The 57671-nt window shown below is 70.1% G+C and carries 55 protein-coding genes and 3 tRNA genes (2 of these 58 only partly in view); 17 read left to right on the plus strand and 41 right to left on the minus strand.

From position 1 onward, the window contains the following. Together hxlA and LL239_RS08160 are read left to right on the plus strand one after the other, a co-directional pair. Positions 1-51, plus strand: partial view of a 3-hexulose-6-phosphate synthase gene (hxlA, locus tag LL239_RS08155; protein ID WP_228162932.1) — the 3' end only. 588 nt of this gene lie to the left of the window's left edge; the window shows 51 of its 639 coding nt (coding positions 589-639); its start codon lies beyond the left edge, outside the window; its stop codon occupies positions 49-51. A 90-nt stretch (positions 52-141) separates the two neighbouring features. Further along, on the plus strand, positions 142-1131 hold the full coding sequence (locus tag LL239_RS08160; RefSeq protein WP_228162933.1) for a zinc-binding metallopeptidase family protein: 990 nt from the start codon (positions 142-144) through the stop codon (positions 1129-1131). Positions 1132-1175: 44 nt separating this feature from the next. On the opposite strand, the gene LL239_RS08165 is transcribed toward LL239_RS08160, so the two are convergent. Continuing rightward, positions 1176-1249, minus strand: a tRNA-Ile gene (locus LL239_RS08165). A gap of 74 nt (positions 1250-1323) precedes the next feature. Further along, positions 1324-2286: a DMT family transporter gene (locus tag LL239_RS08170; RefSeq protein WP_228162934.1), complete on the minus strand. Its 963-nt coding sequence runs from the start codon at positions 2284-2286 to the stop codon at positions 1324-1326. Between the two features lie 41 nt (positions 2287-2327). Between LL239_RS08170 and def the strand changes: the two genes are divergently transcribed. Together def and LL239_RS08180 are read left to right on the plus strand one after the other, a co-directional pair. Then, positions 2328-2894, plus strand: a complete 567-nt coding sequence (def, locus tag LL239_RS08175) for a peptide deformylase (protein ID WP_228162935.1) — start codon at positions 2328-2330, stop codon at positions 2892-2894. A gap of 201 nt (positions 2895-3095) precedes the next feature. Continuing rightward, a complete protein-coding gene (locus LL239_RS08180; RefSeq protein WP_228162936.1) occupies positions 3096-3233 on the plus strand; it encodes a hypothetical protein in 138 nt (45 codons plus the stop codon). A 78-nt stretch (positions 3234-3311) separates the two neighbouring features. Here the strand turns inward: LL239_RS08180 and LL239_RS08185 are convergent. The 8 genes from LL239_RS08185 to recO form a co-directional block, all read right to left on the minus strand. Continuing rightward, positions 3312-3384: transfer RNA gene (locus LL239_RS08185), tRNA-Asn, on the minus strand. A 62-nt stretch (positions 3385-3446) separates the two neighbouring features. Further along, complete coding sequence (locus LL239_RS08190; protein WP_228162937.1) at positions 3447-4220, minus strand: ATP-binding cassette domain-containing protein; 774 nt, start codon at positions 4218-4220, stop codon at positions 3447-3449. 45 nt (positions 4221-4265) lie between these two features. Continuing rightward, positions 4266-6116, minus strand: coding sequence for a DNA primase (dnaG, locus tag LL239_RS08195; RefSeq protein ID WP_228162938.1), 1851 nt, complete (start codon positions 6114-6116; stop codon positions 4266-4268). Then, the gene (locus LL239_RS08200; protein WP_374197621.1) at positions 6116-7432 is read right to left on the minus strand and encodes a deoxyguanosinetriphosphate triphosphohydrolase; all 1317 of its coding nucleotides are present in this window, start codon (positions 7430-7432) and stop codon (positions 6116-6118) included. The genes dnaG and LL239_RS08200 overlap by 1 nt, the downstream gene beginning before the upstream one ends. Before the next feature lie 7 nt (positions 7433-7439). Next, positions 7440-8606 (minus strand): tRNA dihydrouridine synthase DusB, encoded by a 1167-nt coding sequence (dusB, locus tag LL239_RS08205; protein ID WP_228162940.1) that lies wholly within the window; start codon positions 8604-8606, stop codon positions 7440-7442. 70 nt (positions 8607-8676) lie between these two features. Next, positions 8677-9369, minus strand: coding sequence for a DsbA family oxidoreductase (locus LL239_RS08210; protein ID WP_228162941.1), 693 nt, complete (start codon positions 9367-9369; stop codon positions 8677-8679). Between the two features lie 46 nt (positions 9370-9415). Beyond that, complete coding sequence (locus LL239_RS08215; RefSeq protein WP_228162942.1) at positions 9416-10222, minus strand: isoprenyl transferase; 807 nt, start codon at positions 10220-10222, stop codon at positions 9416-9418. Next, positions 10219-10947, minus strand: coding sequence for a DNA repair protein RecO (gene recO / locus LL239_RS08220; protein ID WP_228162943.1), 729 nt, complete (start codon positions 10945-10947; stop codon positions 10219-10221). Before recO ends, LL239_RS08215 begins: the two co-directional genes overlap by 4 nt. Before the next feature lie 82 nt (positions 10948-11029). Here recO and LL239_RS08225 point away from each other — a divergent pair, with 82 nt between their 5' ends. Continuing rightward, positions 11030-11728, plus strand: coding sequence for a trimeric intracellular cation channel family protein (locus LL239_RS08225; RefSeq protein ID WP_228162944.1), 699 nt, complete (start codon positions 11030-11032; stop codon positions 11726-11728). 189 nt (positions 11729-11917) lie between these two features. Here LL239_RS08225 and LL239_RS08230 read toward each other — a convergent pair whose 3' ends face one another. From LL239_RS08230 to lepA, 15 genes are all read right to left on the minus strand, one after another. Beyond that, positions 11918-12670, minus strand: coding sequence for an MOSC domain-containing protein (locus tag LL239_RS08230; protein WP_308218570.1), 753 nt, complete (start codon positions 12668-12670; stop codon positions 11918-11920). 117 nt (positions 12671-12787) lie between these two features. Further along, the gene (gene leuA, locus LL239_RS08235; protein WP_228162945.1) at positions 12788-14548 is read right to left on the minus strand and encodes a 2-isopropylmalate synthase; all 1761 of its coding nucleotides are present in this window, start codon (positions 14546-14548) and stop codon (positions 12788-12790) included. 149 nt (positions 14549-14697) lie between these two features. Continuing rightward, positions 14698-15285 (minus strand): GNAT family N-acetyltransferase, encoded by a 588-nt coding sequence (locus LL239_RS08240; protein WP_228162946.1) that lies wholly within the window; start codon positions 15283-15285, stop codon positions 14698-14700. Next, positions 15282-16229 carry a quinone oxidoreductase family protein gene (locus LL239_RS08245; RefSeq protein ID WP_228162947.1) on the minus strand — a complete coding sequence of 316 codons (948 nt, stop codon included), beginning with the start codon at positions 16227-16229 and terminating at the stop codon, positions 15282-15284. Before LL239_RS08245 ends, LL239_RS08240 begins: the two co-directional genes overlap by 4 nt. A gap of 31 nt (positions 16230-16260) precedes the next feature. Continuing rightward, complete coding sequence (gene era, locus LL239_RS08250) at positions 16261-17154, minus strand: GTPase Era (RefSeq protein WP_228162948.1); 894 nt, start codon at positions 17152-17154, stop codon at positions 16261-16263. Further along, positions 17151-18473 carry a hemolysin family protein gene (locus LL239_RS08255; RefSeq protein ID WP_228162949.1) on the minus strand — a complete coding sequence of 441 codons (1323 nt, stop codon included), beginning with the start codon at positions 18471-18473 and terminating at the stop codon, positions 17151-17153. Before LL239_RS08255 ends, era begins: the two co-directional genes overlap by 4 nt. Further along, positions 18470-18937, minus strand: a complete 468-nt coding sequence (gene ybeY, locus LL239_RS08260; protein WP_228162950.1) for an rRNA maturation RNase YbeY — start codon at positions 18935-18937, stop codon at positions 18470-18472. The genes LL239_RS08255 and ybeY overlap by 4 nt, the downstream gene beginning before the upstream one ends. After that, positions 18934-19962 carry a PhoH family protein gene (locus LL239_RS08265; RefSeq protein ID WP_228163003.1) on the minus strand — a complete coding sequence of 343 codons (1029 nt, stop codon included), beginning with the start codon at positions 19960-19962 and terminating at the stop codon, positions 18934-18936. The genes ybeY and LL239_RS08265 overlap by 4 nt, the downstream gene beginning before the upstream one ends. 49 nt (positions 19963-20011) lie before the next feature. After that, positions 20012-20359 (minus strand): HIT domain-containing protein, encoded by a 348-nt coding sequence (locus tag LL239_RS08270; RefSeq protein ID WP_228162951.1) that lies wholly within the window; start codon positions 20357-20359, stop codon positions 20012-20014. A gap of 76 nt (positions 20360-20435) precedes the next feature. Beyond that, positions 20436-21170, minus strand: coding sequence for a 16S rRNA (uracil(1498)-N(3))-methyltransferase (locus tag LL239_RS08275; RefSeq protein ID WP_228162952.1), 735 nt, complete (start codon positions 21168-21170; stop codon positions 20436-20438). Between the two features lie 2 nt (positions 21171-21172). Then, positions 21173-22294 carry a molecular chaperone DnaJ gene (dnaJ, locus tag LL239_RS08280; protein ID WP_228162953.1) on the minus strand — a complete coding sequence of 374 codons (1122 nt, stop codon included), beginning with the start codon at positions 22292-22294 and terminating at the stop codon, positions 21173-21175. A 51-nt stretch (positions 22295-22345) separates the two neighbouring features. After that, a complete protein-coding gene (hrcA, locus tag LL239_RS08285; protein ID WP_228162954.1) occupies positions 22346-23380 on the minus strand; it encodes a heat-inducible transcriptional repressor HrcA in 1035 nt (344 codons plus the stop codon). 81 nt (positions 23381-23461) lie between these two features. After that, complete coding sequence (gene hemW / locus LL239_RS08290) at positions 23462-24679, minus strand: radical SAM family heme chaperone HemW (RefSeq protein WP_228162955.1); 1218 nt, start codon at positions 24677-24679, stop codon at positions 23462-23464. After that, positions 24679-25323 (minus strand): DUF1990 family protein, encoded by a 645-nt coding sequence (locus tag LL239_RS08295; RefSeq protein WP_228162956.1) that lies wholly within the window; start codon positions 25321-25323, stop codon positions 24679-24681. The genes hemW and LL239_RS08295 overlap by 1 nt, the downstream gene beginning before the upstream one ends. Before the next feature lie 44 nt (positions 25324-25367). Next, positions 25368-27212, minus strand: coding sequence for a translation elongation factor 4 (lepA, locus tag LL239_RS08300; protein ID WP_228162957.1), 1845 nt, complete (start codon positions 27210-27212; stop codon positions 25368-25370). A 138-nt stretch (positions 27213-27350) separates the two neighbouring features. Here lepA and LL239_RS08305 point away from each other — a divergent pair, with 138 nt between their 5' ends. From LL239_RS08305 to rpsT, 3 genes are all read left to right on the plus strand, one after another. Then, positions 27351-30095, plus strand: a complete 2745-nt coding sequence (locus LL239_RS08305) for a putative Ig domain-containing protein (protein WP_228162958.1) — start codon at positions 27351-27353, stop codon at positions 30093-30095. A gap of 90 nt (positions 30096-30185) precedes the next feature. Next, the gene (locus LL239_RS08310) at positions 30186-30911 is read left to right on the plus strand and encodes an alpha/beta fold hydrolase (protein WP_228162959.1); all 726 of its coding nucleotides are present in this window, start codon (positions 30186-30188) and stop codon (positions 30909-30911) included. A 115-nt stretch (positions 30912-31026) separates the two neighbouring features. Beyond that, the gene (gene rpsT, locus LL239_RS08315; protein WP_228162960.1) at positions 31027-31287 is read left to right on the plus strand and encodes a 30S ribosomal protein S20; all 261 of its coding nucleotides are present in this window, start codon (positions 31027-31029) and stop codon (positions 31285-31287) included. A gap of 571 nt (positions 31288-31858) precedes the next feature. Here the strand turns inward: rpsT and holA are convergent. From holA to LL239_RS08340, 5 genes are all read right to left on the minus strand, one after another. Beyond that, complete coding sequence (gene holA, locus LL239_RS08320; RefSeq protein WP_228162961.1) at positions 31859-32896, minus strand: DNA polymerase III subunit delta; 1038 nt, start codon at positions 32894-32896, stop codon at positions 31859-31861. A gap of 107 nt (positions 32897-33003) precedes the next feature. Then, entirely contained in the window at positions 33004-35310 is a 2307-nt protein-coding gene (locus LL239_RS08325; protein ID WP_228162962.1) for a ComEC/Rec2 family competence protein, read from the minus strand. Further along, the gene (locus LL239_RS08330) at positions 35307-35933 is read right to left on the minus strand and encodes a ComEA family DNA-binding protein (protein WP_228162963.1); all 627 of its coding nucleotides are present in this window, start codon (positions 35931-35933) and stop codon (positions 35307-35309) included. The genes LL239_RS08325 and LL239_RS08330 overlap by 4 nt, the downstream gene beginning before the upstream one ends. A 160-nt stretch (positions 35934-36093) precedes the next feature. Then, complete coding sequence (leuS, locus tag LL239_RS08335) at positions 36094-38670, minus strand: leucine--tRNA ligase (RefSeq protein ID WP_228162964.1); 2577 nt, start codon at positions 38668-38670, stop codon at positions 36094-36096. 91 nt (positions 38671-38761) lie between these two features. Continuing rightward, entirely contained in the window at positions 38762-40012 is a 1251-nt protein-coding gene (locus LL239_RS08340; RefSeq protein ID WP_228162965.1) for an anthranilate synthase component I family protein, read from the minus strand. 42 nt (positions 40013-40054) lie between these two features. Here LL239_RS08340 and LL239_RS08345 point away from each other — a divergent pair, with 42 nt between their 5' ends. From LL239_RS08345 to LL239_RS08365, 5 genes are all read left to right on the plus strand, one after another. Further along, positions 40055-40735, plus strand: coding sequence for a DedA family protein (locus LL239_RS08345; protein ID WP_228162966.1), 681 nt, complete (start codon positions 40055-40057; stop codon positions 40733-40735). Positions 40736-40740: 5 nt separating this feature from the next. After that, complete coding sequence (locus LL239_RS08350) at positions 40741-41772, plus strand: App1 family protein (RefSeq protein WP_228162967.1); 1032 nt, start codon at positions 40741-40743, stop codon at positions 41770-41772. A 39-nt stretch (positions 41773-41811) separates the two neighbouring features. Next, complete coding sequence (locus LL239_RS08355) at positions 41812-42522, plus strand: SOS response-associated peptidase (RefSeq protein ID WP_228162968.1); 711 nt, start codon at positions 41812-41814, stop codon at positions 42520-42522. After that, positions 42519-43424 (plus strand): 3-methyladenine DNA glycosylase, encoded by a 906-nt coding sequence (locus tag LL239_RS08360; RefSeq protein ID WP_228162969.1) that lies wholly within the window; start codon positions 42519-42521, stop codon positions 43422-43424. The genes LL239_RS08355 and LL239_RS08360 overlap by 4 nt, the downstream gene beginning before the upstream one ends. Positions 43425-43467: 43 nt before the next feature. Next, positions 43468-43540, plus strand: a tRNA-Ala gene (locus tag LL239_RS08365). 71 nt (positions 43541-43611) lie between these two features. Here the strand turns inward: LL239_RS08365 and LL239_RS08370 are convergent. Further along, complete coding sequence (locus LL239_RS08370; protein WP_228162970.1) at positions 43612-44553, minus strand: LysR family transcriptional regulator; 942 nt, start codon at positions 44551-44553, stop codon at positions 43612-43614. A 120-nt stretch (positions 44554-44673) separates the two neighbouring features. Between LL239_RS08370 and LL239_RS08375 the strand changes: the two genes are divergently transcribed. Both LL239_RS08375 and LL239_RS08380 read left to right on the plus strand, forming a co-directional pair. Further along, positions 44674-45666, plus strand: coding sequence for a putative oxygenase MesX (locus LL239_RS08375; protein WP_228163004.1), 993 nt, complete (start codon positions 44674-44676; stop codon positions 45664-45666). Positions 45667-45684: 18 nt separating this feature from the next. Then, positions 45685-46722: a methionine synthase gene (locus LL239_RS08380; protein ID WP_228162971.1), complete on the plus strand. Its 1038-nt coding sequence runs from the start codon at positions 45685-45687 to the stop codon at positions 46720-46722. 57 nt (positions 46723-46779) lie between these two features. On the opposite strand, the gene rsfS is transcribed toward LL239_RS08380, so the two are convergent. The 9 genes from rsfS to rplU all read right to left on the minus strand — a co-directional run bounded on the left by rsfS (position 46780) and on the right by rplU (position 53643). Next, entirely contained in the window at positions 46780-47157 is a 378-nt protein-coding gene (gene rsfS / locus LL239_RS08385; RefSeq protein WP_228162972.1) for a ribosome silencing factor, read from the minus strand. Next, positions 47154-48476 carry a hypothetical protein gene (locus LL239_RS08390; RefSeq protein WP_228162973.1) on the minus strand — a complete coding sequence of 441 codons (1323 nt, stop codon included), beginning with the start codon at positions 48474-48476 and terminating at the stop codon, positions 47154-47156. The genes rsfS and LL239_RS08390 overlap by 4 nt, the downstream gene beginning before the upstream one ends. Then, positions 48473-49069 carry a nicotinate-nucleotide adenylyltransferase gene (gene nadD, locus LL239_RS08395; protein ID WP_228162974.1) on the minus strand — a complete coding sequence of 199 codons (597 nt, stop codon included), beginning with the start codon at positions 49067-49069 and terminating at the stop codon, positions 48473-48475. Before nadD ends, LL239_RS08390 begins: the two co-directional genes overlap by 4 nt. A gap of 10 nt (positions 49070-49079) precedes the next feature. Further along, the gene (locus LL239_RS08400) at positions 49080-49304 is read right to left on the minus strand and encodes a hypothetical protein (protein ID WP_228162975.1); all 225 of its coding nucleotides are present in this window, start codon (positions 49302-49304) and stop codon (positions 49080-49082) included. A 50-nt stretch (positions 49305-49354) separates the two neighbouring features. Beyond that, the gene (locus tag LL239_RS08405) at positions 49355-50614 is read right to left on the minus strand and encodes a glutamate-5-semialdehyde dehydrogenase (protein ID WP_228162976.1); all 1260 of its coding nucleotides are present in this window, start codon (positions 50612-50614) and stop codon (positions 49355-49357) included. Positions 50615-50618: 4 nt separating this feature from the next. Next, complete coding sequence (gene proB, locus LL239_RS08410) at positions 50619-51455, minus strand: glutamate 5-kinase (protein WP_228162977.1); 837 nt, start codon at positions 51453-51455, stop codon at positions 50619-50621. After that, complete coding sequence (gene obgE, locus LL239_RS08415) at positions 51452-52960, minus strand: GTPase ObgE (RefSeq protein WP_228162978.1); 1509 nt, start codon at positions 52958-52960, stop codon at positions 51452-51454. The genes proB and obgE overlap by 4 nt, the downstream gene beginning before the upstream one ends. 95 nt (positions 52961-53055) lie before the next feature. Beyond that, positions 53056-53316: a 50S ribosomal protein L27 gene (rpmA, locus tag LL239_RS08420; protein WP_022878252.1), complete on the minus strand. Its 261-nt coding sequence runs from the start codon at positions 53314-53316 to the stop codon at positions 53056-53058. An 18-nt stretch (positions 53317-53334) separates the two neighbouring features. Next, a complete protein-coding gene (gene rplU, locus LL239_RS08425; protein ID WP_022878253.1) occupies positions 53335-53643 on the minus strand; it encodes a 50S ribosomal protein L21 in 309 nt (102 codons plus the stop codon). A 211-nt stretch (positions 53644-53854) separates the two neighbouring features. On the opposite strand from rplU, the gene LL239_RS08430 reads away from it, so the two are divergent. Continuing rightward, positions 53855-54133, plus strand: coding sequence for a DUF4031 domain-containing protein (locus LL239_RS08430; protein WP_228162979.1), 279 nt, complete (start codon positions 53855-53857; stop codon positions 54131-54133). A gap of 111 nt (positions 54134-54244) precedes the next feature. Here the strand turns inward: LL239_RS08430 and LL239_RS08435 are convergent, their stop codons facing one another. Beyond that, positions 54245-56824: an Rne/Rng family ribonuclease gene (locus LL239_RS08435; protein ID WP_228162980.1), complete on the minus strand. Its 2580-nt coding sequence runs from the start codon at positions 56822-56824 to the stop codon at positions 54245-54247. A gap of 399 nt (positions 56825-57223) precedes the next feature. Here LL239_RS08435 and LL239_RS08440 point away from each other — a divergent pair, with 399 nt between their 5' ends. Beyond that, a protein-coding gene (locus tag LL239_RS08440) for a vitamin K epoxide reductase family protein (RefSeq protein WP_228162981.1) crosses the window boundary here: on the plus strand, positions 57224-57671 show its 5' portion. The gene runs 152 nt beyond the window's last position; 448 of the gene's 600 nt are visible here — the first part of the coding sequence; it begins with the start codon at positions 57224-57226; the stop codon falls past the right edge of the window.

A 57671-nucleotide genomic window follows, 5' to 3' on the forward strand; every position in this document is an offset into this window, starting at 1 on the left:
TCCGCAGCCGCCGAGATCCGCGCCGCGATCGCCGAGCCCGCCGCCGCCTGATCCTCCGCGACGGGGCTCGGCGCGAAGGCGCGGAGTCCCGTCGCGCGCAAGGCCCGCCGACGTGACGAGCGCCTCTGGCATGCTCGTCGCGTGAAGGCTTTCCGATGCCGCGTGTGCGGCAACGCCCTGTACTTCGAGAACTCCGTCTGCACCTCGTGCGGAACGGCGCTCGGTTTCTCGCGCGGCGAGGCCGAGATCGTGCCGGTCGACGAGAACGGGCGGTACACCGATGCCGCCGGGCGGGTGTGGCACGTGTGCCGCAACCTCGGGCTCTCCGGCTGCACCTGGCTCGCCGCGCTCGAGGGCGGGCAGTGCTCGGCGTGCGATCTCACTCGGGTGCGGCCGAACGACGCCGACCTCGAGGGTCTGTCGCAGTACCCGGTGGCCGAGCGGGCGAAGCGATGGTTGCTCGTGCAGCTGGATCGGCTGGGGTTCGAGGTCGTCGGCAAGGCGGAGGACCCGGAGCGGGGTCTGTGCTTCGACCTCCTCTCGAGCGTGGCCGAGGACGTGGTGATCGGCCACGCCGACGGCGTCATCACGATCGACCTCGCAGAGAGCGACGACGCCTACCGTGTCCGCATGCAGAAGCAGCTCGGCGAGCCGTATCGGACGATGCTCGGCCACTTCCGGCACGAGGTCGGGCACTACTTCGAGTGGATCCTCGTCGAGGGCACCGACCGGCTGGACGAGGCGCGGAAGCTGTTCGGCGACGAGACGGCCGACTACCAGGCCGAGATCGACCGCCATTACTCGGAGGGTCCCCCGGCGGACTGGCCCGAGCGGTACATCTCCACCTACGCCACCATGCACCCCTACGAGGACTTCGCGGAGACCTGGGCGCACTTCCTCCACATCACCGACGCGCTGGAGACCGCTACGGGGTACGGCCTCACGACGGTCGCGGGAATCGAGGCGTTCTCGCGCTTCCGCGACCTGGTGACGGGGGTCTGGATGCCGCTCGCCATCGCCCTGAACATGGTCAACCGCTCGATGGGCAAAGACGATCTGTACCCCTTCGTCCTCTCCGACCCGGTGCTGGACAAGCTCGAGTTCGTCGCGTCGCTGCGCCCCGGTCGCTGACAGTGGAAGGCCCCCACATCGCGCGGATGTCGGGGCCTTCGACGTAGGGCGGGTGGGACTTGAACCCACGATCGTCGGGTTATGAGCCCGCTGCCTTGACCAGCTTGGCCACCGCCCCTCGGTGCGTCCGAGCTTACCGGCATCTGCGCTCCGGCCCCATGCCGGCGCCACGCCGGCAGTGGCCCGCCGGCATCAGTGGACGCGGGGCGCCTTCGGCTTGCCGTCGGCGGTGATCTGCGGGTGGTGGCGGGTCAGTTGGATCACACCCCATGTGGCGATGGCCCCCGCGATCGCGAAACCGATGAGCGCCCACACGGGCGCGGTCGAGGCCTCGCCGAGCACGGAGAGGCCGATGAGCACCGCGACGATGGGGTCGATGACGGTGAGACCGGCGATGACCAGATCGGGCGGACCCACCGAGTATGCCGTCTGCACGAAGTAGGCGCCGACGGCGACGGCGGCCAGGAGCGCCACCACGCACAGGAGCGTGAGCCACTCGAAGTTGCCGGCCTGGATGCGGCTGATGATGACCTTGGCGAGCGTCGCGACGAAGCCGTAGATGACGCCGGCGGCCATGATGTAGAACAGCGCCTGCGCGCGGCGGCGCACGAGCATCCAGAACACGGCGAAGACCACCACGACCACGGCCAGGATGCCGAGGATGATCAGCAGCTCGCGCGAGGTCACGATGTGCTCGGTGGCGAAGAACGCGGCGATCGTGACGAAGATGAAGATGCCGCCGACGCAGGCGGCGATCGCGATGAGCGACTGGCGCGTGGGCTTGTGGCGCGAGACGCGGGCGTTCAGGACGGTCGTGATCACGAGGGCGATCGCGCCCAGGGGCTGCACGAGGATCAGCGGTGCCACCGAGAGCGCCGCGAGCTGGCAGACGATCGCGAGACCGAGCATGATCGTCCCCGCGACCCAGGAGGGACGCGTGAGCAACGAGGTCACCTGCGACCGCGAGAGTCCACCGGTCGTCTTGCCGGAGAGGCGCTCGACCTTCTGCACGCCTCGATGCTGGTACTGCGCCCCGAACGACATGAACACCGCACCGAGGAGCGCCAGCGGTATACCGAGCAGGATGCGGGGATCGCGGAAGACACCGACGAGCTGGTCGATACCGTCGGTGAGGGAGACATCGAGCGGAATCACCCTCCGACGATAGCCGCCGCGTCCGCGCTTAGGCTGGTGACGTGGCCGTTCTCCCTATCCGCATCATGGGCGATCCCGTGCTGCATGCCCCCGCTTCCCCCGTCGGCGAGATCACCGACGAGATCCGCACCCTCGTCGCCGACATGTTCGAGACGATGGATGCCGCCCCCGGCGTCGGCCTCGCCGCGCCCCAGGTCGGCGTGGGCCTCCGGATCTTCACCTACTCGTACGAGGATGACGAGGGTCAGCCGTGGCGCGGGGTCGTCATCAACCCGGATCTGTGGATCCGCCCGCTCGAACCGGGGTACCCCGACCCCGACGACGAGTCGGAGGGATGCCTCTCCTTCCCCGGTGAGCGATTCCCGCTCCGCCGGTCGGATGCCGCGCTGCTCACCGGCGTCGACCTGGACGGAACCCCCGTCCGGATCGAGGTCACGGGCTGGCGGGCTCGGATCCTGCAGCACGAATTCGACCACCTGGACGGGGTGCTCTACGTCGACCGCCTCGATGAGGAGGACAGCCGTGTCGTGGCGAAGATCGCCAAGAAGCGCAAGTGGGGAAAGCCCGGGGCGTCCTGGATGCCGGGGATCGACGGCATCGACGCGTGACGCGGTACTGAAGTCCGCGCGTCGGCGCCCCCTGCTGCGGGATCGAAGCGAGCCGCACGACGATCCCGGGCCGATGACGGCCAGACGGCCCGTCGACGATCTGGTCGGAGACGACCTGTCGCAGAGAAGGCTCGCCTGTCAACGGGGACGACGCGGAAACGGGGAACCTGATGCGGTGAGGCCATGAGCGAACAAGACCGCATGCCCATTCCCGACCCGGCCGCGCAGGACACCGACCGCGAGGACACCTCGATCGTGCCCGATATGGAGGCGGATCCGGCCGAAGCCGAAGAGCATCGCGGGGATGCGCCCGGCGAACCCACGCACGATCCGCGCTGATGCGACGCAAAAAGTAAGGCCCGGGGTGGAAGCCCGGGCCTAGGGTGAGAGCCACGTTAGATGGACGCGGATCTCTCGCTCCCCGGCTTGGACTCGAACCAAGAACCTATCGGTTAACAGCCGATTGCTCTGCCAATTGAGCTACCGAGGATCATGCCCACCTGCCGGCGGGCAACCAGACGATACTAACAGCACGCGGGCGCGGCGGAAAAATCAGCCGGCCGAAAGACGTCTGTCGGGCGCGCCGCCCGGCGTCCACTGCAGATCGTCCGTGCCGTGCCCGTGCGCGACGACGTGGCCCGCGCGCAGCACGAGCACGTCGGCATCCAGGTCGCGGGGGACGTCCGCGTCGTTGGTGACCACGAATGCCGCCATGCCGCGTTCGTCGCGGCGGCGGGTGATCGCCGTGCGGACCGCCTGGCGGACCTCCACGTCGAGGTTCGCGTACAGGTCGTCGGCGACGAACAGGCGAGGCTCGAGCACGAGCGCCCGGGCGAGCGCGACCCGCTGCCGCATCCCGGCGCTCAACTCGTACGGGTACTTCGGCGCCGTACCCAGCGGAAGCTCCATCTCGTCCAGCAGCGTCGCCACTCGCACAGCGAGAGCACGCGCGTCGACGCGGCGATCGCGGGCCGTGATGGGCTCGGAGATGACCTCGGAGACGGTGAGACGTGCCGGGAGACTCGCTCCGGCCCCCTGGGGCAGGTAACCGGTGTGAAAGGTCCACTCGCGGATCGAGCGTCCCGGGTGCCGGGCCGAGATGCCGTGCACCCGTGCGTCGCCCCCGACGACGGACAGCCCCTCGTCGGGGCGCCCGGCCAGCATCGAGGCGAGCGAGCTCTTTCCCGATCCCGTGGGTCCCATCACGACGAGGCTGCGCGCGGCGTCGAGGGTAAGGGTGATTCCGTCGATGACCCGAACGCCGTTGCGGGCGAGGGAGAGGTCATCGGCGCGAATCGCGACAGCGGTGTCGAGGGACCGGGGCATGCTGACATCCTTCCCGACCTCCCACGCGGATGCCACCGCGACGCGTCAGGATGCCGTGAGTCGTTGCCGGTCGGCGTCCAATTCGCGCAGTCGCAGCCGCAAACGGCGCCCCTCCTCCGAATCGGCCGGGACGCGTTGGATGCCGCGGAGCAGCTCGTCCTTCTCGCGCTGGAGCTCGCGCACGAGAAGCCCACGGGCCAGATCATTGGCCGAGGCGACGGCGCCGTCTTCGCTGCGCGCCGGGAAGTCCGCGGTCAGCAGTTCGACGGCGAGCGTACGGAACGGCTCGCGCACGGCCTCCACGGCCGTGACGGCCCACCCCGGCTGGGAAAGATCGGTGGATGCCAAAGAGCTGCGCACCGCTTCGAGCGCGGGGTGGCCGAAGGGCGTCTGCAGCGCACGGAGGAACAGGTCGGGCTCGATCCGGTGCCCGTACTGCAGGAACGCCATCATCGCGCCCCGCTCGAGCGCGACATCGCGGGTGTTCGGCAGTGAGGCGAGCGTCACGGCGACGGCGACGGGCGCGGGTGACGGGGCGGCTCCCCCACGCTGCGAGTCCCGCTTCTCTGCGCGGTCGGCCCCGCGCGCGGCCCGTTCGACAGCGCTCTGCACCTCGGGGATGTCCAGACCCAGGCGGCGGGCGAGCACGCGGACGTACCCGGGCCGAAGTGCCGGATCGCGGATGTCGGCGACGATAGGAGCGGCGGCGCGCAACGCCCCCGCCCGCCCCTCGACGCTGGAGAGGTCGAAGTCCTTCAGCCGCTGGTCGATGACGAACTCGAACATCGGCGCCTTGGTGTCCATGAGGGCGCGCACCGCCCCGTCGCCGCGCTCCAGACGGAGATCGCACGGGTCGAGCCCCTCGGGGGCGACGGCGACGTACGTCTGAGCCGCGAACCGCTTCTCATCGGCGAAGGCGCGCAGGGCGGCCTTCTGCCCCGCGGCATCCGGGTCGAACGTGAACACCACCTCGCCCGACGCGCTGTCGTCGCCCATCACGCGGCGCAGGACCGTGATGTGGTCGCTGCCGAACGCGGTGCCGCACGACGCGATCGCGGTGGTGATCCCCGCGAGGTGGCACGCCATGACGTCGGTGTAGCCCTCCACGACGACGACGCGGTGTTCGCGCGAGATGTCCCGCTTCGCCAGGTCGAGGCCGTACAGCACCTGCGCCTTCTTGTAGATCGGCGTCTCGGGGGTATTCAGGTACTTGGGCCCCTGGTCGTCGTCGTAGAGCTTGCGCGCGCCGAATCCGATGACCTGCCCGGTCACATCGCGGATCGGCCACAGCACCCGACCGCGGAAGCGGTCGTACACGCCGCGCTGACCCTGTGACACGAGACCCGCCTGCAGGAGCTCCTCGCGGGAGAATTTCTGTGCGAGCAGGTGATCCATCAGCGACGACCAGCCCTTGGGGGCGTAGCCGACGCCGAAATGCGCGGCGGCTCCGGCGTCGAACCCGCGATCGCCGAGGAAGCGGCGTGCCGTGTCGGCCTCGGGAGACATCAGCTGCGCGCGGAAGTACTCCGCCGCCGCGGCGTTGGCGGCGTACAGGCGCGAGCGCCCGGTGGTCTCGGGGGCGGCGCCGCCGTCCTCGTAGTGCAGCGTGTACCCGACGCGTGCGGCCATCCGCTCGACGGCTTCGGTGAAGGACACGTGGTCCATCGCCCGTAGGAACGAGTACACGTCACCCGACTCGCCGCATCCGAAGCAGTGGTAGTAGCCCACCTGGGGGCGTACGTGGAAGCTCGGGCTCCGCTCGTCGTGGAAGGGACACAGTCCCTTCATCGAGCCCACGCCGGCGGGCTTCAGCGCGACGCGCTCACCGATGACGTCGGCGATGTTGACCCGCGCCTTGACCTCGTCGATGTCGGCCTGCCGGATACGCCCCGCCATCAGGCATCCGCTCCCCGCGGCGGGCGCGCGCCCGGTGCCCAGACGCCGAGCTCGGCGGCATCCACGTCGCCCACGAGCCGCCCGTGCCAGGCGATGGCGAGCTGGTCGGTGAGGCTCGCCACCTGGTCCACGACGACGCGACGCCGTGCGGTGTCATCGCGTGCCGCGTCGAAGTCCGGCGCGTGCAGCGTATCGAGTGCCTCGGGGCGGTCCCACAGGGCCGATGCCAGCCGTTTCAGGACCCGCCGCTGCTCGCGGTACAGCGCCTTCCGACCGTCGATCGACACGACGGTGGCGCCGATGATGCCCTTGAGCACCGCCATCTCGGCCTCGACGACGCGTGGCACGACGACGTGGGCGCGGTAGCGGGTGAGGTCGCGGACGGCGTACGCGTCGCGGGTCGCGGTGGTCGCGGCACGGGCGAAGCGCCCGATGAGGTCGGACGTGAGGTTCTTCAGACGCGCGAGCGCCGGGCGGGAACCGTCGAAGGAGGCGATCCACTCGGGCAGGCGCATCAGCCGGTACAGCGCGTCCGCGAGCTCGTCGCGCGAGAAGTCATACCCGACCCACGTCTGGATCGCGGTGAGCAGAGATTCGTGACCGGCCGGCGACGCCAGAGTCGCGGGGTCGATGTACCGGTTGACGACGGCGTCCTCGAAGTCGTGCACCGAGTACGCGATGTCGTCGGAGAGGTCCATGACCTCCGCCTCGATGCAGCGGACGCGCCCGGGCGCACCGTCGCGCATCCAATGGAACACCGGCTCGTCGTCGGGGTAGACGCCGAACTTCAACCGCCCGCCGGGATCGGGGAGCGGTGCATCGACCGTCCACGGGTACTTGCACGTGGCATCCAGGCTCGCCCGGGTGAGATTCAGGCCGAAGGAGTGGCCGTCGGGATCGATGACCTTCGGCTCGAGGCGCGTCAGGATGCGCAGAGTCTGCGCGTTGCCCTCGAAGCCGCCGATGTCTTCAGCCCACTCGTTGAGCGCCCGCTCGCCGTTGTGCCCGAAGGGAGGGTGCCCGAGGTCGTGGCTGAGACACGCGGTGTCCACGACGTCCGGCGAGAGCTCGAGCGCGGTGGCGAGCTCGCGGCCGACCTGCGCGACCTCGAGGGAGTGCGTCAGGCGGTTGCGCGCGAAGTCCGCCGGGCTCGCGGGACTGAGCACCTGCGTCTTGGCCGCGAGGCGGCGCAGGGCGGCCGAATGGAGCACGCGCGCGCGGTCCCGTGCGAAGTCGTCGCGCTGCGAGCGGTGCTGTTCTTCGTGGAACCGGGCGGCGTCGACGTCGTCGTACCCGGACGGGCGCGCGACGCTCACCGCCGCCTCACCCGCCACTGTGGTGAAGCTCCGCGGCCGCGAGAGCGCGGCCCGCCTCGTCACCGATCTCGCGGGAGTCGAGCCAGCCGTCCGGCAGGGCGGGGCGCTTGGGCGAACCGGCGCGACCGCGCTGTCCTTCGGCAGCCTCACCCGGGTACGGGGCGTCGAGGTCCATCGTGGCGAGCAACTCGTCGATCTCGGACAGCGTCGAGGCGGTCGCGAGGCTCGCGCGCAGCTCGCCGCCGACCGGATACCCCTTGAAGTACCACGCGACATGCTTGCGGATGTCACGGCATCCGCGGCCCTCGTCCTCGAAGAACTCGACCAGCAGCTCGGCGTGCCGGCGGAAAGCGCGGGCCACGAACCCGAGCGTGGCATCGACGGGCTCTCCGGGGGCGGAACCGGGTCGGCCGAGCGCACGGGCGAGATCGCCGAACAGCCAGGGCCGGCCGAGGCACCCCCGGCCGACAACGACACCGTCGCAGCCGGTCTCGGCCATCATGCGCACAGCGTCGCCGGCTGACCAGATGTCGCCGTTGCCGAGCACGGGGACGCTCGTCACCGTCTCTTTGAGCTTCGTGATGGCGCTCCAGTCGGCCGTGCCCGAGTAGAACTCGGATGCCGTGCGCGCGTGCAGCGCGATGGAGGCCACGCCCGCGCCTTCGGCGATGCGTCCCGCCTCGAGGTAGGTGAGGTGATCGGCGTCGATGCCCTTCCGCATCTTGATCGTGAGCGGGAGGTCGCCCGCGGCCCGCACCGCGCGCTCCACGATCTCGCGGAAGAGCGTGAGCTTCCACGGCAGTGCGGCACCGCCGCCACGGCGCGTCACTTTCGGCACGGGGCAGCCGAAGTTCAGGTCGATGTGGTCGGCGTGGTCTTCGGCGACGATCATGCGCACCGCCGCCTCGACGGTCGCCGGATCGACGCCATACAGCTGAATCGAACGCGGCGTCTCGGACTCGTGGTGACGGATGAGCCGCATCGTGGTGTCGTTGCGCTCGACGAGCGCACGCGTGGTGATCATCTCGCTGACGTAGAGCCCCGCCCCGTACTCGCGGCACAATCGCCGGAACGCCGTGTTGGTGATTCCGGCCATGGGCGCGAGCACGACGGGCGCGTCGAGTTCGATGGGGCCGATGCGCAGGGGACGCGTCGGGGCCAGTGCCGTGGTCATCGTTCCATTCTCCCAGACCCCGCGCGTCTGCGGTGTCGCGTCCCGCGCGGGGCGGACTGGGGAGGAGGGGTCACGCCGAGGCGGCCTCGGGTTCGGCCGACGAGGCACGGCGTTCGCCCCAGACCTGACGGGCGATCTGCGTGAACGCCTCGACCGGCTGCGCGCCGCTGACGCCGTACTTGCCGTCGATGACGAAGAACGGGACGCCGGTGATGCCGTAGGCCTGCGCCTGTGCCTGATCGGCGCGCACCGCGTTGCGGAAGCGGCCGGAGGTGAGCGCCTCCCGCGCGGCGTCGGCGTCGAGGCCGATCTCGACCGCGAGCTCGACGAGGTCGTCATCACGACCGACGTGCTTGCCCTCGAGGAAGTACGCCGACATCAGCCGCTCCGAGAGCTCGAGCTGGCGGCCCTGCTCCTTGGCGAAGTGCAGCAGCTCGTGCGCCTTGACGGTATTGGTGTGCTGAAGGATGTCGAAGCGGTACTCGAGCCCGGCCTGCGCGGCGACGCCGGTCACGCGATCGAGCATCTCGCGCGCCTGGGTCGGGGAGATGCCCTTGTGCTGCGAGAGATAGTCCACCTCGCCGCCGACGAAATCGACGGGGGTGTCGGGAGAGAGTTCGAACGAGTGGTACTCGATCTCGACGACGGGTGCGTCGTCGTCATCGGCGGTGGCGGCCAGGCCGTTCTCGAGGTTGCGCTTGCCGATGTAGCACCAGGGGCAGGCGATGTCACTCCACACGTCGATCTTGATGGCATCCGTCATGTCGCGTGCAACCTTTCGCGTCCGGGAACTATTCCGGTAGCGGCATTCATTTCGTCTGCGGGGTGTCGATCGCCCCGCCGAAGCGCCGATCGCGGGAAAGGTAGAGGCCGATCGCGTCCCACAGGTGCGTCCGGCGGAAGTCGGGCCACAGGGTGTCGAGGAACACCATCTCGGCATAGGCCGACTCCCACAGCAGGAAGTTCGAGGTCCGCTGCTCGCCGCTCGACCGCACGAACAGATCGACATCGGGCATGTCCGGCTGGTAGAGATTGCGCCGGATCAGCTTCTCGGTGACCGCAGTGGGCTTCAGCCGCCCGGCGGCGATGTCCTCGCCGATACGGCGCATGGCATCCACGATCTCCACGCGGCCGCCGTAGTTGACACACATCGTCAGGGTCAGCACGTCGTTGCCGTCGGTCAGGCGCTCGGCGTGCTGCAGCTCCTTGATGACCGAGCCCCACAGCCGCGGCTTGCGCCCCGACCACCGGATGCGGACACCCCACTCGTTCAGCTGGTCGCGCCGTCGGTGCAGCACCTCGCGGTTGAACCCCATGAGGAAGCGCACCTCATCGGGCGAGCGCGACCAGTTCTCGGTCGAGAAGGCGTACACCGACAGGTGCTTCACACCCGCCTGGATCGCTCCGGCGACGACGTCGAGCAGAGCCGCCTCACCGGCGCGGTGTCCCTCGATGCGGGTGAGACCCTGGCGGTTCGCCCAACGGCCGTTGCCGTCCATGACGATGGCGACGTGCTCGGGCACCGACCCCTGCGGGAAGACCGGCGGGTACTCCCCCGTCCAGTCCAACGGGCGGTACGGGACGGCGTCGCGGTGCGTATAGGGCTTCGGGGTCATCGGCTCGATTCCAAGTGAGAGAGGGAACGGATGCCACGCTCGAGATGGAACTGCGCATAAGCGGCGACGAGGCCCGAGGCGGCCGCGGTGGTGCGTTCAGGGGCGGCATCCACCACGTCCCACTCCCCCGCGATGAGCGCGCGCAGGAGCCCCACGGTGTCGCGCGCGACGCGCGGCGACCCCGCGGGCGCGCAGGCCGAGCAGACGACGCCGCCGAGCTGGGCGAGGAAATAGTCGTGCTCCCCGACCGTGCCGCACCGCGCGCATTCGCCGAGGCCCGGTGCCCAGCCCGACAGCGCCATCGCGCGCAGCAGGTACGAGTCGAGCACGCTCCTCGCCGCATGGTCGCCGCGCGCGAGTGCGCGGAGCCCCCCGACCAGGAGCAGATATTGCTGCGGGGTGGCCTCGGCCTCGTTCAAACGGTCCGCTGTCTCGACCATGGCGCTGGCCGTGGTGTAACGGTCGTAATGCTGTGCGATGTCGGCGCCGTAGGCTCCGAGTGACTCGGCCTGCTGCACGATGTCCAGCGTCCGCCCCTGGTAGAGCTGCACGTCGGCGACCATGAAGGGTTCCAGACGCGATCCGAATCGCGACGACGTGCGCCGCACCCCCTTCGCGACCGCCCGGATCTTGCCGTGGCGGCGGCTGAGGAGAGTGACGATGCGGTCCGCCTCCCCGAGCTTGTGGGTACGCAGGACCACGACTTCGTCGCGGTAGGTGGGCACAGTCCATTATCCGCCCGCGAGGCCGGGAGTCGGCTGCGCGGCGCGCACGGCCGATCATGCCCGCCGCGGGAGAATGGATGCCGTGAACCCGCCCGTCTTCATCATCCCCCTGTGGGCCGACCTCACCGCCGTCGCCCTGGGCGGTGTTCAGGGCGCGCTCTTCGCGTCGGGGTTCCAAGGGCAACGTCGACTCGATCTGCTGGGCGTGGCGATCATCGGCATCCTGCTCGGGATGGGCGGTGGACTCATCCGCGACCTGCTCCTCGGCCTCACGCCGGCGACGCTGCAGAACAACTGGTATCTGCTCACCGCCACGGTCGCGTCGATCGTCGGGATGCTGCTGTCGGGCATCTTCCAACGGCTCAATCGCGCGATCGTCATGCTCGACGCGGTCGTGATCGGGCTGTTCGGGGCGTTCGGCACGTCCAAGGCCCTCGCCCTCGGCCTCCCCGCGGTGCCGGCGGTGTTCGTCGGGGTTCTCGCTGCCGTGGGCGGCAGCGTGCTGCGCGACGTCCTGATGGGCCTCCCAGTCGCGATCATGCACGTCGGCTCGCTCTACGCCGTGGCGGCGGGCGGAGGCTGTGCGGTGCTCGCGACGGTCGCGGCGTTCGGGGTGCCCCTTCCGATCGCGGCGGTGATCGGCGTCGCGGTGACCACCGTGATCCGCGTCCTCGCGGTGCTGTTCGACCTGTCGCTCCCCGAGCAGCGCAAGCTTCACCGTCGCAAGGTGGCGGTGGAGACGACCGGCATCCCGATCATCCGGGTCGACGACGCGGACTGACCCGCACTCCTCGGAGGGGGCGGGAAGGATCCACTGCAGCAGTCGCGCCGCGGTGTCGCCGTCGAGGTGAGCGCTCATCGCCGCGGCAGTGTCGGGAGAGGTGAGCATCGACCGCGGGAGCGCCCCTGTCGTCTGCGGTTTCTGGACCGCCACGGAAACACCGTCCCGTGGTGAGCAGGTCCGTTCGCGTCAGCCCTCGACGGCGACCGCGTCGCCCGCACGGATCGTGCCGCCACCGTCGGTGGGCAGAAGAAGGATGCCGAGCGTCGGCTTCTCCTGTCCGAACGAGGTCGTGAGGACGCGAAGCAGGCGCGCGTCGCGTTCCCCCGTGTCGGGGTTGGCTGTGATGGCCGCGCAGCGCTCGATCGGCTTCTGCACCTCGAAGACGACGTCTCCCATGCGCACCGTGCCGGTCCAGCCCAACTCCTCCCAGGGCGCCGTGCCCGACAGGACGACGTTCGATCGGAAGCGGCGATCGTCGACGGGCGCCGGGACGGCGGCATCCACCTCACTCACGGAGGCCGCTCCGTGCAGCGAGACGTAGCCCTGCGGTCGGTCCTGGAATCGCGACGTGCGACCGTCGCCGACGAACGCGAACGGCAGGACCCCTTCCTGCTCGAGCAGGCGGGCATCGGGTGTCGTGCGCAGATACGCCGTCACGGCCGCGGCGAGCTCTGCGCGACCCGCAGGGTCGTCGATGTCCGCGTCGACGTCGATCTCGTCGACACGAAGCCGCACCCGACGCGCCTCATCGTCATAGGTCAGACCGATGCGGGCCAGGGACGGAACCCCCATGAGGGCGAGCCCACGGCTCTTCGGCCAGACCGTGTCATCCGGCGACTCCACGTCGGCGAACGCGAACGCGAGAGAGCGGTCACCCTGCACCCGCCCGTCCGGCTGCACCACGAGGTGGTCGCGACGTTCGGGGATGAATCCCTTCACGGGATAGCGATAGAGGGCGTGGACGCGGATCGCGGCCCCATCCTCGCACTCGATCAGACGCCCGAGGTGCCGCCGATCGAGCGATCCGCGGCACCTTCCGGCCCTACGGCGCGGCCTTCAGACGCCGGCGAGAGCGCCCGAGCGCTGACGCGTGCGAATCGCGCGGTTGACACCTGACACGATCGCCTTGAGCGACGCCGTCGAGATGTCGTTGTCGATGCCGACGCCCCACAGGCGCTGGTCGTCCACCTGCAACTCGATGTACGCCGCGGCCTGGGCATCGCCGCCCGAGCTGAGAGCGTGCTCGACGTAGTCGTACAGCGTGACGTCGAAGCCCTGCGCCCGCACGATCTCGAGGAACGCGGCCACGGGACCGTTACCCACCGCCGACGCGGGCTGGATCGACTCGCCGTCGCGCAGGGTCACGTCGAGCGAGACGTCGCCCGACATGTCGCTGGAGGATCGAGTCGAGAGCAGCTCGAAGCGGCCCCAGCGCTGGTCGTGGTCCGTGGTGGGCAGGTACTCGTCGGTGAAGATGTCCCAGATCTGCGCGCTCGAGACCTCGCCGCCCTCGGCGTCCGTGCGAGCCTGCACGACGCCGGAGAACTCGATCTGCAGCTTGCGCGGCAGGTCGAGGGCGTGGTCGGCCTTGAGCAGGTACGCCACGCCGCCCTTGCCCGACTGCGAGTTCACGCGAATGACGGCCTCGTACGAACGACCCAGGTCCTTGGGGTCGATCGGCAGGTACGGGACCGCCCACTCGATGTCGTCGACGCTCTTGCCTTCGGCGGCCGCACGGGCCTCCATCGCCTCGAAGCCCTTCTTGATGGCATCCTGATGCGAACCGCTGAAGGCCGTGAACACGAGGTCGCCGGCCCACGGGCTGCGCTCGGGCACGGGCAGCTGGTTGCAGTACTCGACGGTGCGCTTGACCTGGTCGATGTCGCTGAAGTCGATCTGCGGGTCGATGCCCTGCGTCAGCAGGTTGATGCCCAGCGCGACCAGGTCGACGTTGCCCGTCCGCTCGCCGTTGCCGAACAGGCATCCCTCGATGCGGTCGGCTCCGGCCATGTAGCCCAGTTCCGCCGCGGCCACTGCGGTGCCGCGGTCGTTGTGCGGATGCAGCGAGAGGATGACGTTCTCGCGGTGGTTCAGGTTCCGCGACATCCACTCGATGGAGTCGGCGTAGACGTTCGGCGTGGCCATCTCGACGGTGGCGGGGAGATTCAGGATGACCTTGCGCTCGGGCGTGGGCTGGAAGACCTCCAGCACCTCGTTGCAGATGCGCAGCGCGAACTCCAGCTCGGTACCCGTGTAGCTCTCGGGCGAGTACTCGTAGTAGACCTGCGTCTCGGGGATCGTGGCCTCGTACTTCTTGCACAGGCGCGCGCCCTCGAGGGCGATGTCGACGATGCCCTGCTGGTCGGTACGGAACACGACCTCGCGCTGCAGCACGGACGTGGAGTTGTAGAGGTGGACGATCGCCTGCTTCGCGCCGGCGATGGACTCGTACGTACGGGCGATCAGGTGCTCGCGCGCCTGGGTCAGCACCTGGATCGTGACGTCGTCGGGGATGAGGTCTTCCTCGATCAGCTGACGGACGAAGTCGAAGTCGGTCTGGCTGGCGCTGGGGAACCCGACCTCGATCTCCTTGTAGCCCATCTTCACCAGCAGGTCGAACATGACCCGCTTGCGTTCGGGGCTCATCGGGTCGATGAGGGCCTGGTTACCGTCGCGCAGGTCGACGGCGCACCACCGCGGTGCGGTTTCGATGCGCTTGCTCGGCCACGTGCGGTCGGGCAGATCGACGCGGATCTGCTCGTGGAACGGACGGTACTTGTGGACCGGAGCGGACGTGGGCTTCTGCGTGTTCTTCATGAGGGGTCGCTTCTCTTGTCTGTCTGAAGGGGCCGACGACGAGCTCCGCGACGAGGAAGGCCCTTAGAACGAGGACTCGTCGCGGCAGCTAAGAAGAAGCAGGCCACCGAAGCGCATTCTGCGATCGTAGCACTCGCGCACGCGGCACCTCACCCCTGGAGCGTCCACTCGCGGGCGAGCACGGCATAGTCGACCTCGTCGCTCCACCGCCCCTTGAACCACTCGTTCTCGACGAGGTGCGCCTCTCGGCGCATCCCGATGCGTTCCGCGAGGGCGATCGAGCGGACGTTGTCCGCGTCGATGCGGGCGACGAGGCGGCGCAGCCCGTACACCGAGAACGCCGTGTCGACCAACGCCCGCACGGCTTCGGTCGCCAGGCCCCGCCCGGCAGCTGCGGGACTCATGACCCAGCCGATCTCCGCCGAGCCCGACGCCGCGTCGAGGCGGAACAGCACGACATCGCCGATCACGGCGGCATCGTCGAGCTGCTCGATCGCGAGGACGACTCCCCCGCGCTCGCCCTCGATGCTCGTCCCTCCGAAGAGGTAGCCGATGCGTTTCCGGATGTCGTCCGCGCTCTGCGGCTCGAACGGAAGGAAGCGGCACACGTCGGGGTCCCCGCGGTAGGCGACCATCGCCTCGACGTCGGTGTCGACGAGGGGCCGCAGCCGCACGCGCTCTCGCACCACGTCCAGCCGCGAGGGAGCGGGCGGCAGCAGGAACGGCGACGCGCTCACGGCACCAGGGCGACCTTGCCGCCGGGGTGGCCCTGCATCACGAATCGGACCGCTTCTCGCGCGTCGGCGAGCGGGAACGTGCGGGCGAGAGGGACGACGAGAGCACCGGATGCCGCGAGCTCGAGGATGTGCGCGCGGGCGATGTCGCGGAAGCGGGCGCTCTCGGGCCGCGAGCCGGCGATCCATAGGATGCCGTCGGACTCCGCGCGCTGCGGGGCGACGATCGTGACGACGCGATCGGCTTCGGAGACGAGCGCGAGCGAGACGTCAATGGCTTCGTCCGTGCCGACGGCATCCCATGCCGCGCTGATCGGTTCGCCCGCAGCGGCCTCGGCCACCCGCTCTTCCAGGCCGTCGCCGTACGCGACGGGGATGCCACCGAAACGACGGACGCGCTCCGCCGACTCCTCGGAGTCCGGACCGACCGTGCCGATCACCCGGATGCCCAACGTGCGCGCCTGCTGCAGGAGGCTGACTCCGACCGCTCCCGAGGCCGCGTGCAGCAGCACGGTCTCGCCCTCGGCGGCGCGGGTGACCTGGATCATCTCGGCGGCGGTGGTACCGGCGAGCAAGAGGTTGGCCGCTTCCTCGTGCGACAGCGTCGCGGGCTTGGCGAACACATCGCCGGCCGGGACGTTCAGCGCCGTCGCGTACGCGCCCTGGACCCGGAACGCCACGACCTCGTCGCCGACGGCGACCTGCCCCGAGCCACCGCGGGCGTCCGGTCCTACGGCCGTGATCTCGCCCGACAGCTCGTAGCCGATCGGCACCGGGAACGTCGCCCCGGGCCGGGGAGCGGCGACGTGCTTGGCATCCGCGGGGTTGATCCCGGCGGCGCGGACGCGGATCGTGACCTCTCCCGGGCCGGGGGCCGGCACCTCGACGTCGTCGAACGTCCAGTCCTCCACCGGACCGGGGCCGGGGGCACGCCACTGCTTCGCCATGATCGTCGTCCTCTCGTCGCGGACGGCCGGGTCAGAACCCGAGACGTCCGAGCTGCTTGGGGTCGCGCTGCCACTCCTTGGCCACACGCACATGCAGCGACAGGTATACCCGACCGCCCACGAGCGGCTCGATGCCCTTGCGCGCCCGGGCGCCGACGTCGGCCAGTCGCGATCCCTTGCGGCCGATGATGATCGCCTTCTGGCTGTCACGCTCGACCACGATGTTGGCGTAGACGTCGGTGAGGTCGCTGTCCTCGCGCGGCGACACGTCCTCGATGGTCACGGCGATCGAGTGAGGAAGCTCGTCGCGCACACCGTCGAGGGCGGCCTCGCGGATGATCTCGGCGATCCGGTCCTCGAGCGATTCGTCGGTGACGATGTCGTCGGGGTACAGCGCCGGCCCCTCGGGCATGAGTGCCAGCAGCTCATCGCTCAGCACGTCGAGCTGGTCGCGTGTGACGGCCGACAGCGGGATGACCGCCGCCCAGTCCTCGCGCAGCGCGTCGACCTCGATGAGGCGCTCGGTGATCTGCTCGCGGGTCGCGGCATCCGTCTTGGTGACCAGCGCGACCTTCTTCGCGCGCGGGTACCCCGACAGCGACTCGGCGATACGCCGATCGCCGGGGCCCACCTTCTCTGTCGCCGGCGCGCAGAACGCGATGACGTCGACATCACCGAGAACCTGCTCGACGAGGTCGTTCAGGCGCTGCCCGAGCAGGGTGCGAGGACGATGGATGCCGGGAGTGTCGACGACGACCAGCTGGCCGGCGGGACGGTTGACGATGCCGCGGATCGCACGGCGCGTCGTCTGCGGCTTATCGCTCGTGATCGCGACCTTCTCGCCGACGAGGGCGTTCGTGAGCGTCGACTTGCCCACGTTGGGGCGACCGACGAAGGTCACGAAGCCGGATCGGGTCTCGCTCATCTGTCGTTCCTCTCGCGACCCGAGCCCGCCGGCTCCGCGGCCTCGTCGTCGTCTTCGTCCTGGTCGTTCTCGGCGCGTTCGACGATGACCGTCGCGATGCCGCGATTGCGGCCGCGCGAGGCTCCGCCGGTCATCACCAGACCGGAATGCTCCGCGGTCGCGCCGGGCTGCGGGATCCGTCCGAGGGCCTTTCCGAGCAGACCGCCGATCGAATCGACGTCCTCGTCGTCGAGCTCGAGGCCGAACAGGTCCCCGACCTCGTCGAGACCCAGTCTCGCGCTCACGCGGTAACGCCCGTCATCCAGTGGCACGATCTCGGTCGACGGTGCGTCGTACTCGTCGGAGATCTCGCCCACGAGCTCCTCGATGAGGTCCTCCAGGGTGACCAGACCCGACACGCCGCCGTACTCGTCCACGGCGAGGCAGACGTGCACGGCATCCTTCTTCATCTGCTGCAGCAGCGTCTCGGCCTTCATCGTCTCGGGTACGAAGACGGGCGGGCGGGCGATCCGGCGGATGGGCGCGTCGCGCCAGCCCGCCTCGTCGCGGAACCCGAACTGCACGAGGTCCTTCAGATAGAGCATGCCCACGACGTCGTCGGCCTCGTCATCGGCGAGCGGCACACGCGAGACGCCCTTGTCGAGGAACAGCGCGAGGGCTTCGCGCGTCGTGGCGGCGGCATCCACCGTCACCATGTCGGTACGCGGAACCATGACCTCGCGGACGTAGCGGTCGGTGAAGTCGAACACCGAGTGGATGAGCTCGCGGTCGTCCTCTTCGATGAGTTCGTTCTCGGCCGCCTCGTCGATGATGCTCAGCAGCTGTTCCTCGGACGCGAACGACGTCGAGTGCGACACGCCGGGTGTGATGCGGTCCCCGACCGCGACGAGCCCGTGGGCGAGAGGGCCCAAGAGGATGCGCATGCCGCGGATGACGGGAGCCCCGCCGCGCAGGAGCCCCGTCGCGTGCTGACGGCCCACCGCGCGAGGGCTCGCGCCCACGGCCACGAACGAGATGCCGGTCATGAGCACGGCCGCGGCGATGAGTGCGAGCCAGATGTTGTCGAAGAGCAGCATGAACGCCGCAGCGACGAGGACCGCCGCCGTGGTCTCGGCCAGCACGCGGATGAAGATCACCGCCGTGACGTGAGCACTGGGATCGTCGGCGATCCGCCGGAGCGATCGCGCACTGCGCCCGCTCGAACCGAGCTCGGCGAGGTCGGCACGCGAGGTGACTCCGAGCGCCGCCTCGGAGGCGGCCATGAAGCCGCCGAAAGCGACCAGGAGGAACGCGGCGACGAGCAGGAGGGCCGCGGTCATGCGCGGCGGCGGCGCTCGACGGCCTGGAAACCGGTGATGAGCTCGCGCTGGAGCCCGAACATCTCGCGCTCCTCGTCGGGCTCGGCGTGGTCGAAACCGAGGAGGTGCAGCAACCCGTGGGTGGTGAGCAGGATGAGCTCGTCCTGCGTGGAGTGCTTGGCCGCGACGGCCTGCGTCTCGGCGACGGCCGGGCACAGCACGATGTCGCCGAGGAGGCCGGCCGGGGTCGGCGCATCCTCGGTGCCGGGGCGCAGTTCGTCCATGGGGAAGCTGAGCACGTCGGTCGGTCCGGGCTCGTCCATCCACTGCACGTGCAGCGATTCCATGGCGCCTTCGTCCACGAGCACGATGGCGACGTCGGCATCCGGGCTCACATGGAGCTCGGCGAGGTTGTGCTCCATGAGGCGCAGCAGCACCTGCTCGTCGACCTCGTGGCCGGATTCGTTGTTGATCTCGATCGTCATGAGCGGTTTCGTCTCGGGAGGTGATCGCGCGGACCCGCGGGACGGGCCGCGCCGCGGCGTTCGGCACGATTGGCGAACTCGGTGGCCTCGTCGCGTTCGCGGCGGGCCATCAGGCGCCTCTCGTCGTACTCGCTGTACGCATCGACGATACGGCCGACCAGGGTGTGCCGCACGACGTCCTCGCTGGTGAGGTACGCGAAATGGATGTCGTCGATGTGGTCGAGCACACGGGTCACCAGGCGCAGACCGGAGGCGCCCTGCGGCAGGTCGATCTGCGTGATGTCGCCGGTGACCACCATGCGTGTTCCGAAGCCGAGACGCGTGAGGAACATCTTCATCTGCTCGGGCGTGGTGTTCTGCGCCTCGTCGAGCACGACGAACGAGTCGTTCAGCGTACGACCGCGCATGTACGCCAGGGGCGCGACTTCGATCGTGCCCGTCGCCATGAGCTTGGGGACGATGTCGGGGTCCATCATCTCGTTGAGCGCGTCGTACAGCGGGCGCAGGTACGGATCGATCTTGTCGGTGAGCGTGCCGGGGAGGAAGCCCAGGCGCTCGCCCGCCTCGACCGCCGGACGCGTGAGGATGATGCGGCTGACCTCCTTGCGCTGGAGCGCCTGCACGGCCTTCGCCATCGCGAGGTAGGTCTTTCCGGTACCGGCGGGACCGATGCCGAAGACGATGGTGTTCTCCTCGATGGCGTCGACGTACGCCTTCTGACCCAGGGTCTTCGGTCGGATGACCTTGCCGCGCGAGGACAGGATCGCCTCGCCGAGCACCTCGGACGGACGCGGTCCGCCGTCGGAGCGCAGGATCCGGCTGGAGCTGGAGACGTCGGCGGGGTCGAGGCCCTGGCCGTTGCGCGTCATCGTGAGGAGCTCGTCGACCAGCCCTTTCGCCGCCGCGACCGCCGCAGCGCCACCGGAGAGCGTGATCTCGTTGCCGCGCACGTGGACGTCGACGTCGGGATGCTCCTTCTCGACGACGCGCAGCAGTCTGTCTTGCGGGCCCAGGAGCTGGACCATGGCGACGCCGTCGGCGTAGAGACGCTCGACGACGGGTTCTTCGGGGGAATCAGCCACCCGTGCTCTTTTCGTTCAGTCCGCCCGCGAGGACGTGGGCGTGTACGTGGAAAACCGTCTGGCCGGCGCCGGGGCCGGTGTTGAAGACCAGCCGGAAGTCGCCGTCGGCGTGCTCGGCCGCGACCGAGTTGGCAAGGCCCACCAGCTCGGTCAGCAGATCGGGGTCACCCGCGGCGAGCTCGACGACGTTGCGGTACTGCTCTGTCTTGGGGATCACGAGCAGGTGGACCGGTGCCTGCGGCGCGATATCGCGGATCGCGAAGGCGTTCTCGGTCTCGGCGACGATCTCGGCGGGGATCTCGCCCTGGAGGATGCGCGTGAAGATCGACGGCTCGGTCATGGCATCCAGTCTATCGACGGGCTCCGACGCCGGGTCGGGCACCCCGCACGCGCCCCGGGTCGCCGATGCGCGCTCGCTACCAGCGACTCGTCGCCGCCGAGATCACCGAGATCGCGGCGGCGCCGGCGGTGGAGGTGCGCAGCACCGTCTCGCCGAGCCGCACCGGGCGGGCTCCGGCGGCCCGCAGGGCGTCGAGCTCGTCCGGCGCGATGCCGCCCTCGGGGCCGACGACGAGCACGATGTCGCGCTCGTCCGACGGACCGGATGCCACGGCAGTGAGCCGCTCCTCGGCCGAAGGCTCCAGGACCAGGACGCGGGCGGTGCGCGCCCGGGCGACGAGGTCGGCCAGACGCGCGACCCCCTCCACTTCCGGGATCCACGCCCGATGCGCCTGCTTCGCGGCCTCGCGCACGATCGTGCGCCACCGGGCGAGGCCCTTCTCGGCCTTGGCATCCCATCGCGACACGCTCCGCGCCGCCTGCCACGGGACGATCGCGTCGATCCCGAGCTCGGTCGCCGCCTGCACCGCGAGCTCGTCCCGATCACCCTTGGCCAGGGCCTGCACCAGAATCATGCGCGGTGACGGAGCCGGGACCTCGGCGCGACCGGTCACGACCACCGAGACCTCCTTCGGCGTGACCGCGCTCGTACGTCCCTCGAGCCACACCCCGCGTCCGTCGCCGAGGGTCACCGCCTCGTCGACGCGAACGCGTCGCACGGCGGCGGCGTGGTGCGCCTCGGACCCGACCAGCACGACGACGTCGCCCGCTGCGGCTGCCGTCGCGTCGTCCGTGACGAAGTGCAGTGCCACCGTCAGTGCCGGAAGCGGTCGCGGAACTTGGAGAACAGGCCCTGCTGATGCTCCGCCAGGCGCGGCTTCGGAGCCTTGGTGCGCTTGGCGAACTCTTCGATGAGGGCGCGTTCCTTGTGGTCGAGGCGGGTCGGCGTGACGACGTGCACGCCGACCTTGAGGTCGCCGCGCTGGCTGCCGCGCAGCGGCGTGATGCCGCGTCCCTTGATGGTGAGCACGTCGCCGGACTGCACGCCCGGGCGCACCTCGAGGTCGACGCTGCCGTCGAGCGACTCGATGGTCGTGGTCGTGCCGAGGATGGCATCCGGCATCGAGACCTCGAGGGTGGCGAGCAGGTCGTCGCCCTCGCGGCTGAACGACTCGTGCGACTCGACGGTGATCTCGAGGTACAGGTCCCCGTTGGGGCCGCCGGCCGGGCCGACCTCCCCCGAGCCGGGGAGCTGCAGGCGCAGGCCGGTCTCGACACCGGCGGGGATGTCGACCGAGACGGTGCGGCGCGCGCGCACGCGGCCCTGTCCCTGGCACGTGCCGCACGGGTAGGGGATCGTCGTGCCGTGACCCTGGCACACGCTGCAGGGCTGGCTCGTCACGACGTTGCCGAGGAGGCTGCGGACGGTGCGCTGCACGTGCCCCGAGCCGTGGCAGATGTCGCACGTGACCTCGCTCGTGCCCGGCTGGGTGCACGCGCCCTGGCAGGTCTCGCACAGCACGGCCGTGTCGACCTCGAGATCGCGGTGCACCCCGAAGACGACGTCGCCGAGCTCGAGCGTGACGCGCACGAGCGCGTCCTGCCCGCGCTCCCGCCGCGACCGGGGACGCGGACCACGGCCGCCGCCGCCCTGTGCGCCGCCGAAGAACGTCTCGAAGATGTCGCTGAAACCGCCGAACCCGGCCGCCCCTCCGCCGCCGAAGGGACTCTGGTCGCCGCCCATGTCATAGCGACGGCGCTGCTCGGGGTCGCTGAGCACGTCGTAGGCGTGGGTCACGAGCTTGAAACGTTCGGAGGCGTCCGCCCCCGGGTTGACGTCGGGGTGCAGCTCGCGGGCGAGCCGACGGTACGCCTTCTTGATGTCGTCGGGGCTGGCGTCGCGCGCGACGCCGAGGACCTCGTAGTGGTCAGCCACAATCGCCTTCCTGCCCGCTCTCGCGGGGTCGATCTCTGCGTGGGGTGCTCGTCAACGCGCGCTGTCGTCGTCTTCGAGCATCCGGGTCAGGTAGTGCGCGACGGCGCGGACCGCCGCGAGGTTAGAGGAGTAGTCCATGCGCGTCGGACCGAGCAGGCCCACGCGTGCACCGCCGGCGGAGCCGTCGTACCGACTGGCGAGGACGGATGCCTCGACCAGGCCGAACGGCTCGTTCTCACGCCCGATGCTGGCCGAGAGGCCCTGCTCGTCGGCGACCATCTCGCTCATGAGTCGCAGCAGCGTGACCTGCTCCTCGATGGCCTCCAGCAGCGGGTAGATGCTTCCGCGGAAGTCCGACTCGCGCTTGGCGAGCGTCGCCGCGCCCGCCATGACCAGACGGTCCTGGCGGAACTCCTCGAGCTCCTCGCCCACGACGCGCAGGACGGCGTCGGCGATCGCGTCGAGCGCGTTGCCCGGCCGCGGCCCGTCGGTGGAGGCGACGATCTGCGCGCAGTCCGCGACGCTCCGACCCACCAGCAGCGCGCCCACCCGGGCCCGCAGCTGCACTATGTCGCTCTCGGTCGGCTCGTACGGGACGAGCGCGATGCGCTGCGAGACGCGGCCGGTGTCGGTCACGAGGATCACGAGCACGCGCGGGCCGCCGAGCGCGACCAGTTCGACGTGCGAGACGTTCGCCCGCGCGAACGAGGGGTACTGCACGATGGCGACCTGGCCGGTGAGCTGCGTGAGAGCACGGACCGTGCGCGCGAGGAGGTCGTCGAGGTCGCCGGCTTCGTCGAGGAACGAGGTGATGGCGCTCCGCTGCGCCGTCGAAAGCGGTCGAAGCTCGGCGAGGTGGTCGACGAAGACGCGGTAACCCTTGTCCGTGGGCACGCGCCCCGACGACGTGTGGGGCGCGACGATGAGGTCTTCGTCCTCGAGCTGCGCCATGTCGTTGCGGATCGTCGCTGCCGACACCCCGAAGGCGTGCCGCTCGACGATCGCCTTGCTGCCGACGGGTTCACGCGTGTCGACGTAGTCCTGGACGATCGCGCGGAGCACCTGCAAGCCGCGTTCGGACACCATGGCCGGCTCCCTCCCTCTGGCACTCCGGTCACCTGAGTGCCAATTCTAGAGCACCCGCCCCGGGCTGAGCCGGAAGCGCGCTCAGGCGGTGAGCGCCCGCACCACGGCGTCCGCGAGCAGGCGCCCTCGGCGGGTCAGGACGATGCGCCCGCGCACGGCATCCGGTCCTTCGACCAGCCCGTCGGCGATGAGGGATGCCACGGCCTTCCGGCCCTCGCCCAGGAGCTCCGACACCGGGAGCCCGTCGCGGATGCGGCTGCGCAGCAGCACGGACTCCAGGCGCCGTGCGGTGTCATCGGGCCGCTCCCGCGCGGCGGCGGGCGACTCCCCCGCCGCGAGTCGCTGCGCGTAGGCCGCCGGATGCTTCACATTCCACCACCGGAGTCCGGCGACGTGGCTGTGCGCCCCGGGGCCGAACCCCCACCAATCGGTACCGCGCCAGTAGGCGAGGTTGTGCCGGGAGCGGTGCTCCGGGTCGGTGGCCCAGTTGGACACCTCGTACCAGTCGTATCCCGCGTCGCCGAGCATGTCGTCGGCGAGCTCGTACATGTCGGCCTGCAGGTCGTCGGAGGGCTGGGCGACGACGCCCGAACGGATCTGCCGGGCGAGCTTCGTGCCGTCCTCGACGATGAGCGCGTAGGCCGAGACGTGGTCGGGACCCAGGGCGGTGGCCGCGTCGAGCGATGCGCGCCAATCGTCGAGCGACTCCCCCGGCGCACCGTAGATGAGGTCGAGCGAGACGTCGAGGCCGGCTCGACGCGCGGCGGCCACCGCGGTGGCCACGTTGCGCGGGTCGTGCGTGCGGTCGAGCACGGCGAGCACGTGCGACCGCGCGGACTGCATGCCGATCGACAACCGGGTGACGCCGGCCTCGGCCAGCGTCTCCGCGACGCGGTCGTCGACCGTGTCGGGGTTCGCCTCCACGGTCACTTCGGCCCCGTCGGCGATCCCGAACTCCCCGCGCACTGCGTCGAGCATCCGAGCCAGGTCGCCCGGAGGGAGCAGCGTCGGGGTGCCCCCGCCGAAGAACACCGTGGATGCCGCCCGCCGACCGCCCGCGGCATCCATCACTCCGCCCGCCAGGCGCACCTCGGCGGCGAGCGTGTCGGCGAAGTCCTCCTGCCGGGCGCCGCGCAGCTCGTTCGAGGTGTACGTGTTGAAGTCGCAGTAGCCGCAGCGCACACGGCAGAACGGCACGTGCAGGTAGACGCCGAAGTCGGCCGCGGGGTCGAGCGGGAGGTCGTCGGGCAGCCGTCCGTCGGAGGGGGCCGGGTCGCCGAGCGGAAGCGGTCCGCCCATCAGGAGGTGTACAGCGGCGAGATCGCCCGCAGGTACCGCTGGAAAAGGGCCCGGCGTCGGCGCCGAACCAGCCCGATGAACACGCGGTAGGACGGCGCGGTGGGGCGGTCGAACGCGCGGACGACGAACCAGACCTCGTCGTTGTCGCGCCACTCGACGGAGAACAGCTCCTCACCGCTCACGATCGAATGACCGACCGTGCCGAGGATGTACCCCACCCGTCGGGGTTCTTCGAACACCGAGATGACCCGTAGGTGCGCGTCGGCGCGGTGGCCGTCGACCTTGCCGTGCAGACGCACGCTGGTGCCGGGGCTGACGAACGGCGTGCCGTCGGCGGCGAACCGCTGCTCGGATTCCAGCCGGCTCGGCGCGATCGGTGCGCCCTCCGCGTCGAAGCCGACGCCCGAGTACCCGCCGTCGGTCGCCGGGCGGACGTCACTGATGCTCAACTCCTCCGACCGCAACGGCGCCCACGACAGGAGCAGCTCGCCGGCGGCGGTGAAGCGCTCCTCGCCGCTGCCGATGCGCCAGGAGTCCTCGGCGGGGACCGAGTGCTCCGGCGGATACTGCATCAGGTCGTGCGCCTGGGTGGCGCCCACGGCCGCGTAATCGACCGTGTCGTCGGTGAAGTTCTGCCGGCGCATGATCTCCAGTCTCCGGGTCGAGGATGGGAGGACGGTGGGCGTCGCTACTTCTTGGTCTCGACGTCGCCCGACAGGGCGGCGATGAACGCCTCCTGGGGGACCTCGACGCGGCCCACCATCTTCATGCGCTTCTTGCCTTCTTTCTGCTTCTCCAGCAGCTTGCGCTTTCGGGTGATGTCACCGCCGTAGCACTTGGCCAGAACGTCCTTGCGGATGGCGCGGATGTTCTCGCGCGCGATGATGCGTGCGCCGATCGCGGCCTGGATGGGCACCTCGAACTGCTGACGCGGGATGAGCTTGCGCAGCCGCTCGGTCATCATCGTGCCGTAGCTGTAGGCCTTCTCGCGGTGCACGATCGAGCTGAAGGCATCCACCTTCTCGCCCTGCAGCAGGATGTCGACCTTCACCAGGTCGGCCGTCTGCGACCCGGCCGGCTCGTAGTCGAGGCTCGCGTACCCCTGGGTGCGGCTCTTGAGGTGGTCGAAGAAGTCGAACACGATCTCGCCGAGCGGCATGTTGTAGCGCAGTTCGACGCGGTCTTCGCTGAGGTAGTCCATGCCCAGGAGCGTGCCGCGGCGGGACTGGCAGAGCTCCATGACCGTGCCGACGTAGTCCTTCGGGAGCAGGATGCCGACCTTGACGATCGGCTCGGACACCTCGGCGACACGGCCGTCGGGGTACTCGCTCGGGTTGGTCACCGAGACGACCTCGCCGGTGTCGGTCGTGACCTCGTAGGTCACCGACGGGGCGGTCGTGATGAGGTCGAGACCGAACTCGCGCGAGAGGCGCTCGGTGATGATCTCGAGGTGGAGGAGCCCGAGGAAGCCGCAGCGGAAGCCGAAGCCCAGGGCGACCGAGGTCTCGGGCTCGTACTGCAGAGAGGCGTCGGACAGCTTCAGCTTGTCGAGCGCCTCGCGCAGCTCGGCGTAGTCGCTGCCGTCGATCGGGTAGATGCCCGAGAAGACCATGGGCTTCGGGTCGGTGTACCCGGCGAGCGGATCGGTCGCGGGCTTGCGGTGATTCGTGATCGTGTCGCCGACCTTCGACTGCCGCACGTCTTTCACGCCGGTGATCAGGTAGCCGACCTCGCCGACGCCGAGGCCCTTGGTGGGCACCGGCTCGGGGCTGGACACACCGATCTCGAGCAGTTCGTGCGTCGCCGTGGTCGACATCATCTGGATGCGCTCGCGCGGCGACAGCGCGCCGTCGACCATGCGGACGTACGTCACGACACCGCGGTACGCGTCGTACACGGAGTCGAAGATCATGGCGCGAGCGGGGGCGTCGGCCACGCCGACCGGTGCCGGGATCTGCTCGACGATGCGGTCGAGCAGGGCCTCGACGCCCATGCCCGTCTTGCCGCTGACGCGCAGCACGTCTTCGGGGTCGCCGCCGATGAGCCCGGCGAGCTCGGCCGCGTACTTGTCGGGATCGGCCGCGGGCAGGTCGATCTTGTTCAGCACCGGGATGATCTGCAGGTCGTTCTCGAGCGCGAGGTAGAGGTTCGCCAGCGTCTGCGCCTCGATCCCCTGCGCTGCGTCCACGAGCAGGATGGCGCCCTCGCACGCGGCGAGCGAGCGGCTCACCTCGTACGTGAAGTCGACGTGACCGGGCGTGTCGATCATGTTGAGCGCGAACGTCTCGCCCTCGACAGCCCACGGCATGCGCACGGCCTGCGACTTGATCGTGATGCCGCGCTCGCGCTCGATGTCCATGCGGTCGAGATACTGCGCGCGCATATCGCGGTCGGCGACGACGCCGGTGATCTGCAGCATGCGGTCGGCCAACGTCGACTTGCCGTGGTCGATGTGGGCGATGATGCAGAAGTTGCGGATCTGCGCCGGCGGCGTGGCGGACGGCTCGAGGGGCTTCAGGGCGCGCGGTGACATGTTCCGTCGATTCTACGGGCGCGCGCCGACATCGCCGTGCCGGGTGGTGTTTGCTTCCGCGATCACGCGCGTGTCAAGCTTCGCGTGGCGAGCGACCCCGGCCCGCCGCCCCCTTGCGTTCACTCGTCCGGAGGTCCCGTGAAAGCGGCTCGTTCCACCCGTATCGCTGTGTCGATCCTCGCCGTCGGCTGCCTGACGGCGGGGACTGTTCTGACACAGGCCAGCCCGGCGCCCGCCGTGTCGATCGTGTCGACCATCGTCGCGGGAATCGGCGAGGACCCGACCATGGTGGTGACCCCGGCCACGGGCGATCTCGCGTTCATCGGCTCGGCGGGATCGACCCAGGTCGTCGACACCGACTCCGCGTCATCCACGTTCAACACCGTCGTGACGGACCTCACCGATAACCCGCCGACCGCTCTGGCACCCTCCGCCGACGGCTCTGTGATCTACGTCGCCGGGGCCGAAGGCCTGGTGACCGGGTACGCGTCCGACACGGGCGCGACGTCCGGCCCGTGGATGTACCCCGACTACGAGGGCGAAGCGGGCGCCATCAGCGGCTTGGCGCTGAGCCCGGACGGCGGCACCCTGTGGGCGTCGATGAACGCGTTCTCGGGGTGGAGCGGCATCGCCGCCCTCGACCTCCCGTCGGGAACACAGGCGGGCGCGGTCTACGTCGATGAGTTCTACGACCTCGAGGCCCTCGCGCTCTCGCCCGACGGATCGCTCGCCTTCGCGGTCGGAGGCGATCTCTTCTCTGCGTCGCTGTACGTGATCGACACACAGAGCTTCGCTCTGGTGCACTCGATCTCGTTGAGCGGCGGTGTCCGTCCCCAAGACGTCGCCGTCACTCCGGACGGTACGACCGTGGTCGTGTCGAACTGGGAGAACGACACGGTCGACGTCGTCACCTCGTTCGGTGCGGGCGACACGCCCAACCTCGCGACGGTGTCCGGCGTGCACGACGCGCAGGACGTCGCCATCTCGCCGGACGGCTACACCGCCTACGTCACGGGCTCCGACGGTGTGACCGCGATCGACGTGCGCGATCCCGCGGCTCCGGTGAGCGGCCCCTACGCCGCGGGCGACGACCCGTACGGGATCGCGATCTCCACCGACGGGCAGCGGGCTTACGTCTCGAACGAGATCAGCGATGGCACCGTGACGGTGCTGGAGATCCCCGCGATCAGCCCGCGGTCCCAGAGTCTCAGCGTCGTTCCCGGTTCAGCCTTCGCCACGAGCGTTCTCCGCAGCTCCGGCTTCGATGAGGAGCCCACGACCTTCACAGTCGCCAACGGCGGTCTGCCCGACGGCGTGTCGTTCGACCCCACCACCGGTGTGCTTTCCGGCGTCATGCCGTCCTCGACCCTCACCGTCGCGATCGATGCCCAGTCCGGCTCCCAGGTCGCCGGCGCCGTTCTCACGGTCACCGCTGCGGCCGTCCCGACGCTCTCGCCCGCCGCGCAGATCTCCCAGGCCACCGTTGGAACGGCTTACGCCTCGTCGGCGCTGACCCCGGTCAACTTCCTTTCGCCGCCGACGTACTCGATCTCGCCGTCCACGCTTCCCGTCGGCCTGGGATTCGAGACGGCGACGGGTGTCATCGGCGGGACGCCTCTGGCCGCCGCAGAGCCGACCGACTACACGATCACCGCGAGCGCCGGGAACGAGTCCGCGACCGCGACTCTGACGCTGGGGGTGAGCGCGATCGTCAGCCCCGCGACCCAGTCCGTCCTCGGCGAGATCGGTACCCCGCTGTCGACGGCGCCGCTCTCTGCAGACGGGTTCCCCGACACCGCCCCGATCACGTACTCCGTCTCTCCCGCGCTTCCTGTGGGGTTGTCCCTCGACCCGGCCACGGGCGTCGTGAGCGGCTCGCCCGCGGGACCCCTCGACGAGACCTTCACGATCACGGCGTCCGGGAGCGGATTCACGGCGACGGCCGCCATCGACCTCACCGTTCCTCTCGACCTCGTCGTGCGGGTGCCCAACCCCAGCTACGTGGCGGGTGACGCCGTCGATCAGCGGATCGTGGAGCCGATCGGATTCCCCGACCCGGTCACCCTCACGGCGTCACCCGCGCTGCCGGCGGGGCTGACACTCTCCGCAGACGGCACTCTGACGGGACGGCCCTCGGCCGCGCAGACACCCGTCGACACGGTGATCACCGCGACGAGCGGCACGTTCTCGAAGACGGCGACAGTGTCGATCGAGGTGAGCGCGGCGCTGTCACCCGCCGGTGTCACGGAGCAGGTCCAGGTGGGATACCCGCTGTCGACCGCGCCGCTGAACGCGTGGGGCTTCCCCGCCTCGCCGAGCTACACGATCGATCCTCAGCTGCCCACCGGTCTCTCGCTCAACCCCGCCACAGGTTCGGTGTCGGGAGCGTTCCTCTCGGCCATGACCCCCGTCACTTACACGATCACCGGATCGGCCGGCGGATTCACGGCGACCAGTTCGCTCACCCTCGAAGCGATCGCCCCCTCGCTCCCGGCCCCGGGCGGGAACGGCGGATCGGGTCCGGATGTGACGCCGGGGGCGGGGACGGGCGCGAATCCCGCACCGGCGGGGGCGGGCTCGGCGCCGGGTTCGTCGACCCGGGGCGGCTCGACGCGCGAGGGCGCCCAGGTGCGGCCGTCCTCCGCCGAGTCGACGCCGACTCCCGCACCGACGCAATCCTCCGCGTCGATCCCGGCCCCGAGCCCCACGGCCTCCGCATCCAGTGCCCCGGCCCCGGTGGCGACACCGGCTGCGGAGCAGACGGTGACGGCGAGCGACTCCGGTCCCGCTCCCCTGTTGTGGGTGCTGGTCGCGCTGCTCGTGGTCGCCGCGGTCGGCGGTGCCGTCGTCGTGGTGATCGCAACTCGGCGACGGAGCGCCTGATGGACGAGCCTGCTCGAGTGCCGCGGCACCAACGGTGCGCGATGCCGCACGGTCGGAGGGGCAACGCGCCTCCTCCGTAGGCTGGATGCCATGACGGTCCAGGTCGTGCTCGTGCACGGCATCCGCACGTCGGCGACGATGTGGCGTGCACAGGTGGAGCACGTGAGGGAGCGCGGCAATCCGGCGACCGCGGTAGATCTGCCCGGTCACGGAACGCGCCGCGGGGAGACGTTCACCCTCGACGAGGCGTTCGCCACGATCGATCGGGCGGTCCGGGATGCCGCGACCCGCGGCCCCGTGCTGCTGGTCGGCCACTCCATGGGCGGACTGCTCTCGATCGAGTACGTCGGCCGCGAGGACCGGCCGCCGGTCGCGGCGTTCGTCGCGGCATCCTGCACCTCGATCCCGCGCGGGGCCGGGCTCTCGGCGTATCGGTTCTTCGCACGTCGGCTGGATTCCTTTCCCGACCGCGGCATGCGGGTGACGAACTATGTGCTCGATCGGACGCTCCCGCCCGAGACCCGTGAGGACTTCGGCGCGGGCGGTTACGCGTTCGACGCACAGGACACTGCACTGCGCAGCCTCTCTGTGCTCGACCTGCTCGCGGCGCTGCGCCGGATCGATGTACCCCTGTGGTTCGTGAACGGGCAGTGGGATCAGCTACGCATCAACGAGAAGCTCTTCCTCTCGGTGGCGCGGGATGCCGAACTGATCGTCGTCCCGCGGACGACCCACCTCGTGACGGCCATGCGCCCGCGGGTGTTCAACGCGGTGCTCGATGTGGCGCTCACCACGATCGAGGCCTCGACCTGTTAGACTCGACCCTTGGCTTGCGTGTGGGGTTTTTCCCGACCTCCACGACCGCCGGTGCAGCGTCCCTCTACCGCTCGCCCGGCACTTCCAACACTCACTCAAACGAAAGACCGTCGACGTGGCGAACATCAAGTCGCAGATCAAGCGCAACAAGACCAACGAGAAGGCGCGCGAGCGCAACAAGGCCGTCAAGAGCGAGCTCAAGACGCACGTGCGTCGCACGCGCGAGGCCATCCTCGCCGGTGACAAGGAAGCCGCCGAGAAGGCGCTCGTCACCGCCGGCAAGAAGCTCGACAAGGCCGTGAGCAAGGGCGTCATCCACGCCAACCAGGCCGCGAACCGCAAGTCGGCCATCGCGAAGCAGGTCGCCGCTCTCTGAGCCGCATCCTTTCGACAGCCCGTCCCGCACCGCGGGGCGGGCTTCGTCGTTCGCAGGTGCATCGCGGCGCCGTTCGGTGTTCCCGTATTCCCGTGCGCGCACGCGGGTGCGGTCGTCACGCTCCGGGGCGTCGTTCGTGCATTGGGGCGCGCATCGACCGGCCCAGCGCCCGCATTGCGGCCCAGCGCACACACACTCCTCGGCGTTCCTGTCCGCACACGCGAGTGCGGTCGTCACGCTGCGGGGCTTCGTTGGTGCATCGGGGCGCGCATCGACCGCCCCAATGCACACGCTGCGCCCCAGCGCGTTCCTTGCGGCGCCGCGCCCACAACGCGCACCAGCGTCCACATTGCGGCGCCGCGCCCACACCGCGCACCAGCGTCCACATTGCGGTGCAGCGGCCACATCGCGGCCCAGCGCTCACACCGCGGCCCAGCGCCCGCATCGCGCCCCCGTGTTCCTGTCCGCACACGCGAGTGCGGTCGTCACGCTGCGGGGCTTCGTTGGTGCATTGGGGCGCGCATCGACCGCCCCGGTGCACACAGTGCGCCCCGGTAGGCGAAGAGCCTGGTCAGCGGCCGTAGGGCTGGCGGGTGGCGATGATCGTGATCATCCGCTCGAGTGCGAAGACCGCGTCGCGGGAAGCGCCCTTGACCTCGGCGTCGGCGCGGGCGGTGGCGTGGATGGCCATGCCGAGGCTCGCGGCGGTCCAGCCGACGAGGTCGCGGCGGGCGCGGTCGACCTGCCAGTCCTTCATGCCGAGGCGCTGGGCGAGCGCAGACGAGGATTCGCGATTGCCGGCGACGCGTGCCATCGTCCGCAGCTTCATGGCGACGGCGGCGACGAGCGGGACCGGGTCGGCTCCGGATGCCAGCGCGTGCCGCAACGCCAGAAGCGCCTGGCCGTAGTGGCCGGCGATCGCCGTGTCGGCCACGGTGAAGGCGGAGGTCTCGACGCGGCCGCCGTAGTACCGCTCGACCGTACGCTCGTCGATGTCGCCCGGGACGTCGGCGATGAGCTGCTGGCACGCGGCCGCGAGCTCGGTGAGATCGTCGGCGAACGCGGAGACGAGGGAGCGCAGGGCGACCGGGGCGATCTTCTTCTGCGCGGCCTTGAACTCGCCGACGGCGAAGTCGAAGCGGTCGGAGTCGCGCTTGATCGCCGGGCACGCGATCTCGATACCGTTCCCCTGCCCCGCGCGAATGGCATCCAGCAGCTTCTTGCCGCGGACGCTCGCTCCGGTGTGTCGCAGCACGACCGTGGCGCCGTCCTGCGGGTGCGCGAGGTACGCCAGCGCCTCGGTGAGGAAGGTGTCGGAGCACTTCTCGACGCCGCCCACGCGCACGAGCCGCGGCTCGCCAAAGAGCGAGGGCGACGTGACCGCGAGCAGGGTGCCGGCGGCATAGTCGTCGGCGCGGACGTCGGTGACCTCGAGGCTCGGATCCTCGCTCTTGAGGTAGTCGCGGACACCCGCGATCGCGCGCTCGGCGCAGACCTCTTCAGGGCCGGAGACCAGCACGATCGGCGCGGGCTGCGGGGTGCGCCAGCCGATCTGCGGAATGGCCGACTTCGCCTTCGCGGGGGCGGAGCGTCGGGGGGCCGGGGTCACTCCCCCAGCCTACCGACCGGGTCGGACACGGATGCCGGACGGGGACGGTGGCGAACACATCGTGGCGGACGCTGACGGCCATGCGGCGTCCGATGGCGCGGCCGGCGTCACGGCGCCCGCTGCCGCCAGAGCGTGAGTCGTTCCTCTTCGTCGTGCCAGACGGCCAGGATGCCATCGGTGTCGGTGCGAGCGACGACGGTGCCGGTGTCTTGCAGGATGTCGAGCAGCCGGAGGGTGGGGTGCCCATAGGTGTTGCCCGCGCCGACGCCGATGAGCCCGACCCTCGCCTGCAGGCGGTGATACAGCGCCGGATCCTGGTCTGCGCTGCCATGGTGGGAGACCTTCACGATCTCGACACGCGGGACGTCGACGCGGCGGAGGAGCGCGGCCTGAGGTTCGGCCCCGAGGTCGCCGAGCATGACCATCCGGGGGAAGCCGGGCCCCGAGACGTCGATGACGACGCTGGCATCGTTCCCCGGCTCCATCCCGGGCAAGGGCCCGAGAGCCTGCCACCGTGTGTCCCCCAGGCCACCCGTGAGACCCACGGCTGCCGGTTGGAGTCGGGACCCGCCCGCGGCGAACCGATCGAGCAGCCTCTGGTCAGCCGGTTCGCCGATCGGCCCGTGCACCACGAGATCCGCGCGGCCGAGCACGGCCTCGGACCCGCCCACGTGATCCTTGTCGAAGTGCGTCAGCACGACGAGGTCGAGGTGGTCGATTCCCAGGGTTGCGAGGCACTCGGCGAGGGGCTCCGGCTCGGGTCCGGTGTCGACGAGCGCCGCAGCCGATCCGGACCGCCAGAGAGTGGCATCCCCCTGCCCGACGTCGCACATCGCCACCTGCCATCCGCTCGGTATCGTCAGCGGGCCGGCGACGGTGCGGATGGTGCTGGTGCCGCCGATCGCACCGACGAGCACCGCGACAGTGAGGGTCGCGAGTGCGGTGATCCGCGGCACTCGCCGAGGACGAGCGAGCGCGACAGCGACCGCTCCACCCGCGATGGTGAGGAGCGCCGCTCCGAGGGGGCCGTCGGGCCACGGCAGATTCTGAGCCGGGGCGGACGCCGTCGTGTGTGCCACGCCCGCGATCCACGCCGCGGGGATCCAGGCCACCGCCGTCAGCCCGTCGCGCAGCCAGGGAACGGGTAGCACGCAGGCCAGCACTCCCGCGATCGTGGCCGGAGCGGCCGCCGGGTCGGCGAGCAGGTTCGCCGCAACGCCCAGGAGCGGCACGTGCGGGTCGATGAGCACGATGAGCGGTCCGCAGACGAGTTGTGCCGATGTCGGCACCGCCAGCGCAAGGGCGAGGGGTGCCGGCATCCAGCGCCCGAGTCCGTCCGCCAGCGGGCGGGCCAGGACCAGCAGAGCAGCGGTGGCTGCGGTCGACAGCGCGAACCCGAGGGACCGGCACAACCACGGGTCGGCGATGAGGAGCACCGTGACCGCCGCGGCGAGGACGGCCACCCCCACGGTGGGGCGACCGAGACCCAACGCGAGGATGCCGATCGCACTCATCGCCGCCGCCCGCACGACGCTGGGTTCGGGCGTCACGAGGACGACGAACCCCGTGAGAACGAGCAGCGCGCCGACGACCCTCAGCCATCGTCGCGCCCCGCTCACGGCGAGCAGAGCGAAGGCGGCGCCGACGACCAGGGCGCAGTTCGCGCCCGAGACCGCGGTGAGGTGCGACAGCGAGGAGGTCTTCATCGCCGCTTCGGTCGCCGCGTCGAGGCCCGATGTATCGCCGACGGCCAGACCGGGGATCAATCCAGCGCCGGGCTGAGGGAGGCCGCGGGTCGAGGCGATGAGTCCGTCGCGAAGATCCTCGAACACCGCCCACACGCCCTCGGGCGGCGGTGCGCGCTCCACCTCGGTCGCCCGCAGGACCAGGACCGCTCGCTCGGCCGGATCCGCCGGCACCGCGCGTCCGGAGAGAACCACTTCGCTCCCCTGTCCCACCGCGGAGAGCCGATCGCGACGTTCGGCGTCCACGCCGATGCGGGCGGGGATGACGCCGCGCACGGTGGTGTCGCCCGCGGACACGGCCGACACCGTCGCGTCGAACCACGCGCCGCCGTCGGCGCTCCCGGACACGTGGCCCGTCACCGTGGCCGTGACGCGCAGATGGCGGCCCCCGTCCACCTCGAGGTGGGCGATCGCCGCGCGCGTCGGGGCGAGCGCGGCCACGGTTCCGCCGGCAGCGGCGGCGCACGCCAGGGCCACCGTCGCGACCAGCACGGCCGGACGTCGGAACCGGACGAACAGTGCCACCGCGCCGCCGGCCGCGATGACGAGAGCGGCCGCGAGAATCCCCGCCTCCGGTGCCGCCGTCGCGGCGGCGGCGCCGATCCAGGTCACCGCGGCGACGGTGACCCCGCGCCACGCCCGCCGCCGCAGAGCCTGCCGCTCAGTCATACGCGAACCAGATCCCGCAGGCCCGCGAGCAGCTTGTCGCCGATGCCGGGCACCGAGCCGAGGTCGTCGACGCTCGTGAAGCGGCCGTTCTCCTCCCGCCACGCGAGGATCCGGTCTGCCAGCGCCGGACCGATCCGAGGCAGGGCGTCGAGCTGCTCCCGCGTCGCGCTGTTGAGGTCCAAGGGCCCGGAGGCGGAGGTTCCATCCGCGGCGGCGGCGGTCGGCACCGCACCCTCGACGGGCACGACGATCTGCTCGCCGTCTGTCACGGTCCGTGCGAGGTTCACCCCGTCGCGCGCGGCGTCGTCGGCGAATCCGCCGGCGCGGGCGACGGCATCCGCCACCCGGGCGCCCGCCGCCAGCCGGTAGAGGCCGGCCTCCCGCACCGCGCCCGCGACATGCACGTACACCGCAGCTCCCGGAACGCCGCTGGCCCATCCGGTCGGCGCGGGTGAGGTGGTCACCGTCTCCGCACCCGTCGCGCCACGGAAGATGCCGATCCCGACGGTCACGGCGAACGCGAGCAGGACCAGGACGATCACCGCACCGACGCCCAGGCGCCGCCGCGGATCAAGCCGCGGGGTGGGGGCTGCAGGATCTGCGGGCTCGTCGACTACGGTCACCCCTGCACGCTACGAAGGCCCGCAGAGGCGCGGCCGCCCCGCGGGGCCGTTTCGTGGACCACCGAGGGAGATACCGCTGTTGGGGAGAAGAAGTCCCCTGAACGACGGATGCCACGCCCCGCGCTCCGTGGAGCACCGGGGACGTGGCATCCGGAACCGTCTACTTGGTCGAGAAGCTGACCACCTTGGGCGGCCGCACGACCGCACGCACGATCTCGCGCTCGCCCAGCGCCCGGCGCACCTTCTCGTCGGCGCGAGCGGCGGCTTCGAGCTCGTCGGCGCCGATCTTGGCCGAGACCTCGAGCGTGCCGCGCACCTTGCCGTCGATCTGCACGACCGCGGTCACGGTGTCTTCGACCAGGAGCGTCGGGTCGGCCTGGCGCCACGTGACGAGGCCGACGAAGCCGTCGTAGCCGAGCGTCTGCCACATCTCTTCGGCGGTGTGCGGGGCGAACAGGTCGAGGGTCATCGCGATGACCTCGGCGGCCTCGCGAACCGCCGGGTCGCTCGCGCCGGCGTTCCCGTCGATCGCCTTGCGGGTGGCGTTGACCAGCTCCATCAGTCGCGCGACCACGACGTTGAACTTCGTCTGCTCGATGAGGTTCGGCGCCTCGGCCAGCAGGCGGTGCGTGACGCGGCGGAGGGACTGGTCGCCCTCGGCCCACACCACGTCGGTCTCGCTGTCGACGTCGTGCGCGATGCGGAGCGCCCGGGCGAGGAACTTCGCCGCGCCCGTGGTCGAGACGTCGTTCCAGTCCTTGTCGTCCTCCACGGGGCCCGCGAAGGCCAGCGCCACGCGCAGCGCGTCGGCACCGTGGGCGTCGAGCTCCTCCTGGAAGAGCACGAGGTTGCCCTTGCTCTTGGACATCTTCGCGCCGTCGAGGATCACCATGCCCTGGTTGATCAGGCTCGAGAACGGCTCGGTGAACTCCACCAGCCCCATGTCGAACAGGGCCTTGGTGATGAAGCGCGCGTACAGCAGGTGCAGGATCGCGTGCTCGACGCCGCCGATGTAGAAGTCCACGGGACCCCACTTCCGGGCCTCGTGCATCGAGAACGCCTCGTTGGGGTCGGTCGGCGACAGGAAGCGCAGGAAGTACCAGGAGCTGTCGACGAACGTGTCCATCGTGTCGGGGTCGCGCAGCATCGTCTGACCCGTCTCGGGGTCGGTGACCTGCACCCACTCCGTCGCCGCCCCCAGCGGGGACGAGCCCTTCGGCTTGAGGTCGAGGCCCTCCACCGACGGCAGCACGACCGGCAGCTGGTCTTCGGGCACGGGCACGATCGTGCCGTCCTCGGCGTGCAGCATCGGGATCGGCGTGCCCCAATACCGCTGACGCGAGATCAGCCAGTCCCGCAGCCGGTAGGTCTTCGCGGCGCGCCCGACGCCCTTGGTCTCGAGCTCGTCGATCACGCGGGCGATCGCGTGGCGCTTGGACAGTCCGTTGAGCGACCCGGAGTTGATCATGCGACCATCGCCGGTCAGGGCGACCCCGGTCTTGATCGGGTCGAGGTCGTCGACGTCGCCCAGCGGGTCGATCGGCACGCCGTCCTCGTCGACCTCGATGACGGGGATGGCGCCGGTGACGGGCGCGTTCGTGTCGACGACGACCTTGACCGGCAGGTCGAACGCGCGGGCGAAGTCGAGGTCGCGCTGGTCGTGTGCGGGCACCGCCATGACCGCACCGTGACCGTAGTCGGCCAGCACGTAATCGGCCGCCCAGATCGGGAGCTTCTCGCCGTTGATCGGGTTGATCGCGTAGTGCCCGAGGAACACGCCGGTCTTGGGGCGGTCGGTCGCCTGTCGCTCGATGTCGGTCGCGCGCTGCACCTCTTCCAGATACGCCTGGAAGCGCTGCCGCACCTCGATGTCCGCGGATGCCGCGAGCTCGGCCGCGAGGTCGGATTCGGGCGCCACGACGAAGAACGTCGCACCGTGCAAGGTGTCGGGGCGCGTGGAGAACACCGTGATCTTCTCGGCGCGACCCTCGATCTCGAACTCGATGTCGGCCCCGACCGAGCGGCCGATCCAGTTGCGCTGCATCTGGATGACCTTCTGCGGCCAGAAGCCCTCGAGCTGGTTCAGGTCGTCGAGCAGACGATCGGCGTAGTCGGTGATCCTCAGGAACCACTGGGTCAGCTTCTTCTTGACCACGACGGCGCCGCTGCGCTCGCTCGTGCCGTCGGGCAGCACCTGCTCGTTGGCGAGCACCGTCTGATCGACCGGGTCCCAGTTGACCAGGGCGTCCTTCCGGTACGCCAGACCGCGGTCGTACAGCTTCTGGAACAGCCACTGGTTCCAGCGGTAGTACTCCGGGTCGCTGGTGTGCAGCACGCGGCTCCAGTCGAACGAGACGCCGTAGTCCTTCAGGCTCTCCTTCTGCTGCGCGATGTTCGCGTAGGTCCACTCGACCGGGTCGGCCCCGCGCTTGATGGCGGCGTTCTCGGCGGGCAGGCCGAAGGAGTCCCACCCGATGGGGTTCAGGACGTTGTAGCCGCGGTGGCGCCAGAAGCGGGCGACGATGTCGGAATAGAGGTAGTTCTCGGCGTGCCCCATGTGCAGGTCGCCCGAGGGGTACGGGAACATCGCGAGCACGTACTTGCGCGGGCGCGTGTCGGCATCGCCGCCGGCGCGGAAGGGATCCTTCTCGGCCCACGCCTGCTGCCACTTCGCCTGGATCTCGTGAGGGTCGAAGCCTCCGTCGGCGGACGGCGCGGAAGAGGGGTTCTGAGACACGGGTGAGACCAATCGTGAAAGTCGGGAGGCCACGAGGGCCAGCGTCCAGGCTACCGGACCGCGCGCGGACGCTTCCGGCCCCGGTGCGCCCTCACCAACCCGGGGGCACGATGGCACCGAGCGCCGCGAGCGGAGCCCTGGCCTTGATGCCGACCTCGGCCACCTCGGATGCCGCGACCGACCGCCACGTGATCCCTCCGCCGGCTCCGACCCAGGCGGCATCCGGCTCGACGACGATACTGCGGATGACCATCGCGAGATCGGCCGCGCCGTCATCGCCGATCCAGCCGAACGCGCCCGAGTAGACCCCGCGCGGCGCCCCCTCGAGCCCGGCGAGGATCTCCATGGCCGAGGCCTTGGGCGCGCCTGTCATGCTTCCCGCCGGGAACGCCGCGTCCACCAGTTCGCCGATGGTCGTTCCCGGACGGAGCTGACCCGAGACCTCGCTGACGAGCTGATGCACGGTCGGGTAGCTCTCGACCTCGAGAAGCCGGTCGACGCCGACGGACGACGGGAGGCACACCCGCGTCAGGTCGTTGCGCATGAGGTCGACGATCATGACGTTCTCGGCGCGCTCCTTGGCATCCGTCCGCAGGTCGTCCGCGAGGGCGGCGTCGAGCGTCGGATCGGGATGCCGCGGGCGCGTGCCCTTGATGGGGTGCGTGTGGACGCGGCCGCCGCGCACCTCGAGGAAGCGCTCGGGCGAGGCGCTCACGAGAGTCCGGTCGCCGAGGCGCACGAGACCGGCGTGGTGCGAGGTCGCTTCCCGGCGCAGGCGACGGAATGCGGCCGGCGCGTCGGTCGCGCCCGGGACGGTGAACCGCGTGGTGAGACACAGCTGGTACGCGTCGCCGTCACCGATGCGGTCCCGGCAGGCCGCGACGAGCTCGGCGTAGCGATCGGGGGTGTGACGCCCGGATGCCACGCCCCGGGCCTCGGCATCCCGGACGGGCGGGGCCTCCGGCGCCGCGGTCGCGGCATCGGCGAGAGCCTCGGCGGAGTCGTTCGCGGAGACCGCCCACACCTGCCGGGAACCGTGGTCGAACGCGAGCAGCTCATCGACGCGCATCCACGCGGGGGCACCCTCGTACGAGATCCACCCGACCCACCCGCCGCGGAAGGCCGGGCCCCCCGCAGCGACGTCCGTTCGAGTCGTGGCATCCATCGCCAGAGGGGCGGCGGCCGCGGCGGGACGGCCCGTTCCGAGATAGCTCCACCCCGTCGCGGCTTCCGCTCCCGCGTCCAGCCAGAAAGCGTGCGCGTCGCCCGCGAACAGGGCGGCGAAGACAGCGTCGGGATCCCGCCACCGCGGCAGGACGACCGTGGAGACAGAACGCGGCACGCTCCCAGGCTAGGGGGACACCGCGCCCCTAGGCTGAGCGAGGTGAACGACATCCTCACGTGGCTCCTCGACGTCGTGCAGAACGTCGCCCCCGTGGTGCGCACACTCGTCGCCGGTCTGGCGATGATGCTCGAGACCAGTGTGCTCGTGGGGCTCGTCGTTCCCGGCGACACGGTCGTCATCGTCGCCGGCACCGCCATCGCCTCACCCCTCGAGGGCGTGCTGCTGGGTGTGGCCGTCGTGGTCGGGTCGCTGATCGGTGAGAGCCTCGGTTTCTGGCTGGGCCGCTACTTCGGTCCGCGCATCCGGGCCTCGCGTCTCGGGCAGAGGCTCGGCGACCGGAATTGGGAACGTGCCGATCGTTATCTGCGTCGGCGCGGCGGTCCCGCGATCTTCCTGTCCCGGTTCCTGCCCGTCCTGCACTCGCTCGTGCCGCTCACCGTCGGGATGAGCGGGTACCGCTATCGACGGTTCCTCGCGTGGACAGCGCCGGCCTGCGTGGTGTGGGCGGGGCTGTACATCACGGTCGCCGCCACCGCCGCCGGCACCTACCGGGAGCTCGCCGATCGCATCCACTACGCCGGATACCTCTTCGTCGGCATCATCGTCGTCTTCCTCGTCCTGGTCTACGTCGGCAAGAAGGTGCTGGAGCGCATCGAGCGTCGGCACCTCGCCGACGAGCACGACGTCCTCGAACCGGCGGGCGACGACGTGAAAGACTGAGCGGGATGCCTCGCTCTTCTCGCGCCAAAGTGCTCTGGTTCGCCCGCCTCGAGTACCGCTTCCACGCGTGGCGCGAACGCCGTGCGCGGGCCCGCGGCCTGCGACCCTCCGTCACCGGCTTCCCCGGATACGGGACCGAGGAGTGGGTCCGTGTCCTGGGGCGTGTCCTCATCACTCCCCCGGTCAAGCGCACCGCGGCGGGAGAGTTCGCGAGCCTTCGCGGATGGCGCAGCTTCGCGGCCGTGCCGGTCGGCTACGCACAGGTCACGGTCACCGTCGACGGGGTCTCGCACGAGGTGGTCGCCGATCGCGGCGGCGTCATCGACGCCAAGCTCCCCGCGAGCCTGCCCCCGGGTTGGCAGACGGTCACGATGGCGGTCGAGGGCAGCGAACCGACGGAGACCCGCGTGTTCATCGTCGGCTCCGATGTGCGTTTCGGTGTCATCAGCGACGTCGACGACACCGTCATGGTCACCGCGCTCCCCCGCCCCCTGCTGGCCGCGTGGAACTCCTTCGTGGTCGACGAGCACGCACGGCAGCCGGTGCCGGGCATGGCTGTCATGCTCGAGCGCCTCTCGCGCGAGCATCCCGGAACCCCGGTCATCTACCTCTCGACAGGAGCGTGGAACGTCGCGCCCACGCTCACGCGCTTCCTCCGTCGCCACCTCTTCCCCGCGGGGTCGTTCCTGCTGACGGACTGGGGCCCCACGCACGACCGGTGGTTTCGCAGCGGGCGCGATCACAAAGAGATCAGTCTGCGTCGTATCGCCGCCGAGTTCCCCCACGTGAAGTGGCTGCTCGTCGGCGACGACGGTCAGCACGACGACGCGATCTACACGGGCTTCGCGATCGAGCATCCCGAGAGCGTGGCGGCCGTGGCCATCCGACGTCTGCTTCCCGCCGAGGCCGTGCTCGCCGGTGGTCGCACCGTCGTCGACGACCACTCCGCCGCCGACGTGCCGTGGGTCAGTGAGTCCGATGGCGCGGGTCTGCTGGAGCGCCTCGAGGACGTCGGGGTGATCTCCCGCGACCGCTGATGCGCCCTGCATGTCGGAGGCGCCGCGTACGGTGGAGGCATGTGCGGTCGATTCGTCGTGGCCAACGTGGCATCCGAGCTCGTCGGAGTGCTGCGCGTCGATGTCGAGACCGATGAGCTGCCGCCGCCGTCGTACAACATCGCGCCCACAGCATCCGTGGCGATCGTGCTCGACTCGGTGAAGACCGAGCCACCGGTCCGCCGCCTCGAAGTCGCGCGGTGGGGGCTCGTGCCGGGGTGGGCGAAGGACGTCAAGATCGGCGCGCGGGCCTTCAACGCGCGGTCGGAAGAGGTTGAGGACAAGCCCATGTTCCGCAACGCCCTCATCAAGCGTCGCGCGGTGATCCCGGCGTCCGGGTACTACGAATGGAAGACCACCGAGGCGGGCAAGACGCCGCACTACATCCACCCGGCCGACGGCTCTCCCCTGTTCTTCGCAGGGCTGTACGAGTGGTGGAAAGACCCGGCCAAGGCCGACGACGACCCTGCGCGGTGGGTGCTCAGCTGCACGATCCTCACGCGCGACTCGATCGGCCGGCTCGGCTCGATCCACGACCGGATGCCGCTGTTCATGGATCCAGATTTCGCCGACGCGTGGCTCGACCCGACGACCGAGAACGTCGGCGACATCCTGGATGCCGCGATCGACGCCGCCCCCGATGTGGCCGAGACGCTGGACGACCACGTGGTCTCATCGGCGGTGGGGAACGTCCGAAACGACTCCCCCAACCTCATCGAGCCGGTCGGATGAGCCTCCTCCTCGATGCGGCCGTCGTATCCCGCGCAGAGTGGTCGGCCCGCGCCGAGGCACACGCGGAGCGAGCCGAGGCCCTGACCGCGAACCACCGCGCCCGCGCCGCGCGCGGTCAGAAGCATCCCGTCGAGGACTTCCTCTTCACGTACTACTCGTACAAGCCGGCGATCCTGCGTCGGTGGCATCCCGGTCCGGGCATCGTGCTCGCCGACGCATCGGAACGTGCCGGGTGGCGCTGGTACCGCCACGTGCCTGCGGGCATGGCGGTGGATGCCGAGGCGTTCCGCCGCGATCGCGGTGCGCTGTATCGCGGAGTCGTGAATCTGCTGCGCGCCACCGAGGCACGACCGGCGCAGTTCGGCTGTTTCGGTCTGCACGAGTGGGCCATGGCCTACCGGACCGACGACGTGCGCCACGCGGTCCCCCTCCGCCTCGGGAGTGCCGGTACCGACGCCGTCGTCGAATCGCACGACCTCAAGTGCACGCACTTCGACGCCTTCCGGTTTTTCACCCCCGACGCGGTGCCGCGCAACCGCGCGCTCCTCTCGCGCGAGCGGCAGATCGACCTCGAGCAGCCGGGCTGCCTGCACGCCGGCATGGACGTGTACAAGTGGGCCGTGAAGCTGGGGCCCTTGGTGCCCGGTGAGGTTCTGCTGGACGCGTTCGAACTCGCGCGCGACATCCGGACGCTCGACATGGAGGCATCACCGTACGATCTGGCCGATTGGGGCTACTCCGCCGTTGCCATCGAGACGGCCGAGGGGAAGGCCCAGTATGTCGCTCGCCAACGAGCGCTGAGCGAGCGGTCCCAGGCGCTGCGCGCCGCGATCCTCGACGCCGCCACACGGGACGGCGACACGCCCGGTCGCGCCGATTTCCTGCCTCCGGATTCCGTGTAGTAAGCTCATGGAGTTGCCTCGAACGGGGCGGAAAAACGAAAACGGGCCTGTGGCGCAGCTGGTAGCGCACCTGCATGGCATGCAGGGGGTCAGGGGTTCGAGTCCCCTCAGGTCCACCGAAAAGAATGTCCCGAGACGCACGTCCGGGACATTCGTCATTTCCCCCACGGTGTCTGTAGACACCGCTCTAGCCGAGCAGTTCTACGTCGAACTCCCGCACAACGGCGCGCACGTCGTCCAGATAGCGCTGAGCCTGATCGGTGAGCGGGATCGCGGTGTGCGCGATCCACCCGATCTCGATGCGCTCGTCGACGTCGAGCGGCACAGCGACGATCTCGGGATCGAGGTCGTCGCTGATGATGCCCGTCGAGATCGTGTAGCCGCCGAGACCGATCATGAGGTTGAAGATCGTCGCACGGTCCGAGACACGGATCTCCTGCGCGCTCGACAGCGTCGAGAGGATCTCCTCGGCGAAGTAGAACGAGTTGTTCGTCCCCTGGTCGAAGGTCAGGCGCGGAAGTCCCGCGAGATCGTCGAGGGTGACGCGCTCGCGCGCGGCGAGCGGGTTCTTGCGCGAGACGAAGATGTGCGGGTCGGCGAGGAACAGGGGGTGGAACAGCAGCCCCGAATCGCGCAGCAGCTTGTCGATGACGTTCCGATTGAAGTCGTTCCGGTACAGGATGCCGAGCTCGCTACGGAGGGTCCGGACGTCCTCGATGATGTCCCATGTGCGCGTCTCGCGCAGGGAGAACTCGTACTCCGGCGCCCCGCTCGCCTTCACCATCCGGACGAACGCGTCGACCGCGAACGAGTAGTGCTGCGTCGACACCCCCAGGAGGCGACGAGAGGGAGGCCGATCGAGATAACGCTGCTCGAGGAGGGCCACCTGCTCGACGACCTGCCGGGCATATCCGAGGAACTCAACGCCATCCGAGGTCAACGTGATGCCGCGCGCGGACCGCACGAGCAGTGACCGCCCCACCCGGGTCTCGAGATCCTTCATCGCCGCCGACATCGTCGGCTGGGACACGTAGAGCAGGTCGGCGGCGGCGGAGATCGACCCCTCCGCGGCGACCTCGATGAACGACTGCAGTTGCTGCAGGGTGACACCGCTGGGTCGACGCGCCATAGGTAAAGACTATATCCGTGAATAGTCGGGACGGATTACCCGATGGGACACGAAGACGCGCACGATGGGATCACCGATGACCGCGCGGCGCGAGCCGCCGACCGACAGGAGTGTCTGGGCATGTCGAAGGACTTCACGTTCCAGATCTCGACCACCCGGTTCGATGAGAATTACTCGCCGTCCGAGAGTTCCCGCGCCACCACGAACTTCGCCAATCTGGCCCGCGGAGACGACCGTCAAGAGAACCTGCGCAACGCGCTGACGATGATCGACCGGCGGTTCAACGACCTCGCTCGCTGGGACAACCCGGACGGTGACCGCTACACCCTCGAGATCGACATCGTCTCTGTCGACCTGGAGTTCGCGACATCCGGAGACGATCACCGGTTCCCGCTCCTCGAGGTGCTCGATCTGGTGGTCGTGGACCGCACGACCGGCGTGCGTCACCACGGAATCGTCGGCAACAACTTCTCGTCGTACCTGCGTGACTTCGACTTCAGCGTGCTGCTGCCCGCCGTGAGCGCCGCCGCGGGTGGGTTCACCGTGCCGGATGACTTCGGCGCCCTGCACGGCAAGCTGTTCCAGGCCTTCCTCGACTCCCCCGAATACCGTCAGCGGTTCGCCGTTTCACCGGTCATCTGCATCAGCGTCTCCACCAGCAAGACCTATCGCCGGACCGACAACCACCACCCCGTGCTCGGTGTCGAATACGTGCAGGACGAGTACTCGCTCACCGATGAGTACTTCGGCAAGATGGGCCTCCGCGTCCGGTACTTCCTGCCCGCGGGCGGTTCCGCGCCGCTGGCGTTCTACTTCCGCGGCGATCTGCTGAACGACTACACCAACCTGCAACTCATCGGGACGATCAGCACGATGGAGACGTTCCAGAAGATCTACCGTCCGGAGATCTACAACGCCAACGCGGCCGCGGCGCACGTCTTCCGCCCCACGCTCGACAGCCAGGACTTCTCCCGCACGCGGGTCGACTACGACCGTGAAGAGCGCTCGCGTCTCGCGTTGACCCAGGGGAAGTGGGCGGAGGAGCACTTCGTCAAGCCGCACGGCGACGCACTGGCCCGGTGGGCCGGTCTTTCCCCCGCCCTCGTCCACTGACCCGTCGGAGCCCCGCCCATGAACGCACTCCTGCCCACCGCCGTCGTCGGCAGTCTTCCCAAGCCGTCCTGGCTCGCCGAGCCCGAGAAGCTCTGGTCGCCCTGGGCGCTCCAGGGCGACGCCCTCGTCGAGGGGAAGCAGGACGCCCTGCGCGCCGCCGTGCACGAACAGGGGCAGCGCGGCATCGACATCGTCAGTGACGGCGAGCAGACCCGCCAGCACTTCGTCACGACATTCATCGAGCATCTCAGCGGTGTCGACTTCGAGAACCGAGAGACCGTCCGCATCCGCAATCGGTACGAGGCCAGCGTGCCCACGGTGGTCGGTCCCGTCGGCCGCGAGAAGCCGGTGTTCGTCGAGGACGCCGCGTTCCTGCGTGCACAGACCGATCAGCCGATCAAGTGGGCGCTGCCGGGCCCCATGACGATGATCGACACCCTCTCGGACCGCTACTACAAGAGCCGCGAGAGGCTCGCGTGGGAGTTCGCCGGCATCCTGAACCAGGAGGCGAAGGAGCTCGAGGCGGCCGGAGTGGATGTCATCCAGTTCGACGAACCGGCCTTCAATGTCTTCTTCGACGAGGTCCGGGACTGGGGCATGGCCGCTCTCGAGCGGGCGGTCGAGGGTCTGCGCGCCGAGACGGTGGTGCACATCTGCTACGGCTACGGCATCAAGGCCAACACCGACTGGAAGGCGACGCTCGGACCGGAGTGGCGGCAGTACGAGGAATCGTTCCCGCTCCTGCAGCAGTCGAGCATCGACATCGTCTCGCTCGAGTCGCACAATTCCCGTATCCCGATCGAGGTCATCGAGCTGATCCGCGGCAAGAAGGTCATGCTCGGTGCGATCGACGTGGCCTCGCACGACATCGAACGCCCGGAAGAGGTCGCCGGGACACTGCGTCGGGCCCTGGAGTTCGTGGATGCCGACAAGCTCATCGCGAGCTCCAACTGCGGCATGGCTCCCCTGCCCCGCGACGTCGCCCTCGCGAAGCTCAGTGCCCTGAGCGCCGGCGCGGCGATCGTGCGATCCGAGCTCACCGCTGCTCTGGTCTGAGTCCGCGAACACCGAAGGGCCGCCCGTGACGGGGCGGCCCTTCGGTGTTCGTTCGGCTCAGTCGGCGGATGCCGGTGCCGGCAGCTCCAGCGGCACGACCGGGCAGTCCTTCCACAGGCGCTCGAGGCCGTAGTAGACGCGCTCCTGCTCGTGGAAGACGTGCACGACCAGGTCGCCGAAGTCCAACAGCACCCAGCGGGATTCCTGCCGTCCCTCGCGGCGCAGCCGCTTGTGGCCGGCCTCGAGGAGCTTCTCCTCGACCTCGTCGGCGATGGCGGCGACGTTACGCTCGTTGCGTCCGGTCACCAGGAGGAAGATGTCGACGAGCGGGAGGGGCTCGGACACGTCGAGCGCGACGAGGTCCTCCCCCGCTTTCGAGTCGGCGGCGATCGCGGCGATGCGCGCCATCTCGATTCCGTTGGCGCTGGCTGTCATCCGAAGACTCCTGTCGTGAAGGCGAGGACCAGCGCGACGGCGACCGCGACGGCGAGAGCGCCGGTGGTGATGATGAGACCGATGACGAGCTTGCTGCCCTTCTCCGGCGCCGGGGGGCGGATGATCTCACCGGGCTGCTTGACGGTGCTGATCGCGGCACTGGCCGCGATCGGCGTGGGCGAGGAGGCCGGCGGCAGTTCCCCATCGAGAAGGACCGCGTCGACGTCGCGGCCGTCGGTGGTCCCGGGCGCGTGACCGACGGAACCGAGTCCTTCCGGAAGCTCGAAGGTGCCGGTGATGAGCACCTCGCCGGTGGAGGTGACGGGTCCGACGAGCGGCACGCCCGCGGGTGTCTGCGAGAGGATCAGAGCGTTCGGCGTCGACACGGAACCGGTCGCCGCAGCGCTGCGCGAGATCAACTGATCGAACGACGGCGGCAGCGAGATCTCGGGGGTCTGCCCGTTGAGGAGGTCGGAGCCGAGCGCCGGATTCACCGTCGACACGGGGGTCTCGGTCTCCTCCACGGGCGACGCTTCGGGTGCAGCGGCCTCCTCGGGGGCGGCCGGGCGGAAGATGGCACGGGGCGCGCCCGCGGTCGGAGCGTCGGTGTCCTGCGTCGGCTGCGGGGCGGAGGTGGATACCGGCTCCCCCGCGACCGCGGCTGCCGGGGTCGCGGGGGCTGCGGCATCCTCCGCCGACGTGGCGCCGTCGGGCCCCTCGACCGTCTGGTCACGCGTCGCAGGAGCGGCCGGCTGCAGGTCGGGCGCGATGATCGGAACGCTCGCGGTGCGGATGCGCTCCTGCGCGCGAGCCTGACGCCGGGTCAGGCCGGTCACGCCGAGCCCGGCGCCGTCGGCGGGGACGAACGCGTCGGGGAGCGCGGGCGGCTCGGAAGCCGTGACGGGCGCCGTCTCAGACGAGGCGGTCGGCTGCTCGTCGACCGGTGCCGACGCCTCCTCGGGCTCCGTCTCGGGCTTGTCGGCCCTGCCGCGGCCGAAGAGGCCGCCCAGCATGCCACCCTTCTTCGCGGGCGATTCGGGCGCCGACTCCGGTTCCGCTTCGGACGACGCCTCATCGGCGACCGAAACCTCGGGCTCCGGCGCCTCGGGCTCCGGCGCCTCGGGCTTCGGCGCCTCGGGCTCCGGCGCCTCGGGCTCCGGCGGCGAGCTCGGCTCGGACGTCGGGGCGACGACCGGGGCCGCGTCCTCGGACGGAGCGTCGAGCCTCGGCGTGATGATGGGCGTGGCGCCGGTGTTGCGGAGTTCGCGCAGCTGACGCCGCGTCAGCGGCGGGTTCTCGGGGTTCTCGGATGTGCTCATGCAGGGCTCCGGTAGAGGTGGTGCTTCGCGATGTACTGCACGACGCCATCGGGCACCAGGTACCACACGGGGTGGCCTCGGCGCACGCGGGCGCGGCAGTCGGTGGACGAGATGGCCAGCGCCGGGATCTCGAGCTGGCTGACGTCGTCGGTGGGCAGACCCTCGGTCGTGAGCACGTGCCCCGGGCGGGACACGGCGACGAAGTGGGCGAGGTCCCACAGCTCCTGGTGGTTGCGCCACCCGAGGATCTGCGCGACGGCGTCGGCGCCGGTGATGAAGAACAGCTCGGCGCCGGGACGCTCACGCTTGAGATCGCGGAGGGTGTCGATCGTGTAGGTGGGTCCGGCTCGATCGATGTCGACGCGGCTGACCGTGAACTGCGGGTTCGAGGCGGTCGCGATGACCGTCATGAGGTAGCGGTGCTCGCTCTCGGTGACGTCCGCCTTCTGCCACGGGCGACCCGTGGGGACGAAGACGACCTCGTCGAGGTCGAACGATTGCGCGACCTCGCTGGCCGCGACCAGGTGACCGTGATGGATGGGATCGAACGTCCCACCCATGACCCCGATACGAGGGGCGCGCGTCACCGACATACGGTGGGCCTCAGTGGCCGTGCGCCTCGGGGGTGGGCGTCCCGTGCTTCTGCGCGTAGGCCTCGGCCTTGTGTGCGTGGCGGTTCGAGACGTTGCGGTACGAGAGGGTCACCAGGCTCAGCGCGATGAACACGACGAATGCGACGGCACCGATCCAGAAGGTCTCGGCCTGCACGTTGCCGCCGTGGTGTGCGCCCTCTTCAGCGGCGTGGGCGATCAGCGAGGCGAAAGTCATCAGTGCTCCGTTCGAGATATCTGCGCGGCGCGCAAAGCCATTTTATGCGGTCAGGCCCGGACCTGGCCGTCGCCGCGCCCGAGCCACTTGGTGCTGGTGAGCTCGGCGAGCCCCATGGGTCCCCGAGCGTGGAGCTTCTGCGTCGAGATGCCCACCTCGGCACCGAATCCGAACTCGCCCCCGTCGGTGAATCTGGTCGAGGCGTTCACCAAGACCACGGCCGAGTCGACCTCCGCCAGGAAGCGGGAGGCGGATGCCTCGTCGTCGGTGATGATCGACTCGGTGTGGTGCGTCGAGTACCGCCGGATGTGATCGAGCGCGGTGTCGAGGTCGTCCACGACGCGGACAGCGAGGTCGAGACTCAGGTACTCCGCGGCCCAGTCCTCCTCGGTCGCGGCGACGACGCGCGGATCGTAGGCGGCAACGGTCTCGTCGCCGTGCACACGGACCCCCGCGGCGGCGAGGGATCCGAGCAGATCGGGCAGCAGCCGGTCTGCGGCATCCCGGTGAACGAGGACGGTCTCGACCGCGTTGCAGACACTCGGGCGCTGCGTCTTGGCGTTCAGCACGATCTCACGAGCCCAGTCGGCGCGTGCCGTGGCATCCAGATACACGTGGACCACACCTGCGCCGGTCTCGATGACCGGCACTGTGGACTGGGTGACCACCGTCTCGATGAGCGCGGCGCTCCCCCGGGGGACGAGGACATCGACCAGTCCCCGGGCGTTCATCAGTGCGCGTGCGCCGTCCCGGCCGAAGTCGTCGACAGTCTGGATCGCCTCGGGAGACACGGCCTGTCGTTCCAGCGCGCGACGCATGACCTCGACCAGCGCCGCGTTGGAGCTCTGGGCCGCCGAGCCGCCGCGCAGCACCACGGCGTTGCCCGAGCGCAGGGCGAGCGCGGCGATGTCGACCGTCACGTTCGGCCGCGCCTCGTAGATCGAGCCCACGACCCCGAACGGCACCGCGACCTTCTCGAGCGCGAGGCCGTTGGGGAGTGTCCGTCGATCCAGGACACGGCCGACCGGGTCGGGCAGCTCTGCGACGTCACGGACGGCCGCGGCGAGGCCCGCGACCCGGCCGGCATCCAGTCGCAGGCGATCCAGCAGCGCCTCGCCGATGTCGGCGTCGCGCCCGCGAGCCAGGTCGTCGGCATTCGCCGCGACGATGTCCGCCGAGGCGGCCTCGATGGCGTCGGCGATGGCGTTCAACATCGCGGTCTTGGTCGCGGAATCGAGCAGACCGACCTCGCGCGCGGCATCCTTCGCCAGGCGCAGGCGTTCGTCGACCGAAACGGCGGTGAGGGTCATCGCGTCAGTCTATCGTCGCGGCCACCGCACCCACGGGGCCGGTGGTCAGGGTGACCGGGTCGGGATGCGGGGCGAACCACGTGCCCACGGAGGCTCCGGCGAGGGCGTCCCGGACGAGGTCGGCACTGGTGACGAGGACACCGACGCCGGCGGCCGACGCGAGCTTGGCGGCGGAGGCCTTGGTGGCCGCTCCCCCGGTGCCGACACCGTTCACGGTCACCGACCCGAAGGTGTACTCCGACAGGTCGTCGCCCCACTCCACCTCGGTGATCGGGCGAGCCCCCGGCTCGCTCGGCGGGGCCGTGTACAGGCACTCGATGTCGCTCAGGAGCACGAGGGCGTCGGCGCCGATCAGCTGCGCCACGAGCGCGGCGAGACGGTCGTTGTCGCCGAAGCGGATCTCGTGCGTGGCAACCGTGTCGTTCTCGTTGACGATGGGCAGGATGCCGAGCCCCAGCAGCCGTTCCATCGCCCGGCGCGCGTTGGACCGGTGTGTGGCGTTCTCGAGGTCGCCGGCGGTGAGCAGGACCTGACCGGCCAGGAGTCCGAACCGGTCGAGCGAGGTCTGGTAGCGCCACATCAGCACGTTCTGACCCACCGCCGCGGCGGCCTGCTGCGTGGCCAGGTCGTTCGGACGCCCCTGCAGGTCGAGCAGCGGCAGAGCCGTCGCGATCGCACCCGAGGACACCAGGACGACCTCGATACCGCTCTCACGCGCGTGCGCCAGCGCATCCACGATCAGGTCGATGCGGAACGCGCCGTCACCGCTGATCGACGACGACCCCACCTTGACGACGACACGCGAAGCAGTGGGAAGGTCGGCCCGGACGCGCGCGGTCATCGCTCGTCCTCCTCGTCGGATGCGCGCGCGGCGAGACGCTCGGCCTCGAGCTCCGCACGGGCGTCGGCCTTGGCATCCATCCGCTCGTGGTAGCGCTCACGCCGCTCGGAGGTGGTGCGGCGGGAGTTCTGGACCAGGCGCGGGTCGGTGCCCCGCGGAGCGGTCATGAGCTCGGCTGCGGAGGACAGCGTCGGTTCCCAGTCGAAGACGATGCCGTCGCCGGCGCCGATCACCACGGTCGCCCCCGCGACGGCACCGGCGCGGAACAGCTCGTCCTCGACGCCCAGGCGCGCGAGACGGTCGGCGAGGTAGCCCACCGCTTCCTCGTTCTGGAAGTCGGTCTGCTGCACCCATTTGACGGGCTTGTCACCGAGGATCCGGTAGACGGGACCGTAGGTGCCGCCCTCGACCTTGATCGTGAAGTCCTTCTCCGACCCCTGGGGGCGGATGACGATGCGCTCGGCGGGGGCGTCGTCGATCGTCGCGACGCGGTGCTGCTCGACGACGTCGGCGAGGGCGAAGGTCAGTTCACGCAGGCCCGCGCGGCTCACGGTGGAGATCTCGAAGACGCGGAAGCCGCGCGCCTCGAGGTCGGGACGGACGAGATCGGCGAGGTCGCGCGCCTCGGGGACGTCGACCTTGTTCAGCGCCACGATCTGCGGGCGGTCGAGCAGCGGGATCTGCCCCTCGGGCACGGGATAGGCGGCCAGCTCGGCCAGGATGACGTCGAGGTCGGTCAGCGGGTCGCGGCCGGGGTCGAGGGTCGCGCAGTCCAGCACATGCACGAGCGCGGTGCAGCGCTCGACGTGGCGGAGGAACTCGAGCCCGAGGCCTCGGCCCTCGCTCGCCCCCTCGATGAGTCCGGGGACGTCGGCGACCGTGAAGCGCACGTCGCCCGCCTGCACGACACCGAGGTTGGGGTGCAGGGTCGTGAAGGGGTAGTCCGCGATCTTGGGGCGCGCGGCCGAGACCGCGGCGATGAGGCTCGACTTGCCGGCCGAGGGGAACCCGACCAGCGCGACGTCCGCGACCGTCTTCAGCTCGAGGACGACATCGCCCTCCCAGCCGGGGGTGCCCAGGAGCGCGAACCCGGGCGCTTTGCGCTTGGGCGAGGCGAGGGCGGCGTTGCCGAGACCGCCGAGGCCGCCGGGAGCGACGACGAAGCGCATGCCGGGCGTGAGCATGTCCACGAGCACGGTGCCGTCAGGATCCTTCACGACCGTGCCGAGGGGGACGGGTAGCTCGGTGATCTCGCCCGCTGCGCCGGATCGGTGATCGCCCATGCCGAAACCGCCGTTGCCCGCGGAGCGGTGGGGCGAGTGGTGATAGGACAGCAGCGTCGTCACCTGCGGGTCGGCGACCAGCACGACGTCACCTCCGTGCCCGCCATTGCCGCCGTCGGGACCGGCGAGCGGCTTGAACTTCTCGCGGCGCACCGACACGCAGCCGTTGCCGCCCTTGCCCGCACGCAGGTGCAGGGTGACGCGGTCGACGAAGGTGACCATGAGGGTCCTCCCGGGATGGGCCGGCGGCAGCCGGCGGAGAAAACGACGAGGGGGCGGGCAGTGCCCACCCCCTCGGGAACGACGTGCGCTGCGGATTACTCCGCGGCTGCGGCGACGATGTTGACGACCTTGCGGCCGCCCTTCTGGCCGAACTCGACCGAACCGGCGGCGAGGGCGAACAGGGTGTCGTCGCCACCGCGACCGACGTTGGCGCCGGGGTGGAAGTGCGTGCCGCGCTGGCGGACGAGGATCTCGCCGGCGTTGACGGCCTGGCCGCCGAAGCGCTTCACGCCGAGGCGCTGTGCGTTGGAGTCACGACCGTTGCGGGTGGAGCTTGCGCCCTTTTTGTGTGCCATCTCTGCGTCTCCTGGCTCTTACTTGATGCCGGTGATCTTGACGCGCGTGAGGTCCTGACGGTGGCCCTGGCGCTTCTTGTAGCCGGTCTTGTTCTTGAACTTCTGGATCACGATCTTCGGACCGCGCTCCTCACCGAGGACCTCGGCCGTGACCGAGACCTTCGCGAGCTTGTCGGCGTCGGTCGTGACGGTCTCTCCGTCGACGAACAGAACGGCGGGCAGCTGGATGCTCTCGCCGACCTTCGCCGCCTGGCGATCGAGCACGACGATCGTGCCGACCTCGACCTTCTCCTGCCGGCCGCCGGCGCGCACAACTGCGTAAACCACTTCACACCTGTTTCGTTCGGGAGCGCACGGCTCCGGTTGTCTGATGACGTCGGGAGGGCTCATCGCCCTGAGTCTCGGTGCGATCCGGCCGACCTGAGCCGGCGGGGTCTCGCGTCAATCGCGCGGACACGACGCACCAAAGGACGAGTTTAGCTCACCCGGGGTGATCCGGCAAAAGCATCGAACCGCGTGTCCGCCGTAGGATCGCCGAGTGGCCATTCTCATCGACGACCCGCAGTGGCCCGCCCACGGCAGGCTCTGGGCACATCTGGTCAGCGACTCAGACCTCGCCGAGCTGCACGCCTTCGCGGCCGCTGCGGGAATCCCCCGCCGGGCGTTCGACCTCGACCACTACGACGTCCCCGACGAGCGGCACGCCGATCTCGTCGCCGCGGGCGCTGAGCACGTCGGCGGACGCGAGCTCGTGCGTCGGCTCCGCGCTTCGGGACTGCGCATCACCGCGCGTGAGCGTCGGGCCAAGGACGCATGAGGCATCACCGCGCGTGAGCGTCGGGCCAAGGACGCATGAGGTGTCGGGATCTGCCGCCTGACCGCGACCGGAGGCGATGACCCTCGACACCTCACGCGTCGATGAGGCGACTCAGGCGTCGTCGGCGGGGTGGGCGCTGACCGGCGTGCCCGTGAGAGCGGCGGTGGTCACGCGGCGGCGCGAACGGCCCTGACCGGGCGCCTTCGGCTCCGGGAGCGCCTCGAGGACCGACTCGAGCAGCGCGTCCTTCTCGGTGCGGGGCGCCTTGGGCTCGCGCTTCTTGCGCGGACGCTTCTCGCGCACCGGCGGCTCGGACTTGGCATCCAGGACCGCCTCGACCGAGGCCACGACGGCCGCCTCGACCACGGCCGGATCCTCGACCGTCGGGTGGATCGTGGATGCCGCGATCTGCGCGAGGGCGGACTTCACGCCCTCGGTGATGACGTGCGTGCCGCCGGCGGGTGCGGCCGGCGCGCCGTTGCCGTTCCCGCCCCCCGTGCCGTTGCCGGCGGAGCCGTTGCCCCCGCGACCCCCGCCACGGCGGTTGCCGTTGCCGTTGCCGTTGCCGTTCGAGGCGGCGGCCGAGCGGTGCTTGACCACGGGGTCGTGGTGAACGATGACACCGCGACCGGCGCAGACCTCGCACGCCTCACTGAAGGTCTCGAGCAGACCGAGTCCCAGCTTCTTGCGCGTCATCTGCACGAGGCCGAGCGAGGTGACCTCGGCGACCTGGTGCTTGGTCCGATCGCGGCTCAGGCACTCGATGAGCCGGCGCAACACGAGGTCGCGGTTGGACTCCAAGACCATGTCGATGAAGTCGACGACGATGATGCCGCCGATATCCCGTAGCCGCAGCTGGCGGACGATCTCTTCCGCCGCCTCGAGGTTGTTCTTCGTGACGGTCTCTTCGAGATTGCCGCCGGAACCGACGAACTTGCCGGTGTTGACGTCCACGACCGTCATCGCCTCGGTGCGGTCGATCACCAGCGAGCCGCCCGAGGGCAGCCACACCTTGCGGTCGAGGGCCTTCTCGATCTGCTCGGTGACGCGGAACGCGTCGAACGGATCCTGCTCGCCCTCGTACTTCTCGACGCGCTCCAGCAGGTCGGGGGCGACGCCGGCGAGGTAGTTCGAGATCGTCGTGAGTGCCTCGTCGCCCTGGATGAGCATGCGCGTGAAGTCCTCGTTGAAGACGTCGCGCACGATCTTGACCAGCAGGTCGGGCTCGGAGTGCAGCAGCGCCGGCGCCTGGATCGTCTTGACCTGCGTGGAGATGTGCTCCCACTGGGCGGTGAGGCGCTGCACATCGCGCGTGAGCTGGTCCTCCGTCGCCCCCTCGGCGGCGGTACGGACGATGACGCCCGAGGACTCGGGCAGCACCTCCTTGAGGATCTTCTTCAGGCGCGCCCGCTCCGTGTCGGGGAGCTTGCGGGAGATGCCGTTCATCGCGCCGCCGGGCACGTACACCAGGTAGCGTCCCGGCAGCGAGATCTGGCTGGTCAGACGCGCGCCCTTGTGGCCCACGGGATCCTTGGTGACCTGCACCAGCACGCGGTCACCCGACTTCAGGGCGAGCTCGATGCGTCGCGGCTGGTTGCCCGTCTCGACACCGTCCCAGTCGACCTCGCCGGAGTACAGCACGGCGTTGCGGCCGCGACCGATGTCGACGAACGCCGCCTCCATGCTCGGCAGCACGTTCTGGACCCGGCCGAGGTAGACGTTGCCGATGAGCGACGCGTCCTGGTTCCGGGCGACGTAGTGCTCGACGAGAACGTTGTCCTCGAGCACGGCGATCTGGATGCGCCCGGCCTTGGACCGCACGACCATCACGCGATCGACGGCCTCGCGTCGCGCGAGGAACTCGGCCTCGGTGACGACGGGGCGGCGGCGGCCGGCCTCGCGACCGTCCCGGCGGCGCTGCTTCTTGGCCTCGAGGCGGGTGGAACCCTTGATGCGCTGCGGTTCGGTAATGAGTTCCACCGCGCGCTGGCGCGCGGGGGCGGCCGGAGTCTCGCTCGGCTCGTCGGAACCCGAACCGGCAGCGGCTCCCCCGCGGCGACGATTGCGGCGGCGGGCGTTGGCGGAGGCACGCTCGACCGGCACCTCTTCGTCGCGGTCGTCGGCGTCGTCGCGCGCGGGAAGCGGGGGGAGCTCGGGTGCGTAGAAGTGCAGCTGCGTCGACACGGCCGACACGAACACCTCGGGGAGCAGACCGAGCGAGACGGCGGTCGGGATCGCGGGCTTGACAGGCTCGGCGTCGGCGGGCGTCTCCGGCTCGGTCGGAGCAGGCGACTCGGCCTCGGCGGGGGTTGTCCCCTCGGCCGCCGCGGCGTCCTCCTCGGCCTTCGGGGCGTCTTGCTCGGCCGCGGGGGCGTCTTCCTCGGCCACGGGACCTGCCTCGGCCGGGTCGGCGGGGCTCGTCACGGCGGGCGCGTCCACCGCGTCCTCGGGCTCTTCGGCATCCGTCGCCGTCACCGCGATGGCCTCTACGGCGTCCGCCTCGAGAACCGCGGGCTCTCCGGAATCCGTGGCGGCGGCGGTCTCGGCATCCTCGGCCGCGACTTCGTCGTCGGCGTCGGCGTCTGAAACGGTCGCTTCGCCGGCGAGGGCCTCGTTGGCCACCGTCTCGGGGGCGGGGGTCTCGGTCGCCGGAGTCTCGGCGGGGGTCTGATCGTCGGTTGCGTCGGCCATATCGGACGTACTCCCTGGCGGGCGACACCGCGCGTCGCCCGGCGAAATCTCGTGCGGCGCCGCACCCGGCGGGGCCGCGAACTCACTCGGTCTGCAGCAGGCCTGCGGCTCGTGCTGCGAAGGGCGGTCATCGCCCGAAGTCTTCTGGTGACTCGCCTGCGGCGCGGCCGCGGCTCATCGAACCCCCATTATCGCACGGTCGGTCGGAATCGCTCACTCCGACGGACGTTCGGCATCGCCGATGAACTCACTCCGTCGGTGAGGACGCCCGGAACGGCGCTGCACCGACACCGTGCGCCCCACGACGCCTCGCCCGCCCGGCGACCGGGCGGGCGAGGCATCTCGACGGCGAGGCATCGCACAGCGGGCGCATCGCCACGCGGTGGAAGAATCGCGATCATGAGTGAAACCGTCACCCCGCGTCGGCCGACAGCGCTCGCGGTGTGGTTGATCATCGCGGGGGCGGTGGGCTGGTGGGCCGCGTTCTCCCTGACCATGGAGCGCTTCCACCAGCTGATGGACGGCGGGGCCGCGGCATCCTGCGACTTCAGCGTGCTCGTCCAATGCACGGCGAACCTGAAGTCCTGGCAGGGCAGTGTCTTCGGCTTCCCCAACCCGATCATCGGTCTCGCCGCCTGGATCGCCCCGATCGTCGTCGGGTTCGCGATCCTTGCCGGTGCCCGCTTCGCGCGGTGGTTCTGGATCCTGTTCTGGCTCGGGATCGTCGGCGCGATGACGTTCGTGATCTGGCTGATCTCGCAGAGCATCTTCGTGCTCGGCACCCTGTGCCCGTGGTGCATGGTGACGTGGTCGGTGACGATCCCGACGTTCTTCGCGGTCACTCTGC

It is taken from the genome of Microbacterium testaceum (assembly GCF_020781835.1).
In the GTDB taxonomy this organism is placed as follows: Bacteria; Actinomycetota; Actinomycetes; order Actinomycetales; family Microbacteriaceae; genus Microbacterium; species Microbacterium testaceum_H.

Excerpts from the sequence above, each read along its gene's own strand:
- lepA (WP_228162957.1), bottom strand. The coding sequence starts at position 27,212 with ATGTCACCGCGCGCCCTGAAGCCCCTCGAGCCGTCCGCCACGCCGCCG.
- LL239_RS08370 (WP_228162970.1), bottom strand. The coding sequence starts at position 44,553 with ATGGCGCGTCGACCCAGCGGTGTCACCCTGCAGCAACTGCAGTCGTTC.
- LL239_RS08190 (WP_228162937.1), bottom strand. The coding sequence starts at position 4,220 with ATGCCCCGGTCCCTCGACACCGCTGTCGCGATTCGCGCCGATGACCTC.
- obgE (WP_228162978.1), bottom strand. The coding sequence starts at position 52,960 with ATGGTCACCTTCGTCGACCGCGTCACCCTGCACCTGCGTGCGGGCAAG.
- leuA (WP_228162945.1), bottom strand. The coding sequence starts at position 14,548 with ATGAAGAACACGCAGAAGCCCACGTCCGCTCCGGTCCACAAGTACCGT.
- LL239_RS08375 (WP_228163004.1), top strand. The coding sequence starts at position 44,674 with ATGTCGAAGGACTTCACGTTCCAGATCTCGACCACCCGGTTCGATGAG.
- LL239_RS08310 (WP_228162959.1), top strand. The coding sequence starts at position 30,186 with ATGACGGTCCAGGTCGTGCTCGTGCACGGCATCCGCACGTCGGCGACG.
- dnaG (WP_228162938.1), bottom strand. The coding sequence starts at position 6,116 with ATGGCGGGGCGTATCCGGCAGGCCGACATCGACGAGGTCAAGGCGCGG.
- LL239_RS08210 (WP_228162941.1), bottom strand. The coding sequence starts at position 9,369 with ATGACGGATGCCATCAAGATCGACGTGTGGAGTGACATCGCCTGCCCC.
- LL239_RS08270 (WP_228162951.1), bottom strand. The coding sequence starts at position 20,359 with ATGACCGAGCCGTCGATCTTCACGCGCATCCTCCAGGGCGAGATCCCC.
- LL239_RS08400 (WP_228162975.1), bottom strand. The coding sequence starts at position 49,304 with ATGACTTTCGCCTCGCTGATCGCCCACGCCGCTGAAGAGGGCGCACAC.
- LL239_RS08380 (WP_228162971.1), top strand. The coding sequence starts at position 45,685 with ATGAACGCACTCCTGCCCACCGCCGTCGTCGGCAGTCTTCCCAAGCCG.
- LL239_RS08435 (WP_228162980.1), bottom strand. The coding sequence starts at position 56,824 with ATGGCCGACGCAACCGACGATCAGACCCCCGCCGAGACTCCGGCGACC.
- LL239_RS08355 (WP_228162968.1), top strand. The coding sequence starts at position 41,812 with ATGTGCGGTCGATTCGTCGTGGCCAACGTGGCATCCGAGCTCGTCGGA.
- LL239_RS08255 (WP_228162949.1), bottom strand. The coding sequence starts at position 18,473 with ATGACCGCGGCCCTCCTGCTCGTCGCCGCGTTCCTCCTGGTCGCTTTC.
- LL239_RS08325 (WP_228162962.1), bottom strand. The coding sequence starts at position 35,310 with ATGACTGAGCGGCAGGCTCTGCGGCGGCGGGCGTGGCGCGGGGTCACC.
- LL239_RS08295 (WP_228162956.1), bottom strand. The coding sequence starts at position 25,323 with ATGCGCCGGCAGAACTTCACCGACGACACGGTCGATTACGCGGCCGTG.
- LL239_RS08180 (WP_228162936.1), top strand. The coding sequence starts at position 3,096 with ATGCCCATTCCCGACCCGGCCGCGCAGGACACCGACCGCGAGGACACC.
- LL239_RS08350 (WP_228162967.1), top strand. The coding sequence starts at position 40,741 with ATGCCTCGCTCTTCTCGCGCCAAAGTGCTCTGGTTCGCCCGCCTCGAG.
- hrcA (WP_228162954.1), bottom strand. The coding sequence starts at position 23,380 with ATGGTGTCCGAACGCGGCTTGCAGGTGCTCCGCGCGATCGTCCAGGAC.
- LL239_RS08215 (WP_228162942.1), bottom strand. The coding sequence starts at position 10,222 with ATGACCCCGAAGCCCTATACGCACCGCGACGCCGTCCCGTACCGCCCG.
- LL239_RS08245 (WP_228162947.1), bottom strand. The coding sequence starts at position 16,229 with ATGGCGAAGCAGTGGCGTGCCCCCGGCCCCGGTCCGGTGGAGGACTGG.
- dusB (WP_228162940.1), bottom strand. The coding sequence starts at position 8,606 with ATGACCACGGCACTGGCCCCGACGCGTCCCCTGCGCATCGGCCCCATC.
- ybeY (WP_228162950.1), bottom strand. The coding sequence starts at position 18,937 with ATGACGATCGAGATCAACAACGAATCCGGCCACGAGGTCGACGAGCAG.
- LL239_RS08360 (WP_228162969.1), top strand. The coding sequence starts at position 42,519 with ATGAGCCTCCTCCTCGATGCGGCCGTCGTATCCCGCGCAGAGTGGTCG.
- LL239_RS08265 (WP_228163003.1), bottom strand. The coding sequence starts at position 19,962 with ATGGTCCAGCTCCTGGGCCCGCAAGACAGACTGCTGCGCGTCGTCGAG.
- hemW (WP_228162955.1), bottom strand. The coding sequence starts at position 24,679 with ATGGGCGGACCGCTTCCGCTCGGCGACCCGGCCCCCTCCGACGGACGG.
- rsfS (WP_228162972.1), bottom strand. The coding sequence starts at position 47,157 with ATGACAGCCAGCGCCAACGGAATCGAGATGGCGCGCATCGCCGCGATC.
- LL239_RS08390 (WP_228162973.1), bottom strand. The coding sequence starts at position 48,476 with ATGAGCACATCCGAGAACCCCGAGAACCCGCCGCTGACGCGGCGTCAG.
- era (WP_228162948.1), bottom strand. The coding sequence starts at position 17,154 with ATGAGCGAGACCCGATCCGGCTTCGTGACCTTCGTCGGTCGCCCCAAC.
- proB (WP_228162977.1), bottom strand. The coding sequence starts at position 51,455 with ATGACCGCGCGCGTCCGGGCCGACCTTCCCACTGCTTCGCGTGTCGTC.
- rpmA (WP_022878252.1), bottom strand. The coding sequence starts at position 53,316 with ATGGCACACAAAAAGGGCGCAAGCTCCACCCGCAACGGTCGTGACTCC.
- nadD (WP_228162974.1), bottom strand. The coding sequence starts at position 49,069 with ATGTCGGTGACGCGCGCCCCTCGTATCGGGGTCATGGGTGGGACGTTC.
- LL239_RS08405 (WP_228162976.1), bottom strand. The coding sequence starts at position 50,614 with ATGACCCTCACCGCCGTTTCGGTCGACGAACGCCTGCGCCTGGCGAAG.